53 protein-coding genes and 1 pseudogene (1 of these 54 running past the window's edge) are annotated in these 57671 nt (G+C 32.6%); 39 read left to right on the top strand and 15 right to left on the bottom strand.

Features of this window, described 5'->3' with window-relative positions; genetic code table 11:
• The 3 genes from BLV91_RS13815 to BLV91_RS13805 form a co-directional block, all read left to right on the top strand.
• Window positions 1–1343 carry the 3' portion of an SIR2 family protein gene (locus BLV91_RS13815; RefSeq protein ID WP_091434307.1) on the top strand. Its footprint begins 1732 nt before the window's first position, so 1343 of the gene's 3075 nt are visible here — the last part of the coding sequence; its start codon lies beyond the left edge, outside the window; the stop codon is at window positions 1341–1343.
• Between the two features lie 136 nt (window positions 1344–1479).
• A complete protein-coding gene (locus tag BLV91_RS13810) occupies window positions 1480–3609 on the top strand; it encodes an ATP-binding protein (protein WP_091434305.1) in 2130 nt (709 codons plus the stop codon).
• A gap of 1 nt (window position 3610) precedes the next feature.
• Complete coding sequence (locus BLV91_RS13805) at window positions 3611–5923, top strand: nSTAND3 domain-containing NTPase (protein ID WP_091434304.1); 2313 nt, start codon at window positions 3611–3613, stop codon at window positions 5921–5923.
• Window positions 5924–6928: 1005 nt separating this feature from the next.
• Here the strand turns inward: BLV91_RS13805 and BLV91_RS16905 are convergent.
• Complete coding sequence (locus BLV91_RS16905) at window positions 6929–7147, bottom strand: hypothetical protein (protein WP_139262338.1); 219 nt, start codon at window positions 7145–7147, stop codon at window positions 6929–6931.
• 127 nt (window positions 7148–7274) lie between these two features.
• On the opposite strand from BLV91_RS16905, the gene BLV91_RS13800 reads away from it, so the two are divergent.
• Window positions 7275–7694, top strand: a complete 420-nt coding sequence (locus tag BLV91_RS13800) for a DUF6943 family protein (RefSeq protein ID WP_091434302.1) — start codon at window positions 7275–7277, stop codon at window positions 7692–7694.
• A 92-nt stretch (window positions 7695–7786) separates the two neighbouring features.
• Here BLV91_RS13800 and BLV91_RS13795 read toward each other — a convergent pair whose 3' ends face one another.
• From BLV91_RS13795 to BLV91_RS13780, 4 genes are read right to left on the bottom strand one after another with little or no spacing between them, the layout of a single operon-like run.
• Window positions 7787–7966, bottom strand: coding sequence for a hypothetical protein (locus BLV91_RS13795; RefSeq protein WP_091434300.1), 180 nt, complete (start codon window positions 7964–7966; stop codon window positions 7787–7789).
• A complete protein-coding gene (locus BLV91_RS13790; RefSeq protein WP_091434298.1) occupies window positions 7953–8234 on the bottom strand; it encodes a hypothetical protein in 282 nt (93 codons plus the stop codon). Before BLV91_RS13790 ends, BLV91_RS13795 begins: the two co-directional genes overlap by 14 nt.
• On the bottom strand, window positions 8231–8641 hold the full coding sequence (locus BLV91_RS13785; RefSeq protein ID WP_091434296.1) for a DUF5675 family protein: 411 nt from the start codon (window positions 8639–8641) through the stop codon (window positions 8231–8233). The genes BLV91_RS13790 and BLV91_RS13785 overlap by 4 nt, the downstream gene beginning before the upstream one ends.
• Before the next feature lies 1 nt (window position 8642).
• Window positions 8643–9398, bottom strand: coding sequence for a hypothetical protein (locus BLV91_RS13780; protein WP_091434294.1), 756 nt, complete (start codon window positions 9396–9398; stop codon window positions 8643–8645).
• A 1033-nt stretch (window positions 9399–10431) separates the two neighbouring features.
• Here BLV91_RS13780 and BLV91_RS13770 point away from each other — a divergent pair.
• The 3 genes from BLV91_RS13770 to BLV91_RS16900 all read left to right on the top strand — a co-directional run bounded on the left by BLV91_RS13770 (window position 10432) and on the right by BLV91_RS16900 (window position 12556).
• Complete coding sequence (locus BLV91_RS13770; protein ID WP_091434292.1) at window positions 10432–11676, top strand: site-specific integrase; 1245 nt, start codon at window positions 10432–10434, stop codon at window positions 11674–11676.
• A gap of 233 nt (window positions 11677–11909) precedes the next feature.
• On the top strand, window positions 11910–12344 hold the full coding sequence (locus BLV91_RS13765) for a hypothetical protein (protein WP_175514014.1): 435 nt from the start codon (window positions 11910–11912) through the stop codon (window positions 12342–12344).
• Entirely contained in the window at window positions 12329–12556 is a 228-nt protein-coding gene (locus BLV91_RS16900; protein ID WP_139262336.1) for a hypothetical protein, read from the top strand. The genes BLV91_RS13765 and BLV91_RS16900 overlap by 16 nt, the downstream gene beginning before the upstream one ends.
• A gap of 40 nt (window positions 12557–12596) precedes the next feature.
• On the opposite strand, the gene BLV91_RS13760 is transcribed toward BLV91_RS16900, so the two are convergent.
• Window positions 12597–13334, bottom strand: coding sequence for a LytR/AlgR family response regulator transcription factor (locus BLV91_RS13760; protein ID WP_091434288.1), 738 nt, complete (start codon window positions 13332–13334; stop codon window positions 12597–12599).
• Between the two features lie 8 nt (window positions 13335–13342).
• On the bottom strand, window positions 13343–14374 hold the full coding sequence (locus BLV91_RS13755; RefSeq protein ID WP_175514013.1) for a sensor histidine kinase: 1032 nt from the start codon (window positions 14372–14374) through the stop codon (window positions 13343–13345).
• 225 nt (window positions 14375–14599) lie between these two features.
• On the opposite strand from BLV91_RS13755, the gene BLV91_RS13750 reads away from it, so the two are divergent.
• The 9 genes from BLV91_RS13750 to BLV91_RS13710 all read left to right on the top strand — a co-directional run bounded on the left by BLV91_RS13750 (window position 14600) and on the right by BLV91_RS13710 (window position 22877).
• A complete protein-coding gene (locus tag BLV91_RS13750) occupies window positions 14600–16405 on the top strand; it encodes a serine hydrolase (protein ID WP_091434283.1) in 1806 nt (601 codons plus the stop codon).
• A 56-nt stretch (window positions 16406–16461) separates the two neighbouring features.
• Window positions 16462–17634: a serine hydrolase domain-containing protein gene (locus BLV91_RS13745; protein WP_091434282.1), complete on the top strand. Its 1173-nt coding sequence runs from the start codon at window positions 16462–16464 to the stop codon at window positions 17632–17634.
• A gap of 62 nt (window positions 17635–17696) precedes the next feature.
• Complete coding sequence (locus tag BLV91_RS13740; RefSeq protein WP_091434280.1) at window positions 17697–18071, top strand: cupin domain-containing protein; 375 nt, start codon at window positions 17697–17699, stop codon at window positions 18069–18071.
• Between the two features lie 34 nt (window positions 18072–18105).
• Complete coding sequence (locus BLV91_RS13735) at window positions 18106–18519, top strand: DUF6326 family protein (RefSeq protein WP_091434278.1); 414 nt, start codon at window positions 18106–18108, stop codon at window positions 18517–18519.
• Window positions 18520–18534: 15 nt separating this feature from the next.
• A complete protein-coding gene (locus BLV91_RS13730) occupies window positions 18535–18915 on the top strand; it encodes a zinc-binding dehydrogenase (protein WP_091434277.1) in 381 nt (126 codons plus the stop codon).
• A gap of 117 nt (window positions 18916–19032) precedes the next feature.
• The gene (locus BLV91_RS13725) at window positions 19033–19749 is read left to right on the top strand and encodes a CPBP family intramembrane glutamic endopeptidase (protein ID WP_091434275.1); all 717 of its coding nucleotides are present in this window, start codon (window positions 19033–19035) and stop codon (window positions 19747–19749) included.
• Window positions 19750–20152: 403 nt separating this feature from the next.
• Window positions 20153–20515, top strand: a complete 363-nt coding sequence (locus BLV91_RS13720; protein WP_091434273.1) for a cupin domain-containing protein — start codon at window positions 20153–20155, stop codon at window positions 20513–20515.
• Window positions 20516–20727: 212 nt separating this feature from the next.
• Entirely contained in the window at window positions 20728–21768 is a 1041-nt protein-coding gene (locus tag BLV91_RS13715) for a serine hydrolase domain-containing protein (RefSeq protein ID WP_091434390.1), read from the top strand.
• Window positions 21769–21911: 143 nt separating this feature from the next.
• Window positions 21912–22877, top strand: coding sequence for an NAD(P)-dependent alcohol dehydrogenase (locus BLV91_RS13710; protein ID WP_245709711.1), 966 nt, complete (start codon window positions 21912–21914; stop codon window positions 22875–22877).
• Between the two features lie 66 nt (window positions 22878–22943).
• On the opposite strand, the gene BLV91_RS13705 is transcribed toward BLV91_RS13710, so the two are convergent.
• Window positions 22944–23657 (bottom strand): LytR/AlgR family response regulator transcription factor, encoded by a 714-nt coding sequence (locus tag BLV91_RS13705; protein WP_091434271.1) that lies wholly within the window; start codon window positions 23655–23657, stop codon window positions 22944–22946.
• Complete coding sequence (locus BLV91_RS13700; protein WP_091434269.1) at window positions 23654–24508, bottom strand: sensor histidine kinase; 855 nt, start codon at window positions 24506–24508, stop codon at window positions 23654–23656. The genes BLV91_RS13705 and BLV91_RS13700 overlap by 4 nt, the downstream gene beginning before the upstream one ends.
• Window positions 24509–24984: 476 nt before the next feature.
• Here BLV91_RS13700 and BLV91_RS13695 point away from each other — a divergent pair, with 476 nt between their 5' ends.
• The 14 genes from BLV91_RS13695 to BLV91_RS17145 all read left to right on the top strand — a co-directional run bounded on the left by BLV91_RS13695 (window position 24985) and on the right by BLV91_RS17145 (window position 35094).
• Window positions 24985–26226: a S41 family peptidase gene (locus BLV91_RS13695; protein WP_091434267.1), complete on the top strand. Its 1242-nt coding sequence runs from the start codon at window positions 24985–24987 to the stop codon at window positions 26224–26226.
• The gene (locus tag BLV91_RS13690) at window positions 26223–27272 is read left to right on the top strand and encodes a WD40 repeat domain-containing protein (RefSeq protein ID WP_091434265.1); all 1050 of its coding nucleotides are present in this window, start codon (window positions 26223–26225) and stop codon (window positions 27270–27272) included. Before BLV91_RS13695 ends, BLV91_RS13690 begins: the two co-directional genes overlap by 4 nt.
• 49 nt (window positions 27273–27321) lie before the next feature.
• The gene (locus BLV91_RS13685; protein WP_091434264.1) at window positions 27322–27726 is read left to right on the top strand and encodes a hypothetical protein; all 405 of its coding nucleotides are present in this window, start codon (window positions 27322–27324) and stop codon (window positions 27724–27726) included.
• 6 nt (window positions 27727–27732) lie between these two features.
• Window positions 27733–27921 (top strand): hypothetical protein, encoded by a 189-nt coding sequence (locus BLV91_RS13680; RefSeq protein ID WP_091434262.1) that lies wholly within the window; start codon window positions 27733–27735, stop codon window positions 27919–27921.
• 165 nt (window positions 27922–28086) lie between these two features.
• The gene (locus BLV91_RS13675) at window positions 28087–28539 is read left to right on the top strand and encodes a hypothetical protein (RefSeq protein ID WP_091434260.1); all 453 of its coding nucleotides are present in this window, start codon (window positions 28087–28089) and stop codon (window positions 28537–28539) included.
• Window positions 28540–28651: 112 nt separating this feature from the next.
• On the top strand, window positions 28652–30058 hold the full coding sequence (locus tag BLV91_RS13670) for an alpha/beta hydrolase family protein (RefSeq protein WP_091434259.1): 1407 nt from the start codon (window positions 28652–28654) through the stop codon (window positions 30056–30058).
• 89 nt (window positions 30059–30147) lie between these two features.
• Window positions 30148–30360, top strand: a complete 213-nt coding sequence (locus tag BLV91_RS13665; protein WP_091434257.1) for a hypothetical protein — start codon at window positions 30148–30150, stop codon at window positions 30358–30360.
• 50 nt (window positions 30361–30410) lie between these two features.
• The gene (locus BLV91_RS13660; protein ID WP_091434255.1) at window positions 30411–30920 is read left to right on the top strand and encodes an RNA polymerase sigma factor; all 510 of its coding nucleotides are present in this window, start codon (window positions 30411–30413) and stop codon (window positions 30918–30920) included.
• Between the two features lies 1 nt (window position 30921).
• Complete coding sequence (locus BLV91_RS13655; RefSeq protein ID WP_091434254.1) at window positions 30922–31560, top strand: hypothetical protein; 639 nt, start codon at window positions 30922–30924, stop codon at window positions 31558–31560.
• A 96-nt stretch (window positions 31561–31656) separates the two neighbouring features.
• A complete protein-coding gene (locus BLV91_RS13650; protein WP_139262334.1) occupies window positions 31657–32547 on the top strand; it encodes a hypothetical protein in 891 nt (296 codons plus the stop codon).
• A 36-nt stretch (window positions 32548–32583) separates the two neighbouring features.
• Window positions 32584–33087 (top strand): GNAT family N-acetyltransferase, encoded by a 504-nt coding sequence (locus tag BLV91_RS13645; RefSeq protein ID WP_091434249.1) that lies wholly within the window; start codon window positions 32584–32586, stop codon window positions 33085–33087.
• 175 nt (window positions 33088–33262) lie between these two features.
• On the top strand, window positions 33263–33898 hold the full coding sequence (locus BLV91_RS13640) for a CatB-related O-acetyltransferase (protein ID WP_091434247.1): 636 nt from the start codon (window positions 33263–33265) through the stop codon (window positions 33896–33898).
• Window positions 33899–34410: 512 nt separating this feature from the next.
• Window positions 34411–34653: a histidine kinase gene (locus BLV91_RS17150; RefSeq protein ID WP_217636974.1), complete on the top strand. Its 243-nt coding sequence runs from the start codon at window positions 34411–34413 to the stop codon at window positions 34651–34653.
• Between the two features lie 18 nt (window positions 34654–34671).
• On the top strand, window positions 34672–35094 hold the full coding sequence (locus BLV91_RS17145) for a LytS family sensor histidine kinase (RefSeq protein ID WP_217636973.1): 423 nt from the start codon (window positions 34672–34674) through the stop codon (window positions 35092–35094).
• Window positions 35095–35901: 807 nt separating this feature from the next.
• Here the strand turns inward: BLV91_RS17145 and BLV91_RS13630 are convergent.
• The 3 genes from BLV91_RS13630 to BLV91_RS13620 are packed head-to-tail and all read right to left on the bottom strand — an operon-like array spanning window position 35902 to window position 46403.
• A complete protein-coding gene (locus BLV91_RS13630) occupies window positions 35902–36819 on the bottom strand; it encodes a hypothetical protein (protein WP_091434246.1) in 918 nt (305 codons plus the stop codon).
• Window positions 36820–36879: 60 nt separating this feature from the next.
• Entirely contained in the window at window positions 36880–45453 is an 8574-nt protein-coding gene (locus BLV91_RS13625) for a LamG-like jellyroll fold domain-containing protein (protein ID WP_091434244.1), read from the bottom strand.
• 50 nt (window positions 45454–45503) lie between these two features.
• The gene (locus BLV91_RS13620) at window positions 45504–46403 is read right to left on the bottom strand and encodes a phage tail protein (protein WP_091434243.1); all 900 of its coding nucleotides are present in this window, start codon (window positions 46401–46403) and stop codon (window positions 45504–45506) included.
• A 171-nt stretch (window positions 46404–46574) separates the two neighbouring features.
• On the opposite strand from BLV91_RS13620, the gene BLV91_RS13615 reads away from it, so the two are divergent.
• Together BLV91_RS13615 and BLV91_RS17325 are read left to right on the top strand one after the other, a co-directional pair.
• The gene (locus BLV91_RS13615; protein ID WP_091434242.1) at window positions 46575–47627 is read left to right on the top strand and encodes a helix-turn-helix domain-containing protein; all 1053 of its coding nucleotides are present in this window, start codon (window positions 46575–46577) and stop codon (window positions 47625–47627) included.
• Between the two features lie 77 nt (window positions 47628–47704).
• Window positions 47705–47845 (top strand): transposase, encoded by a 141-nt coding sequence (locus BLV91_RS17325; RefSeq protein WP_175514012.1) that lies wholly within the window; start codon window positions 47705–47707, stop codon window positions 47843–47845.
• Window positions 47846–47960: 115 nt separating this feature from the next.
• Here the strand turns inward: BLV91_RS17325 and BLV91_RS13605 are convergent.
• Window positions 47961–48264, bottom strand: a pseudogene (locus tag BLV91_RS13605) (hypothetical protein); the annotation flags it as partial.
• 304 nt (window positions 48265–48568) lie between these two features.
• Here BLV91_RS13605 and BLV91_RS13600 point away from each other — a divergent pair.
• The 4 genes from BLV91_RS13600 (at window position 48569) to BLV91_RS13580 (ending at window position 51100) form a co-directional block, all read left to right on the top strand.
• Window positions 48569–48796: a helix-turn-helix domain-containing protein gene (locus tag BLV91_RS13600; RefSeq protein WP_091434239.1), complete on the top strand. Its 228-nt coding sequence runs from the start codon at window positions 48569–48571 to the stop codon at window positions 48794–48796.
• Entirely contained in the window at window positions 48793–49125 is a 333-nt protein-coding gene (locus tag BLV91_RS13595) for a HipA N-terminal domain-containing protein (RefSeq protein WP_091434237.1), read from the top strand. The genes BLV91_RS13600 and BLV91_RS13595 overlap by 4 nt, the downstream gene beginning before the upstream one ends.
• Before the next feature lie 121 nt (window positions 49126–49246).
• The gene (locus BLV91_RS13590; protein WP_449403937.1) at window positions 49247–50074 is read left to right on the top strand and encodes a HipA domain-containing protein; all 828 of its coding nucleotides are present in this window, start codon (window positions 49247–49249) and stop codon (window positions 50072–50074) included.
• An 849-nt stretch (window positions 50075–50923) separates the two neighbouring features.
• Window positions 50924–51100 (top strand): histone H1, encoded by a 177-nt coding sequence (locus BLV91_RS13580; protein ID WP_091434232.1) that lies wholly within the window; start codon window positions 50924–50926, stop codon window positions 51098–51100.
• A 140-nt stretch (window positions 51101–51240) separates the two neighbouring features.
• Here BLV91_RS13580 and BLV91_RS13575 read toward each other — a convergent pair whose 3' ends face one another.
• The gene (locus tag BLV91_RS13575) at window positions 51241–54258 is read right to left on the bottom strand and encodes an AAA family ATPase (protein WP_091434230.1); all 3018 of its coding nucleotides are present in this window, start codon (window positions 54256–54258) and stop codon (window positions 51241–51243) included.
• 20 nt (window positions 54259–54278) lie between these two features.
• Entirely contained in the window at window positions 54279–55496 is a 1218-nt protein-coding gene (gene sbcD / locus BLV91_RS13570) for an exonuclease subunit SbcD (RefSeq protein ID WP_091434228.1), read from the bottom strand.
• A gap of 455 nt (window positions 55497–55951) precedes the next feature.
• Here sbcD and BLV91_RS13565 point away from each other — a divergent pair, with 455 nt between their 5' ends.
• The 3 genes from BLV91_RS13565 to BLV91_RS13555 all read left to right on the top strand — a co-directional run bounded on the left by BLV91_RS13565 (window position 55952) and on the right by BLV91_RS13555 (window position 57404).
• Window positions 55952–56260 carry a hypothetical protein gene (locus BLV91_RS13565; protein ID WP_245709710.1) on the top strand — a complete coding sequence of 103 codons (309 nt, stop codon included), beginning with the start codon at window positions 55952–55954 and terminating at the stop codon, window positions 56258–56260.
• A 56-nt stretch (window positions 56261–56316) separates the two neighbouring features.
• Window positions 56317–56817 carry a YqiA/YcfP family alpha/beta fold hydrolase gene (locus BLV91_RS13560; protein WP_091434226.1) on the top strand — a complete coding sequence of 167 codons (501 nt, stop codon included), beginning with the start codon at window positions 56317–56319 and terminating at the stop codon, window positions 56815–56817.
• 125 nt (window positions 56818–56942) lie between these two features.
• Entirely contained in the window at window positions 56943–57404 is a 462-nt protein-coding gene (locus tag BLV91_RS13555; RefSeq protein WP_139262332.1) for a hypothetical protein, read from the top strand.
• Window positions 57405–57671: the final 267 nt, after the last annotated feature.

The following is a 57671-nucleotide window of genomic DNA, read 5'->3' as shown; positions in this document are numbered from 1 at the left end:
TCGAACAAGGTGGAGGAAGTTCCAACAACGATATTAACAACTTGTACAAATCAATTATAAAATTAGAGAATTATAGAGATCTAAACTTTATTAATGTCAACGGATATTCTCGTATAACCAAAGCAATTCAAAAATCAATTAATGCTTTTATAGTGGCATATTCGATGAAATTTGTTGAAAATAAATTGGAGCATAGTTTCTTTGTTACTTCACACATGAAAAATTACAATCATTTTTTAATAAAAGAAATTATTGAATATGCAGAAACAGCTAAATTGGACTCTTTTATAAGAGAAAATAAACTTGAAAATATTGAAATTTCAGAAGAAAGTATTCAAGAAATTTTTTCTAGCATTTCAAACTTTTTAGAGTCTGTAACAACAACTTCAAGTAAATTTAAAAGTACGCCTTTAGAAAACAAAACTGTAGTTTCTCGATTAAGTTCAGATTATAATTTTAGAATCAAAATCCTAAAACAATTAGATAATATTTGTTTAGTTTTAACATATTTTAAATTGCCGGAAGACAATTTGAATGAGTTGTATAAGAAGATAAACACTTTTATAAAATTCGTTAAATTCAAAGGCCCTTTTGATTATCAATATTTGGATAAATTACTTTTTAAAAAGCATTTAGAAATTGATTCTGACTCTATTTTAACTACGTTGGAAATATTTTATTCAAATAATCGATTTGATGAAAACTACGACCGTATTTTAGATGTATTAAATGCTAAAGATGATAATTTCACTACAGACCTTTTTGATGTAAATCAGTATAAAATTAATAACAGCAAATGGAAATATCATATAGTCTATAATTGTTTAGATGGCGAACTAAAAGAAACATTTAAAAACAAGCTCCGAAGTTTTTTAATGTCTGAAGAAGCCGATTTATTTATGTTGTTTCGAGCAATCTATAATGATATCCTAATTGAACCTCAAATTGTTGAAAAGTACAAATCCAGCATCCTTCAAATTTTAATTAGTTACGAAAGTCAAAACGCGAAATATAGAAGTCAATCTGCTAATGCTGTCATTAATTTCTTTAAGCTTATTTATTTAAAAAAGATAGATTTAAAAGGATTTGAAAACACTGAAATAAAAGACGACTATTTTAAATTTTTATATGATCCCACTAATTTTCCAATAGTTGATTTTAATCCCGAATGGTTGAAAATAGAGAAATGCAATCCCTTTATTGAAGTATTTAATGGAGTCGAGTATATAATACCAACTCTTGAAAATTATCTAACCAATAATGAAGATGTCGATCTCATGAAATTATATTTCAGATTAAAAAAGAAAACACACCCCAAGAGAATGATTCATAGCAACGATTGATTTTATTGAATAAGTTATTGAATTAATAATAAATAGGGAGGTTGTGAATTAAAGTTATGATACAGAAAATAAAGTAATTGTCTCAAAATAAAATCAATATTAATACTAACAAATTATTGCAAAAGCTTTTTAAGAAATGGATAAGTTAAGTATCAAATTAGAAAATTGTTATGGTATTGATAAATTAGAACAGGAGTTTGATTTTTCAAAGTGTAGGGCAGTTGCAATATACGCACCAAATGGAATGATGAAAACATCATTTGCAAAAACATTTGAAGCAAAGAGTTTAGGTAAAGAGCCATTAGAAAGTTTATACAATAATGCATCTCTTGCCGTCATAAAGACTGATGGTAATAACATTGATAAAAATGAAATAGTTGTTATTAATTCATTTGAGAATATTAATACAGATAAAAGTGTCTCTTCTCTTTTAGTAGATGAAATTAGTAAAAATGAGTATGACCAAATATTTACAGAAATCACAAAACAAAAAACTTCTCTTATCTCAAAATTAAACAGAATTTCTGGAATAAAGCAAACTGAAATAGAGAATATAATAGCAGCTGATTTTAATGAAAAAGATTTTTTTAAGTTTTTATCGAATATTGATTTTGAAAACATTGATGATGAATTTTCTGAAATAAAGTTAAGTGAAGTTTTTGATATTGATGTTTTAGCTTTTCTAAAGAAGCCTGACGTTATTAATAATATTAATGTTTACACAGAAAAATATAATCAATTATTAGAAACTTCAAAATATTTCAAAAAAGGCGTTTTTAATCCATCAAAAGCAGAAAGTATTGCTAAAGTTTTATTAAAAGAAAACTTTTTTAAAGCAAATCATAAAATTAGACTTGATGGGGATGAAAATGAGATTCTTAATGATGATGACTTTAAAGATAAACTTGCAAATGAACGTAAAGATATTTTAGAAAATCAAGAGCTACTGAAAATTGAAAATGAAATAAAAAAAGCTTCAGTTATTAAGTTTAGGGAAATTTTAGAAGAGCACGAAAATATTATTCCAGAGCTTGTTGATTTAACGGTCTTTAAAAAAAGGATTTGGAATTCTTATTTTGCAAAAGAGAAAGATTTTATTGTAGAGCTTTTAAATTTATTTTCTAATGGTAAAAATAGATTAGAAGAAATTGAAGAACTTGCAAATAACCAAAGAACATCTTGGGAAGAAGTTATTGAAAAATTTGAAAATAGATTTTTTGTACCTTTTAATGCTATCATAACAAATAAATCAAGTGTGATATTAGGAAAATCCACCCCCAGTATTGATTTAAAATTTGAACACCTAAAAACTAATAAAAAAAGAGAAGTTAGAAAAGATGATGTTGAAGGCTTAAAGTTTTTAAGTCAAGGAGAGAAGAGAGCTTTATATATATTGAATTTGATGTTTAATATTGAAGCTAGAAAGAAAGAGAATAAAAAGACATTATTTATCATTGATGATATTGCAGATTCATTTGATTACAAGAATAAATATGCAATTATTCAATACTTAAAGGATATATCCGAAGAACCACTTTTTTTTCAAATAATATTAACTCATAATTTTGATTTTTTTAGAGCAGTTCAAAACCGAAATATTGCTTCATACAAAAACTTATTCCTTACCTATAAATCAGAAGATGAAATAAAACTTGATTCTGCAAAAGGTATTAAAAATCCTTTTATTAATGATTGGAAAGGAAATTTAGATAATCCAAAAAAACTAATTGCATCAATTACTTTCGTTAGAAATATTATTGAATATACTAAAGGCGATAAAGACGAAGATTATAAAACTTTGACATATGTATTACATTGGAGAAGTGAGAATCAGACAATTTTAATTTCCCATTTAAAAGATATTTTTTTAAGAATTTTTCCAGGAATTAATTTTAATTCAGAAATAACACAAACTGAAAAAGTGGTAGATATTATTTTTAATGAAGCTGAAAATTGTCTAGTTGCAGATGAAGGAATTAATTTAGAAAACAAACTTATATTATCAATTGCAATTAGGTTATATGCAGAAAAATATATGTGGAGTAAAGTTTCTAATCAAGAAATAATTAATGGATCTACAGGCAAACTTTTTTCTAGATTTAAAAAAGAGTTTGAAGGAGCTCTTGATAATGAAATAAAACTTTTAGACGAAGTAAATTTAATAACTCCAGAAAACATACACTTAAACTCATTTATGTTTGAGCCAATACTCGATTTATCAGACGTGCATTTGAAAGAGTTATACAACAAACTAAAAGTATTGTAAGATGGCTAATTATAATTTTTCAACTTTAAATGATAAAGATTTAGAGGAATTAGCTTTAGATTTATTGAATGCTCAATTAAAACTAGACCTTCAAAGTTTTAAGGTTGGAATTGATGGAGGGGTTGATTTAAGGCATTCGACACCAAAAAATGACAACTCTATTGTTGTTCAGGTAAAACATTACTTAAAGTCGGGATATTCAAAATTAAAAAGCGATTTAAAAAATAAAGAACTAAAAAAAGTCAAGAAGCTAAATCCTGACAGATATATTATTGTTACTTCGGTTGAACTTTCAAAAATTCAAAAAGATGAGTTAAAGGTTATTTTTTCTCCATTTATTAAAACATCAAATGATATTATTGGTAATGAAGATTTAAATAAATATTTAAGAAAATTCAAAGATATTCAGAAGATTCATTTTAAACTTTGGTTTTCAAGCACTGAAATTATTTCTAATATTATTAATAATGCTATTGAGGGTAGAACTAGAAGCTATTTAGAGAGAATTAAATCAAAAATCCCAATATATGTATTGACTAAAAATTTAGATGATGCAAATAAAATATTAGAAAGAGAAAAAATTCTATTAATTACAGGCTTACCAGGAATCGGAAAAACAACACTTGCAGAAGTATTATTATATGAAAAAGCAAAATCTGATTATAAAATCTACTGGATTAATAAAATTAGAGATGCTGAAGATGTTATATCTCAAGATGAAACTGAAAAACAGATTTTTTATTTTGATGATTTTCTAGGAGAGGTTTATTATGAAATACTTACAGGAAGCCAAAATGAAAGCGAAATAGCTGGTTTTGTTGATAGAATAAAACACACACCTAATAAGTACATAATACTTTCAACAAGAACTGTTATACTTGAACAAGCAAAAGCAAAATCTGAAAAGATAAAGCGTTCAAGAATTGAAACTGGTAAATATGAAATTAAGTTAAATAATTATTCTAATCTCGAAAAAGCCCAAATCCTTTATAATCATATTTATTTTAGAAACTTAAAGGATGAATTATTTGATGCTATTATCCATAATCAATTTTACAAGATTATTATTAAGCACAAAAGCTATACACCTCGTATTATTGAATTTATAACTGATGAAAACAGAGTTAATAATTTTAATAAAGATGAATATTTGACATTTATAAAGCATAATTTAGATCATCCGGAAGAGATTTGGAGCTATTCATTTTCTAAACAAATAGATTATTTTGATAGATGTTTTCTAATAACATTATTCACTTTTCAGAGAGGTACAAATGAAAATATTCTTAATCAAGCATTTGAAAGCAGATTAGAGTATGAGAAAAACTTCAATAATAAAGAAGTTGATTCAGAACAATTTAATAACTCGATTAAAAGTTTATTAAATGGGTTTATTATGTCTTCAATAATTGATTTAGATAAAAATATTAAAATTTGTAGTTTAGTAAATCCTTCTCTTTCAGATTTTATTATAGGGTATTTGAAGCAAAACTATGAAGCAAAAAAAACATTAATAAAATCTATAAAATTCATTGAGCAGTTAGATTTTTTTAATCCAGATAAATCCCAAATAAAACTTGAAAAAGAATTACAAGAAGTAATTAAAGATAAAATTTATCGAAAAACACTTGAAAGTTCTGATGAATACAAACAATATAGATATGACGGATTATGCATTGAAGTTTTAATTAAATATTGTAAAAAAGTAGATGTTGATAATATTCTTTTAGACATTTTAAATAAAATTAATTTAGATCATATTTGGTGGTTTAGACATAATTTAGAATACGTTTTTGAAAACATAAAAAACTGCCCTAAATCTGAAAAATATATTAGTGATAATTTTAATTTAATTATTAATTTATATATCGATAAAATTGAAGATATTGAATCAGCGATTAAACTTCCAGTTTTTTTTACACGGTTTAATTACGATTTCGATTCATACGCCGATTCGGAAGATGGACAAGTAAAAATAATTGATTTAATAAGTAATCTTGTTGTTAAAAGCGAAGAAGATTTAGTTTCTTCATATAAAGATTCGATTTTAGATATTGAGGAAATTGATGATATCATTTATAATGATTTAAATGATAGAAAGCAGAGATTATTAAATGAACTTCTTCCAAATACTATTTTTGACATTCCTAGACATTTTGAAAAAGATGATTGGGAGAAACAAATAAAAATAAATTCAGATAATGAACAAGAATCAATTAAACGCGAAAAAAACAGTGATAAATATTATGAACAGTTAGAATATAATACTAAAATTGAAAATATAAAAATTGATGATTTGTTTCATAAGTCTTAAATTAATTGAGTCACAACAAAAAATTTACTTTAAATAGGCATTATCTCATTCATTTTCAAAAGATTACCCGCTCTCCGAAGACTCCTGTCTTCGGACTTCGTATTTCCAATTATTCCTGTCGAATTTATTTTGCCAAGAAGACTATTTTTATGGCACGTCCTGCCGAAAAAAGCGGGTCGGGCTGTTCGCTCAAAATGAAATTCAGCGAATACCAATTAAATAAAATCCAATGAGCTAATCTCCTGCTTCCTTAAGTACGCAGGAGGATATCCGGTGCCATCTCTCGTGCAATTCACGTTCCCAAAATCAATTTCATAAAATAATTATAGCCCCTTTTCAAGACGTTTTCAAAAACAATTCCACCATAATAAATAGATCCTAAAACTTTCATTTCCATAAGAAACTCTAGTTAAAGAACAGGCGAAGCAATTTAGCGGTCTCCCTCCGGTCGTTCCCTTTGTTCCGTTCGGCTGCTCCAGTCGGTCAATCTTATATTTTCATAAGAACATTTTCGGTAAATAGTCTATTTATTATTTCAATTTAATATTCAGGTTTCCCTCCGTTCCACAGACACTTCACAGCGCAATAAATACAGCAGCTTGAAAATAAGCAGCTATATTTTTTGCGCTGTTTCGTTCCTCATCTTCACACGGTCACTTCCTGCGTTCGGTCGGGCTTATGCATCCACAATACCGCTTCATTTCGTTACACTCCGCAGGCTACGTTTCACTGCATTCCAGCCATATTGTGTCTGCAGCCCTCCGTTTTTTCAGCGGTTGCTCCTTCGCACAGCCATCGGGCTTGGCTCCGCTTACCTCGCTTACGTTATCTTAGAAGCATCCATTTCCAATTATCAATTATCCACTATCAATTATCAGTTGACTCGGTAGCTTTGCCCTAAATCAAGGAACACCGCCAAAAAGGCGGTTGCCTTCCATTTTTTACCCGCCGTTTCACGCTCATATCCGCTACGTTTCGCTTCGTACCTTCTCTCAACTCTCGCATCTATGGTGGCTGTTCGATTGCCGCAACCCCGCCACGGCGCTCCTCATCCGCAAAAAAAGTTCCTTGCCCTAAAAACGGGCACCACTTTTTTTGCTCCTTGCGGTGCTTGGGGGTGTTAATTGCCGTTTCTTCAAGAACTCCCCTGAGAAACATCAACAAGTACGATAGTGCATTTTTCTGAAAAGAAAAAGAAAAAAATCCAGCAAGAATAGCATTCATTCCTCACTTTCAGTCGGTCATTCTTCCCTCCATTTTCGTTCGTCATTTCTGCTCTTATAACGGCTTTCTTTTTTTCTCTTTTTTCTTTTCCGAAAAATTAAGGTCGAATCTTTAACACCAAAGCGCTATGCCGAATTTTATCATCAAAACACACCAAAAAAATGCTGTTTACAGAGCAAACCAAATCTTTATTCTCAGCAAAGGAATGAACAGTGGCAAGCCTCAAAAAGAACCATTTACCAATAGCTTTGTAATCCTATTTCAAAACGATCAAGATGCCGAAACAGTGTATTGGTTAGCTTATAGTTTATGGAAAGCAAAATTCTGGCACAAATCATTATTGGGGTCCGTAATTCCATTTTTAAGAATTGCTGATTTTAAAAAGGATTTTATGTCAAAAGTTAACGAAATGCTACAAGAACACGAGCTGCATAAAAAACAAATCCAGGCGTTGAGGTTATTGGAACAAAAAGAGGACCAATTAAAGAAGAATATTGTCCTTATCAGTGAAATGAGAAGAGTGATATTGTTGAGGTATTGTAAATAACAAAAAAAAGCCTGATCTCTCGATCAGGCTCTCATATAAATTCGGGAAAAGGTTACCAAGCCAAACCCGAATTACTTTACGCTGAATTTATTTCAGTGTTTCTTTTTAAATTTTGTTAATCCTTTTAAAAGGAGCGAAATAATGAAACTAATAATAGCTCCAATTACCGCTAAGATAATCGTTTTTAGAATATCTTCAGAAACAATATTTGGCATCACACTTAATAAAGTTCCGGATGCGGTTCCGATTTGCAAGCTGTTATTTGATTCCATCTCGCGGTAAATTTTGATTGTCTTTTCTCATTCTATTTATGAGTTCATCATCTGCTTTCGCATCATCATCATCAACTGTCATTTGACTCACTGCAGAAAGCACTCCTCCAGCAACTGCCAAATATCCCGCAACACTAACAACAACTGTAGGTAAAACTACTGGTGCCGCAATCACACTTCCACTTAGCGCCAGCAAAGTCAAACCAATACTACGCAATACCCTGAAAAACTTTGGAGTGGGCGATTTTGTTCTTTCTACTACATTCATAATACTAATTTTTTAGATTGGATCTTTATTTTCACTTCTTCATTACGTCCCATAGCAACATAGATCAATGTCGTAAGCTTTTCTAATGCTATTCGGGAGCCACTGCCCTTCCCTATTCCAGTATGTGTGGTTACGGGAGCGATACAGCCCAACAGTTCTTTTTTGGCGTCATTGGCAGGATGGATTAATATAAAATCTCGACCTGGAACATTTTGTAAATGCAAATGCCATTTGAATTTTGGGCTAAAACGCTTCTGTAAAACGTATTCTCCTTCGGGAATACAAGAAACTCGTTGTTGGTTTTGCAACCAAGGCAACTCGATGGTATAACAAACTAAAGTACCGTTCCATTCCAAAAATCCTTGTGTTCCCTCGGGAAAATAGGTCCTATTCAACACTAAAACCATCTTACAGACCGCTTACCTGTACCAATGACAACGGATTGTAAGCCCCATTTTTCAATGGATACATTTTTCCATTTACCTCCTGATAAAACTCCAGACCTAAAGCCAAAAACAACGGACTAACACTGTTTGGAGTCACAGCATTCAACTGATTAATGGCAACAACTGCTGCGGAATCCCACGGTTGGATAGCTGTCTCAGAACTGGAAACAACAAAAGTTTCGGCCTCAAAATTGATTTCGGCTCCCGCAGAAATGATTTTATAATGAGTAGTTCCACCAGGCGCAGCAATCATATTTGCAGGAACAAAAGGATCTATAGCAATTGAAATTTCGCCTGCAACTCTATCAATAGTTCCTACAAAAGGAACAAACAAAGTCGTACCTAATTTACCATTGATATTGAAGTCAAAACCAACAAGCAATTCCGCTTCGCCATCAATTACATTACGCAATCCCCTTTCGTTCACTAAATCCGCTTGGATCACTTTAATCATAGATTGAGTCAAACGGCTCACAATTCTACTATCCGCAGAATTGATCAATAATGTTCTAAATGCTGTTCTCAGCGTTTTTCCAGCTTTACCTGCTCTCCCAAACTCAGCACCGTTTTCACGAGTTCTTTGGAATGCAGGATCACTTTTGATTCGGCTGGCATCAACACCGCCCTTTTCACGAGCCAAATGCCCATCTTTGGTTTTATAAAAGGTAATATCTCCAATAGTACCCTTCAATTTAATTATGCCTTTCTGTCTTGCCATAATTCCTAAAATTTTAAATGAATAATTTTGCTAAATACGCTCTCAATCATCATCCTGTTGCAACACTTTTCGATTGATTATGAAACAAATTTTAGTCAATTAAATCACATAAAAAAGACTCCCCTATCCCATATGTCACTTTGTGACACAAATGGCATAAAATGACCTAAATACCCATTTACAACCAACATTGACGGGAGTAGATTTCCGCTTCTGAACCAAAGGAATTATTTACTATTTTTATGGAGTGCCAGAACTTGAACCACAGAGGTTCCAGATTAGGCAAAGCCCAATCAAAGTCATAGATAGAGTATGAGAGCCAAAAACAAGAGATTATGTATCTACCCTAAGGACATACAACGTATAACTGGTAAGAGTTATCGTCAAAGCATTAGGCTACTTCAAAAAATGAGAATTAAGTTAAACAAACTAGAAGATGAGTTTGTGTCTATTGAAGAATTTTGCCAATTTACGAGCCTTAAAATTGAACAGGTTGAACCTTTAATAATTGGATAGATTTTATGTTTTAGGCAACTAAATTTTGAACCGATTCCAGTTCAATAATAGTACTCAACTAGTTCAAAGTTTAAACAATGAAAGGACTTTTTTTACTTTGATAAACCTTTAATTATCACTATATTTACAGTGATAAGATTACATGATTTTTTACCTATAAATCGTAGGAGTAAAATCGAGACCCTTGTTTTAAAATAGTTTGCGAGACATCGTAAACACTAGCATAAAAAGAGGAATACAAATCCCTCTTTCTCCGCCAGTAGAAATACTAAACGAAGCAAACCCTTCTAAATCTTATGATTTAGGAGGGTTTTTTCATTTACGGCAAATCAAATTATTCATTAAATCTCAAAACTTAGGTATCTTTTGAGGTGTCACTGAAATTATATTTCTCAAGTGACACCTATCTCAAAAGTTACCAGTTCAACATTTGTTCAAATACCTTTTCACTATTTGAACATCTTGTTTGGAAGTAGTACAAAGTTTAAATTTAATAATAACTAAAAGGTCACCAACCATGAACACAGCCGTATCCGTTCTCTTTTATATAAAGAGATCAAAAGTCAATAATGATGGCATCTGCCCTATTTATGTACGTGGCACTGTACAATCTAAACGATTTGAATTTAGTAGCAACAAATTTGTTAATCCTGAGAAATGGTCAAATGAAGGATCTAAAGTGAAGGGAACCAATGAAGAGACTCGTTCAATAAACAGTCACCTTGAATATTTAAAATCTAAAATTTTAGAAGCTGAGAAAAAATTATACAAAAAGGATATTATTATAACTTCTGAAAATCTAAAGAATGAAATTTTTGATCTCCACGACAGCAAACGAATGCTTATCCCCATTTTCAAGGATCACAACAACAAAATCAAAGAATTGGTTGGTAAAGAATATGCACCTGGAACACTAGAGCGATATACCACCTCTCTAAAGCATACTCTCGAATTTCTCAAATGGAAATACAACATATCCGATATCGAAATCACTAAAATAGATCATGCCTTCATTACAGATTATGAATTCTACTTACGCAGCGAAAGAAAATGTGCCAATAACACCGCCGTTAAATACATCAAGAACTTCCACAAGATCATTAACCAATGGATGGCCAATGGATGGCTAAACAAGGATCCTTTCTCCAATTACAAAGCGAAAGTCAAAGAAGTAGTTCGGGAGTTTCTTTCTGAATCCGAAATAGAACAAATGATCAACAAAGAATTTGTTTCCGAGCGATTGGAACTCGTTCGCGATATATTCGTTTTCAGCTACTTTACGGGCTTGGCATATATCGACGTGAAACAATTAACGCTGGACAATATTGCGTTGGGTATAGATGGCAATAAATGGATATTCAAGAACAGACAAAAAACCGACACAGCATCCAAAATTCCATTACTGCCGATGGCACAGGAAATCATAGACAAATATGCAGAGCATCCGGTTTGCAAAAATGAGAATCGCCTCCTCCCTATTTTGACCAACCAAAAAATGAATGCCTATCTTAAGGAAATCGCAGATGTTTGCGAAATCAAAAAAGAATTGACCTTCCATATTGCTCGGCATACTTTTGCCACAACGGTGACACTTTCCAATAGTGTTCCTTTAGAAACAATCAGCAAAATGTTGGGCCACACCAGCCTAAAAACCACCCAACATTATGCTAAAGTACTCGATAAAAAGGTTGGTGAAGACATGAAAATTCTACGAGACAAATTCAGTACGATAGCAGCAAAAAAGGAACAAAAAAAAATATGATATTTCACAACTGTTTAGTTATTAGTAATCTTGACTTTTATTACCATAAGGGTTCGTGCAACTATTATTCCTTAGCTCTTTGAAAAAGCTGACAACTGTAGACTTTTTATAATAATGCGGTGATAACACTTTATATTCACCGCAATAATGCGGTGGTATTCACTAAAAAACAACTATTCAATTCCCGAATTGAACACCATACTTCTTGATTCGGAGAATTGCATTATATAATTTTGTCAGCACTTCCCCACTCCATTCCTTCAAATCTTCACAAATACAACATCATGGATACGCAACAAAACCAACAAAGGATTAAGGCAATTTACCAAATGCTGTTCGAAATGGCAACTGGCAATCTCGCTTTTAGAATTATCAAAACAGATCAAAACGACGAAGTGGGTAAACTGTCTAAAATGCTTACCAATCTTGCTGGACAAATGCATGATATTATACTGCGATCAGGTTATGTTAATCCCCGTTACAGTTATCAAAACTTAGTGCAAACAACATTTATCTTAGACGATAACTTTATGATAAGCAATTTTAATGTACACGTTCCAGAAGCACTATACTATGAATCTAAAGAATTATTTCAGGTAGACTTTGAAAAATTTATCGCACCACAGTCATTCGACATTTGGAATCAAAAAAAATGGAAGTCTCATTAGATGACAATTACCATAGCACCGTTCAGCTTATTTTAATAACGGGAAATAATAAATTACTTCCCACTTTTTGCACCATTTCACGACTGCGTTATAGTGACAAAATAATAGTAAATTCAATTAATACAATATTACAAGAATTGCTGTCAGACACGAGGTATGTAATAAAAGTAAATCCAGCTCTTATTTCGATAAAGACAAGATGGTTTGAATAATAATATTAAAAAACTGCTTTTCTCTAAAATCAATCGTTTTTTAAATATTATTTTCTCTTTTCTTAACTATGTCATCTATGATAGAAATAAATTTCTCCCTATAATTACTACTTATGGGAATTTCTTTTGAGTCTATTATTACACAATGTTTTTTGACTGTTTCTATATGTTTTAAAGCCACAATATAGGATCGATGTATTCTAACAAAATATTGCTCAGGTAGTAATTCCAATACTTCAGATATTTTATAGCGTGCCAAAATAGGTCGTTTATCTGTATAGAAAGTCACATAATTACCATCACTTTCTATGTATTTTATATTTTGAATAAACAATTGATGAAATTCTGATCCGCTTTTAATAAAAATTGTTTGTTCAGAAAAGTCAGGATAAATTTCATTATTTGCAATTGGGATTCTTAAGTTTGTTTCAAAAAGCTGTTTTGCTTTCATAACAGCTTTAAGAAGTTTGTCAAATTCAATTGGTTTTAAAAGATAGTCAACAGCTCCATGCTCGTAACTATCTAACGCATATTCTGAATAAGCAGTAGTAAATATAATAAGAGGTGGATTTTGTAAAAACTTAGGAAAGCTAATCCCCGATAATTTAGGCATATTTATATCTAAGAAAACAAGATCAACTGTATTCTTTTGAAGATATTCAAGCGCATCTAAAGGATCTCTAAAAGTTTTCTTCAATACCATAAATGGCATATTACTTAAATGGAATTTAAGTACATCAATAGCAGCGGGTTCATCATCAATTATTACACAGTCCATAAGAATTGTTAATCAAGTTGTAGAATGAGTAAAGATATAAAATATCCATTTTCTTCTTTTGTTTCTAAAGTATAAATATCCGGATATAAAATGGAGAGTCTCTTTTTTAAATTATCAAGCCCGAAACCAGAGGGTTCATCGGCTAAACCATAAATACTTTGATGTATTGCATTGGTTACTTTAAAGTACAACTTTTTTCTTTCAATCTTTAAGCATATATCAATTACTGATTTTATTTTAGGATCAATACCATGTTTTATAGCGTTTTCAACAAATGGAATAAGCAACATAGGACTTATTTTAACCGCTTTTATATCCCCTTTTACTACAAAATTTATAGACACTTCGTCTTCTTTAGCAATTCGCAACTGATATACCTGAATGAAATTTTTAAGATGATTAATTTCTCTATCCAGCGCCACTTTTTCCTCATTCGTTTCGTAAACCATATAACGCATTAATTCTGCCAGTTTAGCAATTCCATCAGCTAATTCGGGAGCATTACTCCGTAATGATTGTGCATAAAAACTGTTTAAAACATTAAATAGAAAATGTGGATTAATTTTAGACTTCAAAAAAGCCATTTCGGTGGAAAGTTTTTCTTCAAGCAATATTCTTTTTAGTTTTTCATTCTGTATCCAATATTTTATGAGAGCATAAGACAAAGCGGCAAGTAATATAAAGTAGCTAACCACAGAGTTATACAATAAATTTACTGCGAAGGACTCATTCGCGGAAGAGAAAAATACTGCCAAATATCGATAATCTATGACGCTTTCAAATAAATTAATAAGTATAAAACCTCCTAATAAAGAAAAGAATAATGTCTTAATTTTTTTAAGCCGCAATAATTTAGGTACCAAAAAAAATGCTGTTGTATAAAAAACCACTTGATTCATAATCGTACCAAACAATATTGCAATCCAATAGGGACCTTTATCTTTCCTGAAGTCACCGATCGTGGATGTATAGTTTAAAATTAAAAAGTAACCAAGTCCCCATACTAAAATGTGGATTGCTATTTCTATATATTTTTTCATGTTGAAGTGTTTCATTGTCAAAAATAGATTTTTAAATAACTTAAAAAGATTAAAGGGGCGAAAGTCTACTTTTCAGGGACCAGACTCCATATTACTGTGAAATTATTTTTTTTTTACATAAATACTGTGTTCCATCACATCAAAAAGGACAACAGTCACTTACATTTTATTGTATGATCTTATCTATCTAATATTGCTTCAAAATTAATTATAAAATAATAAAAGATGAAAAAAGTAGCCGTGGTATTAATCGCCTTTGCCTTAGGATTTAATTCCTTTGCGCAATCAACTTCTGACAAAGTATTAAAAAAGAATATTAATGAGTTAATTGAAAGTTATACTCATTATAATCGTTTTATTGGAAATGTTTTAATTAGTAAAGACAATAAGATAATCTATCAAAAAAGTTTTGGTTATGCTGATTTTGAAGAAAATAGAAAAAACAATGCTAAATCAATATTTGGGATTGCCTCCCTTTCGAAATCACTAACAGCTGTTGGTATCATGAAGTTAGTTGAAAATGGAGAATTGACATTAGAGACTCCTATTTCATCTTATTTTCCAGATTTTATGCCCGAATTTTCGAATCGTATCACAATCCAACATTTGCTAAATAACAGTTCCGGTATACAAGCCAATATTGGTAGGACAGATGACAGTGGAAACGGTCTTATGCCTACAGGAAAAGCCATAACTTTTGACAAACTCTTAGAAGAATTTAAAGATTCAAAATTGAATTTTGAACCTGGATCAGGATATGAATATAATAATTTTGGATATGTACTTTTAGCACATATAATTGAAAAAGTGAGCGGACAGAGTTATGCCGAATTTATGGGCCAATCCGTTTTTAAACTTGCAAACATGAAAAATACGGCCTCTGCATCGTTTAAGTTTGTAGACCAAAAAACTCAGCCATATCTGGGTTTAGGGATGAACAAAATTGAAAGACTTAATGATCATTTAGATCCTTCGTGGCTTACTGGAGCAGCTGATATTAATTCAACAACAATTGATTTATATAATTTCATGCAAGCTTTGGATAATGGAATAGTATTAAAACCGGCCTCAGTGAGCGAGCTTTATAGTCGTACAAAAGATATGGGAGTTAATGGAATGCTATCCGGATTGGGATGGGTTATTGACCATAAGGAAGGTGAAAAATGGATCTACAACAACGGATTACTTCCTGGTTATGCATCTGTCATGGGTTCGCTACCAGAAAAAAACATTAAAATAATTATTTTATCCAATGCAACTTCTGTTAATCCAATAGCTGATGATTTTCAAGGCAAAAACTCATTTGTTGAAGGAGAAATTACGGATAAAATTATTTCAATCCTACTAGATAAGAAGGTCGAATTTTTACCATCACCAATTAAACCTAAATCTAGTGTAACCGCTAATTCAACTAAAACGTACCAACTTGACAGTGAACACTCTCTTGTTCTTACAAAAAACGGAAATAGTTATTCCCTAGATGCAACAGGCATAGCACCATGGTCAGTATTTACCTATGCTTTTTCAAGAAATGCGAAAGAAAACAATGGCGCAAGTGAAACCGCTTTGTTTTTTGCAAATGCAATGAGCAGCCAAAATTTTGAAGGACTTGTAAACTATGGCAATGATCAAATGCAAGGTTTTTTAGGTACCGAAGAAGGATTAGCGCAGTTAAAAGGAATGTGGTCCAATTTTTTAGAACATGCAGGCAAGTTCATTTCATACAATATTTATAAAATTGAAGGAGACGAAGTCAAAAATGTTCATATAAGATTTCACTTTGAAAGTGTTGATGTCGGATTCGTTTTAAGTATTAACCCATCAAATAAAATACAAGGAATGTTTATGGATGACGACGTTAAAACAAGTCATATCAATAGCGTAAAATTAGTACCTATAAGCGAAAATGAATTTTTTATCAATGGCCATCAAAATGGCGGGATGCAAGATTTAAAAATAAAGCTAACTGATACGGACTTAATCTTGACAGACGGTTCCATAAATTTTAAAGCTGAGGTTATAAACCCTTAGTAGGGTAACAAAACAAGATACTGTTCGTCTTTTTTTAAACAAAAAATTTCATTCTAATGAAAAATCTTTTTTTACTTACTATTATTCTGTCTACTAGCACATCAATCAGAGCGCAAAATGTCGGTGATTCAATTACCCTAAAGTTAAATAAAATAAGCATTAACAGTAGTCTTGTTGGTTTTGCTGTTGCAATTGTCAATAAAGACAGTATCGTATATGCGAAAGGGTTTGGTTATGCTAATTTAGAAGCAAAAACACCTTATACAATAAATACAATACAACCAATTGCTTCAATTTCTAAAACTTTGCTTGGAGTTGCCTTAATGAAAGCACAAGAAATGGGTAAATTAAATCTTAATGATAACATTAACGACTACCTTCCATTTAAAATTTATAATCCAAATTTTCCAAACGAAAAAATAACAATCCAGCAACTGGCAAACCATACTTCAAGTATTATTGATGGTGATCAATACGATCGAGCATATATATTCAAAGACAAAATTCCGCCTTTTTATAATAATTTACCTGATGAAACTAAACAAGAAGTAAAGGAGGCTGTAGATCTTTTCAATATGAATGAATGGATGCCAATTTCCGATTTCATTGAAAATCAATACAGTAAAAATGGAATTTGGTACAGCAAAGAAAACTTCTCTAATAGCCTTCCGGGAAGCACCTATAAATATAGCAATATGGGCGCTAATATAGCTGCCTATATTATTGACCTTGTAAGTGGTGAGAGTTACATTGAATTTGTTCAAAAACACATACTTGACCCACTGCAAATCACTAAGTCTGGCTGGCCCTCAAAAAATTATCAACCACGTAACGTTTCCACTTTATATTGGTATGGATACCCAACACCAGAATATGAACAAATTACTTATGGCGATGCTGGTTTTATGACCAGCATTACAGATTTTAGTAAGTTTCTTATTACAATGATTCAGGGCTATAACGGTGAGGATAATATTTTAAAAGCTACTAGTTATAAAGAAATGATGAAAGACCCAATTTCATCTGATTTTAGGAAAGGTATTTTCTGGAGTGTGGATTTAGAAAAGATTGGACATAGCGGAAATGATCCGGGAGTGATATCCCACGCATATTTTTTAAGAGAAAATGGAAACGGTATAATAATATTTGTTAATACCTCCGAGACAGAAAACTCTATGTCAGAGGTTAGGGATATATATAGAACACTTCTAAAGCATATTGAACAATAATAATGGCTAATACCTCATAAAATATATGCTTAGATTTAAATTAAATAATGAACTGACTGATAATGAATTCAAAAATAAACATACCAATTGCCCTAAAAAATATTAAGAATCATTTTTCGCCCAAAATTATTGGAGAGGTGAACGATGTTTATATCAAGATTGTGAAAATATTGGGCGAAAAAGTACCTTGGCACAATCACCAAAATGAGCATGAACTTTTTTACGTCATTGAAGTAAGCCTTATTTTTGAAATTGAAGGGAAAGATAGCTTTATAATGAACGAAGGCGATATTTTTATTATAGAAAAGGGTGTCAATCACCGTGTTTCATCTGATCAAGAATGCAAAATTATGTTAGTAGAAAATAAAACTACTGATCATACAGGAAATGTTAAATCTGATATAACTAAAAATATTGACAATCAAAGGCAAAGCTAAAACAAAACTTAATAATATTGATCAATGGTAAATTATGAAAAATAAAAAAATGGACAAAAAAATGTTGCTTTCAACGCTGTGGATTTTTGTAACTCTAAATTATCTGTATTGCGACATAATGGGATTAATGGATGTTACCCTACTAAAACAATATTTGACAGGAAATGTGGGTGGGATGGCTATAAACGAAAATTTTTTATTAGGTGCCGCAATTTTCATTGAAATACCAATAATTATGGTCTTGTTATCAAGAATATTGCGAAATAAAGTTAACAGCTACGCTAACATAATAGCAGGTACAATAATGACTCTAGTTCAGACTTCAACACTGCTTGTAGGTTCTCCAACCAAATATTACGTATTTTGCAGTACCATAGAAATTGCAGCAACACTATTTATTATTTGGTATGCGTGGAAATGGAAAAACCTAAAAGAACCTAATAAATAGCCAACGCAGGCATGTATAAAAATACTAGCCACAAAAGAAGATTTTACAAAAAACGGACAAACTTATGACATCATTTTTGACACCGTTGGCAAAAGCCCCTTTTGGGCAACACTAAAATCGCTGAATAAAAAAGGGTACCTCCTCATGACAAGTGCTGGAATTGGTTTAATGATATTTGGTGCAATAACATCTTTGTTTACCCACAAAAAAATTGTGTCGGGGGTGATAAAGGCAACTGCAGATGATATGATTTTTTTCAAACAATTAATTGAAAAAGGAAAATTGAAAGCAGTAATTGACCAAACCTATTCATTGGAGCAAATAACCATGGCCCACGCTCATGTCGACAAAGGACATAAAAAGGGAAATGTGATTATCCGTATGAACCATCAATAAAAAGATGATGTAATATCGATTAACTCAAATCCTTACTACTTATGAAACTACGAATCATACTAAACCAAAAAATCTCGGCTTTTCCAGTCGCACAAATATTAAAATAAAACAAACTAGATGAACAATAAAAAACCATATAATAAATCATTACATATAAAAATAGTCCTAGAAATAGCAATTGTGTTTATTACGATATTAAGTATAAAACATATTGGAGATTATTTTAACATCATAGGCTCTGGCTCGATAGCAATTTGGTGTGGAGTTATAGTCAGTACAATTTTCATGAAACATAAAAAGTTAAAATGGAAAGAATTAGGATTTGTACTACCAAAAGGTTTACAAAATTGGTTAATTAGTATATTGCTAGTAATTCTAATTTTATTTGCAATTTTCTCAGTTATGGGATTAATTGTAAAGCCATTATTAGAAAACTTCAGTTTGACTAATCCAACAGATGTAGCTGATAGATTTGCCTTTTTTATGGGAAAACCACTTGTGTTTGTACTTTATCTAATTGTTATAGTTTGGTTTGGTGCAGCTTTGGGTGAAGAAATATTATTTCGTGGGTATTTACTAAATAGATTGGTAGATTGCACCGGAAATAATAAATCAGGTGTTATTTTAGCATTAATTATACACGCAACAATATTTGGGATGCTTCATATTTATCAAGGGTTGGCAGGTGTTATTGCAACTGGTTGTATTGCGCTAATATTTGGTTCAATATATTTTCTAATTAAACGAAAACTGTTCCCTCTAATAATTGCACATGCAATTATTAATTCTATAAGCCTGATAGCATTATATTTAAATGATGGAGTTATAAATTAGCGATAAACAAATGTACTTTTAGAATTTCGAGGAATAATTATTCAAACAGGATAAAAAAACATCAACTTTTAATGAAATAGAAACCTAAATAATTATTACTAATGCAGAGGTTATTTTAAATTGACACCGTACTGATCAAACAAAGCATAAAAAGTTAATTTCTCATTTACAAACAGATTTTATAGGTTTAAAAAACACATAAAAGCCTATACATCAAATATTTTATATTTATCTTACAATAACTTTAACATATCCATTTTACAAAGTCTTACTTATTTAGCGGCACTAGATGTCATAAACAATAATCCTTCAGAACTTAGAGCGCATTGAACAATTCTCAATGGGTAAGGCTTAAAACTAGAAAACACTAAAGCAAAAATTCACTAGAATAAAAACAACAACGATGAATTTAAAAGAAAAAGCAAATAGCATCAAGGAGTATTTTTCACCTAAAATAATTGGAGAGGTCAATGATGTATTTATAAAGGTAGCCAAAATAAAAGGTGAAAAAGTACCTTGGCACAAGCACCAAAATGAAGATGAACTTTTTTATGTCATTGAAGGAAACCTTCTTTTTGAAATAGAAGGTAAAGATAGCTTTACGATGACCGAAGGGGATCTTTTTATAGTGAAAAAAGGGATCAATCACCGAGTTTCAGCTGAAGAGGAATGCAAAATAATGTTAATAGAAAATAAAACTACCGCACACACGGGAGATGTTAAATCTGAAATAACTAAAAGTATTACTGATCAAAGACTAAGCTGAAATTAACGTTAACGGCATTTGAAGAATTCATTAAAATTATGAAATTATAGAGGCGAAAAATTATGTACTAATAATGGAAATCCATATCCAAAATACGACACTTTAAGCGCATTTTAATGACTTTCTGACTTGGAATATCACACCCGTATATAATAGTATTGTTCAAATACTGAAAATAACTAGAACTGATGTTTCCGAAAAAAAAAGAAACTATGAACAAAAAAACAATAAAACGACTGCTTAGAATAGTATTTATTATTGCAAGCATATCTTCGTTGTATTTCGTACCATGGGTTTTGGTAAAGGCATGGATACTACCATTACCTGACACGGTTCAAGAGCAATTAGAGGAAGGCATCAGTCATGGGTTTGACGGCATGATTGTTTATGTGGACCAAGCTGGAAAGCCACCGGAGTTTTATGCCGCAGGCTGGCATGACCGAAAAAATAAAATACCTGCCTACCCGCAAGCCTTATTCAAGATTGCAAGTATTACAAAGTTATATATCGCTGTTGCTACCACAAAGCTAGTGAAAGAAGGGCGCTTGTCTTTAGATAAAACACTCGCTGAATACTTTCCTGAACTTGCCCGTAGAATAGAAAATTCGGACAAAATAACCTTGAGAATGATGGTGCAGCATCGGAGTGGTATTCCTAATTTTGTTGACCATCCTGACTATTGGATAAAACCTCCAAAAAACAGAAAAGAAACACTTGAATACGCACTCGGTTTACCGGCTGACTTTGAGCCAGATGAAGATTATGGTTATTCCAATACCAATTATATGTTGATTGAGGACCTCATTGATAAAACGTTGGGCTATAGCCACCAACAATATATCAAGGAGGAAATATTGATTCCCCTTGGGCTGAAACATACTTTCGGTTCGCTGAGTGAGGTGAATATTGACGACGTGATGAGTGGCTACTATGTTGGTGTTGATAAAGATTTTAAAACTGAAAATACAGGCTTAATGCTAGCAACTGCAGAGGATGTGGGTATATTCTTGAGAGCATTAAACGATGGTTCCGTATTTAATAAAGGGGAACAGGAAATCTATTCCTCCATTTACGTCTACGAACATACCGGTTTGTTACCTGGCTATCAGAGTATTGCCAAATACTACAAAGACATTGATACAGTTGTTATTCAATTTAATAATACAACCAACTTTGATGGATATGACTGGAATTTAGCGGAAATCATATATAGTCGTATTGTAAAAATAGTGAGAAGAAAAAAAAGCGCATAACTGTATATAATTAATGCTTAAAACAGATTTAAACCCTAAGTGTTTATACGTTTAATAGCTGATTGTACCAGAGGGAATTATGCGCATTTTTCCAAGTAATAATCTTACTAACACAATATGCCTATTGGAATAAAAAAATGAAAATGGAAAAAATGAAAGCTTGTTTACGAAGAAGATATGGTTCACCGAATCAGATAAAAATTGAGAATATTGAAAAACCTATTCCTAAAGAAAATGAAGTCCTAATTAGGGTTCATGCCACTACAGTCAATCGAACAGATTGTGCAAACCTTACTGCCAAACCATTTATTATGCGGTTTGTTTTAGGATTATTTAAGCCACGAAAAATAATATTGGGGACAGATTTTGCAGGTGAAGTAATCGCACTAGGAAAAAATGTGAAGTCATTTCGTATTGGTAATAAAGTATTTGGTTTTAATGATACCGGTTCTGAATCGCAAACGGAATATCTAACAACAACAGCAGAACATTTATTCTTAATTCCCAAAAAGATAGATTACAAAGAAGCAGCTGCAAGTTTAGAAGGCGCGCACTATGCGTATACTTTCATTCATAAAGTAAATATTAAATCTGGGCAAAAAATCCTAATAAATGGAGCAACTGGAGGGATCGGGTCCGCTCTGTTACAATTTGTACGGACATATGATGTGAAAATAGCAGCTACCTGTAATACTAAAAACATCAAACGAATTCAATCTTTGGGTGCTGATAAAATTTACGATTATACCAAGGAAGACTTTACAAAGGACAATGATAAATATGACTTCATATTTGATGCAGTTGGCAAAAGTACATTTGGAAAGTGTAAATCATTACTAACAGAAAACGGAGTTTATATATCTTCTGAGTTAGGGCCTTATTCCCAAAATGTCTTATATGCAGTCTCCACATCAATTTTCGGAACTAAAAAAGTAATCTTTCCGATACCATACAGCAAGCGAATAACGATACCCTATATTATTAATATGTTGGAGAATGGAAAGTTCAAACCCATTATAGATAGGGAATATCTATTAGAAGATATAGTGCAAGCGTATGAGTATGTGCTAACTGGAGAGAAAACGGGTAATGTAATAATCAATGTTTAAAAAATTGAACCCTTAGAATTATGCTTACCTTTTTTAGGGTAGTGTCTTATAATTTTATAAAGAAGATTAATTAACTAAGAATAGTTTATTTACATTCCCTTTATAGGTTTGTCCAATGGGTATTTTATGATTTTGAATAATAATTCGATTACCTTCAATATGCTTAATTTCATTTTTGGCAACGATAAACGACTTATGTGTCCTAATAAAATGCGATTCCGGAAGAAGCTTCTCAAAAGATGAGATTTTTTCATGACTAACAATAATCTCATTTTTTAAATAAACTTTGGTATAGTGACCATAAGCTTCAATAAATAAAAGATCTTTAAAATGAACCTGAGAATGCTTTTTATCCCCTTTAAGAAAAAAACTCGAAGCCACAGATTCGATTTCGGGCTTTGCAACAACTAGTGAAGTATCCTTTTCTTTCGCAGGAAAAATTGTCTTGTTGATAGATTTTACAAAGCGTTCAAAACTGAAAGGTTTTAATAAATAGTCTGAAATATTAAGTTCGTATCCTTCTAAAGCAAACTCTTTATAAGCAGTAGTTACAATTATTTTTGGAGGGTTTGCAATGGTTTTTAAAAAATCAAATCCAGATAATTTTGGCATATTTATATCCAAAAACAATAAATCCACTTCATTTTCATTTAAAAATTGCATGGCTTCAAACGCATTGTAGCAATTTCCCTTTTTTTCTAAATGTGGTAAATTCTCACAATAATTTTCAATAATGCGATGTGCAATTGGTTCATCATCAACAATTAAATAATGTATCATATTGTTTCTATTTTAAGAGTTAATTTAAATATAGAATCGCGATTTTCAATAGTAAGTTGATACTTTTTTGGATATAATAATTGTAATCGTTGTTTTAAATTATGCAACCCTATTCCAGCGTTTTGTTTTGTATCTGGTTTTTCAAAATTGTTTTCTATTTCAAAGAGAATACTTCCATTGTCTGTACTAATTATGATATGAATATAGGCATTTTCTGTTAATTTTTCAACACCATGTTTAAAAGCATTCTCTAATGCAATGATATACAATAAAGGTGTGATTTGATAATCTGATATATTTGAATACGTAAACTGAATATCTACTTTTTTTTGATACCTGATTTTATGTAATTCTATATAGTTCTGTAAATAGTCGACTTCATCTTTTAAAGGCACCAAATCTTCTTTTCCCATATAAATGGTATAACGCATCATTTCTGATAATTTTAAAACAACATTTGGTGCATCATCAGATTTTTCTACAGTTAAACCGTATAAGTTATTTAGGGTATTAAAAAAGAAGTGTGGATTTATCTGACTTTTTAAAAGTGATAATTCAGCTTTCGTTTTTTTTGACTCTAAGGTTTTCAACAATTTCCATTGCTGAAAAAACCATCCTAAAATCAATACAAAAAAAGGAATCATTAAAATGATTTTGATTTCTTTTTCTTGTTGTAAATACACATTTATATCATCAATATATACCCTTATATAGACAAAATAACTTAAAATAAAGACATAAAAAACTATTGTAAAGAGAGCGTACTTCTTAAAGAATTTTGATGCTATCATTGAAAACAAAAGCAAACTAATACTAATAATTCCAATAAAAGTAATTGGATTATCAATCATCTTTGAATTGGCGTCATTAATTATTACAAGAAAAAAAAGAGCAATCAGACCTAAATATTTGATGGTATTAGTTTTATGTTTCTTTAAAAAAGAGAAATAATATATGGGTAAAGAAAATAGAACCCAATAGAACAGAAAACTTAATGTATTAGATAAGTATTCTGAATTATCGATATGAATTAAGTCAAAATACGATAATACCAGAACGACAATCCTAAAGATTATAAGTCCGTATATAAATGCTTTATATTTTTTTAAGAATGCAATCACCTTGTAAAACTACTAATATTAAGAAGATTCATGGAATAATTTGCATCAACTTACTAATAATCGACTCATACGTATGATTTTTAGCCGCAAGCTCAATTTGAGATGATAATGACCTCTTATGTGCTAAAAAAGTATGTTAACAAGAAATTTTATTTTAAGGATTAAAGATTGACCATAGGTTTGCATCAAATTTAAAATCAATCAAAATGAAAAAACAAATTATGGTATTAGGATTCGTGTTTGCGTTTATATCAACTATAACTGCACAGCATAAAGAAATGACTAAAGAGGAAAAAGTGGAAATCGTACAATTGGTTTCAGAAAATTTACAAGCAACCTATATAGATTTAGATATCGCAGATGGCATGACTTCTGCCTTAAAATCAAATATAAAATCAAATAAGTATAACACGATTAAAGATAGTGATGAATTTGCTAAAATAATAACTCAAGATTTACAAAATGTGAGTCATGATTTGCATTTAAATCTAAATTACGAACCTAAAAAAATCGCACAAAGTAAACTTGTTATGCCAGAGGAAATGAAAATTAAAAGAGAAAAAATGATGGCAACGAAAATGGCGGAAATTAACTATGGTTTTACAGAGGTTAAAGTTTTAAACGGAAATATTGGATATTTAAATTTACGCATGTTTGCAGATACTACTTATGCAAAAAGTGCAGCAACAGCGGCAATGAACTTTCTATATAATACCAATGCTATTATTATAGATTTAAGAGAAAATGGCGGAGGAGTTCCAAGCATGATGCAATTATTGTCTAGTTATTTTACGGATGCAGAACCCGTGTTGTTAAGTAATTTCTATGAGCGAGAAACGGACGCTAAAACACAATTATTCACCTTCGAAACTATTGAAGGAAAAAGAATGGCGAATAAACCATTATATATATTAACGAGTAAAAACACATTTTCTGCTGCGGAAGCTTTCACCTACATTTTAAAGCATTTAGATAAAGCAGTTGTTGTGGGTGAAGTTACAAGAGGAGGAGCAAATAGAACAAAGCGAATCAATTTAAATGAAAACTTTAGCGTTTCTATGCCTTATATTAAAGCGATACATCCTGTCACTAAAACCAACTGGGAAGGCAAAGGAATACAACCAAACATTATGGCCACTAAAAAAGACGCTTTTGTAATTGCTTATATAGATGCAATTAACAAAACAGTTTTAAGAAATAAGGAAAATGTTTTAAACAGTATTGGCTATAATTTACTGAAAGAAAAATCCATTGATGAAGCTATTATTGTATTTCAAGAAAACACCAAATTGTTTCCAGAGGAATTCAATTCATGGGATAGTTTAGGAGAAGCTTATTTTCTGAATCACGATAAAGATAACGCTTTGAAAGCATATGAGAAAGCTCTAAAATTGAACCCAAAATCAGAATCTGCAAAAGCAATGATTCAAAAACTTACATTAAAATGAGAAAAAGAAATATTATACTACTGTTGCTTGTATTAGGAATTATATATTTTGTGTATATGCAATTATTTAAACAACCAACATTAGTTGAAGGCAACTATATAAAATTAAAAGAATCATTCAGTCTTCATTCTGGTGATGTTTGGGAGGTTAAATTTGCTCCTAATGACACACTAATGGTAAGTGGCGGCATAGATCATAACGCTAAAATTTGGAATAGATTTACAGGTGAAATTTTACATAATTTACCTCATGAAACAGGATCTCCTGCTGTAGATTTTAATCCAAACGGAAGTCTTGTAGCAACTGGAGCTTATGATGGTAAGGTTAGACTTTGGGATGTGAATTCTGGAAAACTTTTAAAAGTTTTGGGAGGAAATGAAGGTGTGATTTGGTCCGTAAATTTTAGTCCGAAAGGCAATTTAATTGCCGCTGGCGGAGATGATGATAAAGTAACCATTTGGAATGTAAAAACAGGAGAAATTAAATTTGAGTTTAAAGAAGCGTCCCATAATATTTGGGAGGTAGTTTTTAATCCCTCTGGAAACTATTTAGCCGCTTCAGGTAGTGATAATGCCATAAGAATTTATGATGTAAGAACTGGTAAGTTGATAAAAACAATTCTGGGTCATTCTATGGTTCCTTTATCATTGAATTTTAGTCCAAACGGTGAATTATTAGCAAGTGCTGGAGATGATAAAACTGTTAAAATCTGGGATACAAGTAACTGGGAATTGTTGCATACTTTACAAGGCGAAAATGAAGCTATTCATTCAGTTGTGTTTATTGGAAATAATAAGGTCTTAACTGGCGGAACAGACAAAAAAATGCTTGGAGAATTATTAGAATATCATTTTGGTTTCAAAGGCTATACCATCCCTATTGCCGCAACACTTTGGGATATTAATAATGAAACAATTTTGCAAACAATAACCGAACATACAGACGATATTGGTTTAGGAATAGATATCAGCTCCGATGGAGAATTTATTGCAACTCCTAGTAAAGATAAGACAGTTAAGATTTGGGAATTAAGAAACATACAATAGTACTATGAAATGTCTATCACTGGAAAAATAATCCAAGAAAAAAACAACTATGAAATTATTCCTAGAAAATCTTGAATTTGCCATAAATAAAAAAGATGTTGATTTTTCACTGGTCCTGTATCAGCTAACACCTGCAGGTACCTATTATAATTTAAGCTATTATATTGGTCGAGCAAGTTTTGCTAAGGATACAGAACGCAGAAACTTACTAATCCCAAATCAAAACACGCAAGTTTCTTTTACCAATTCTAAGTTGATAAGTAAAAAATTAGAAAAGGGAAGCCGTATTGTCATTGTGGTCAATGTCAATAAAAACAATAATGCACAGATTAATTATGGAACAGGAAAAGATGTGAATTTAGAAAGCATTAAAGATGCAGAAACACCTTTAGAAATCAGTTTTACAGGAAAGAGTAGTATTTCTTTAGCTGTTTGGAATGATTCCAAAAATTAGGATTAAGTGGCTAAACAAAACATAAACGGACTTTCAAATGCTACACATTTAAAAAAGTTGAATTTATTATGGCATAATCTGAAAGAAATTAATATTCACAATGAGACTATAGAAGTTTTACAAATGTGTCAAAAGCATTTGGAATCTACTGACACCAATGGGGCATTAAATCTAAAAAACATTTTATTGTTGTAAGTCTAATGGTTCCAGGATATAGAAAGTTTAAGTAGCTAAATACCAATTAAGTCTTCATTTAAAGCGCTTTTCGCATCTTTTTAAAAAAAAATAAGTTTTAACATGTAATATTTATTGACTTAAGCCACTAACCAAAAAAACATTAACAAGAAAACATTAAAAATTATGACATTACAAGAAGCTTATAACTTTTTAGAAAGTTTAAAAACCGAAACGACTAATAAATCTGAAATCAGGGTTTATGATAAATTTCTTCATATACTATCCGAATTGAAGACTAGAGAGTTTACAAAAGATGAAATACATTCCTTAGAAATGGAACTTGATCGTTTAAATTTAAACTCAAATCCTGAAAACAGAAAAAATTACTTTAATAAAGCACTAAGTAAATTCGAAAAATATTTAAAGGATGCATTGTCTTTAACGCCTAAAGGGTTTTACACCAATCTTGGTATAGGTTTGGGATCTTCTTTCGGCATTCTTTTTGGGATTGTGTTTTTATCAAGCCTTGAGCGGTCTTTGGGTATAGCTTTGGGTTTAAGTATTGGAATGTTAATTGGTTTAATCATTGGTCGTACCATGGATTCTCAAGCTAAAACTGCAGGAAAGATGCTTTAATTAATGCCACAATATATAGCCTGCATTTCAAAATTATTTTCTCTGTTTTTCTTAAACAACATTGCCAAATAAAAATTTGACATAGGTACTTATTATTTAAAAATTAACAAATATGAAAACATTAATTGCAACAACAATTTTAATTACATTTTACGTCGTAAATGCTTTTTCTCAAAACATAGAAGGTGTTTGGCATGGTAGAACAAAGACTCAAGACAACAAAGAGATTTTATTTGTATTTCTCTTTGAAAAAAATCAAGAAAAATACACTACAACTATGGCTGTACCAACCTTTAACGTTTCTGGTATCAAACCAAAAGTAACGGCTTTAAAAGAAGGGCACTTAACCATTGATGGTTCTGAATTGGGTATGAAATATGAAGGCGTATGGAATGAAACCACAAACAAAATAGAAGGATTTTATACAGAGGGTGGTGTTAAACTTGTTTTAGCTTTAAAAAAAGGAAATCCTGAAATGCCAAAGATAAACAGACCACAAGAACCAATAAAACCGTATCCTTATTATGAAGAACAGCTTGTTTTTGAGAATGCTGAAGCAGGTATAAAGTTGTCTGGAACTTTTACAAGACCTAACAAAAAAGGAAAGTACCCTGTAGTTATTTTAATTAGCGGAAGTGGCCGTCATGATAGAGATGAAAGTATGATGACACATAGGCCTTTTTTGGTGCTTTCAGATTACCTTACACGCAACAATATTGCCGTATTACGTTATGACGATCGTGGTTTCGGAGAATCTACAGGCGATTTTAGTAAAGCTACAACAGCTGATTTTGCGCAAGATGTTTTAAATGCTGTTAGCTATTTAAAATCAAGAAAAGATATTGACGTAAAAAATATTGGCTTGATTGGTCATAGTGAAGGAGGAATTATTGCTCCATTAGTTGCAAATCAAACTTCAGACATATCGTTTATTGTTACGCTGGCTGCAACAGGAATTCCAGGAAGTGAAGTGGCTGTTATGCAATCGAAGTCTCTGAGACCTTTTCCCGTTCCTGATGAAACAACTTTTGAAAAGAATGTAAGAGAATCAATTAAAATCGCATCTTCTAGCGACGACATATCGAAAAAAAGAAAAGTGTTAACGGCTCATAATACTAGCTACTTGACTCCAATATTAAAATCGTTATGTGCGCCTGAAGAAAACATTTCAGCCTTTATTGAAAAGGAAACCGAGTCAGTTTTAAAACCTTGGAACACCTATTTCTTTAATTATAACCCAGCCGATGAATTTGAAAAATTAGGTATTCCCATATTGTCTTTAAATGGAAGTAAGGATACACAGGTGAATGCAACCATAAATCAAAATGCGATAAGAAATGCTTTAATAAAAGGTGGAAACAAAAATTATAAGGTTATGGAATTAGAAAACATGAACCATTTATTTCAGGAGTGTAAAACGGGCAACATTAATGAATATAAAGAGATCGAACAGACAATGTCTCCTATTGCATTGAAAGAAATTTCTAATTGGATTTTGGAAATAATTCGAATAAAATAAAAAATTAATATATTCTGTCATATTTTCTTAAAGCCTGTCACTAACTATAATAGAAACACTAAAAAACAATCATTTAAATTTTTAAGAAAATGGAAAACACAAAAAAATTAATTCAAATTTTAACAAGGATTCAAATAATTAGCAGCATTGTTTGGGCTATTTTATTAATCGCATGCTATCAAGTATTGGGTGAATCGTATAAAGAGATTAGCATTATGCTTATCTGCGGTTTCTTCATTGAATTTTTGCTTATAAGTTCATCTAAAAACAATTTGAAAAACACAAAAAGAGAAAAAGCCTAAATAGCAGTTTAATTAATTAACAGGATTGACTTTCTGAAACACCTAATAGAATGGGGAAACAAAAAGAGCATGAATTTTTTGAGGAAATTATTGAAAGGAATAAGCATAAAATTTTCAGAATCTGTAGAATTTATGCTGCTGCTCCACTAGAGCCGCAAGACCTCTTTCAGGAAGTTATTTTTCAAATTTGGAAATCTCTCGAAAAATTTGAAGGTAAATCGTCTGTCGATACTTGGATATACAAAATTACTATTAATGTTTGCTTGCGTTCAAAAATGAAATTTGATAAAAGTAATAGCAAAACGGACCGATTTGAATCAATTCATTTTAGCCCAGTAGAAAAAGAGATTGATACTTCTGAACAGGAAAAATTTAAGTTTTTAAAAGAATGTATTTCAACTTTAAATGAAACTGACACTTCGCTTATTGTTTTGTATTTAGATGATCTATCCTACAAAGAAATCGCAGTAATCACAGGATTATCGGAAAATCATATAGCAGTAAAAATGAAAAGAATCAGGGAAAAGTTATTTGAATGTATCACTTCAAAAATCAAATAAAATGTTAGAACAAGAATTAAAAGATATTTGGAATAATTCGTCTCAAACAGCACAAATATCAATTGAAACAAAGCATTTGAGAGAAGAATTGAATACTAAAATAAATAGTATACAAAAAAAGATAAGAATAAGAGATGTTAGAGAGATTGCTGCTTCAATCTTTGGAATACTGATTTTTAGTTATTTATTATATGAAATCCCGTTTCCTATTACTAAAGTAGCTTGCGGCTTAGCAATTGCTTGGTTTGTATTTGTTATTGTAAAATTTAGAAAATCAAAATTACAGAATACTAAAACTGATTTTTCATTAACAGTAGCGGAACAACTTAATAATCAGAAAACAATGATGTTACAACAATCTAGTTTATTAGATTCTGCTTTGTATTGGTATGCTATTCCACCGTTTATTATGAATTTTATATTTATTATAGGTTTAGAAAATCCAATGGATTATAATTGGACTAATAGTGTTGCTGAAAGCTTATTACCACTTACCTCCAATTTTAAAATAATAACATTAATAGGTCTTGCTTTATTTTATGCGTTTACTATTTGGATAAATAAAAGAGCTTTAAATAAAGATGTAAAACCAACTATAGAAAGCATTGAAAAAATGCAACAACAAATAAAAAATGAATAAAAACTACTGCCAACAATGTATATGAAATCATAGCAACCTCCGGGATGCTCCGATTCATCTACTAAAAGTTGTGGCCAATTAAAAGAAACTATCAATTTGAAACAAATAACAACACTATTCATGCTATTTTTAGCTAGTATTTTTTTTATTTCTTGTACACAAGCTGATACCTCCCCAAATGAAGACGATGTTTGTGTTGGAGATAACTATCCCATAACCCTTGATAAATACATTAAGAAAATAAAAAGAACCCCTATTAATAATGAATCTGCATCTCGGACGTCTGAATTCACATACAACGAGTTTAATCTTTTAGCAAAGGAAAGAGAATTTACAACGGCTTACAACATTGAGTACCTTTTTGATTATCAATGCAATAATAATGTAAGTAAAATATTTAATGCTACCTATACCTATAATTCGGATGGAAAAATAATTTATGTTGAGACGGAGGGAGGTTCTTATTCTTATGATTTAATATATAATGGACAAATCATATTAGCAAAAGGAAAATTTGTGTCTTTAAGTAAAGAAATTACTTTAGAGCTGAATTCAGAGAACTTGATTCATAAAATGTCACGAATAGATTCTTATGCTACATTCGATTATGATTTAAATGGCAATGTAACAAAAGTTAAAGATTATGATTTAAATGACGCTTTATTGAATGAATATGAAATAAAATATGATCAAAACCCAAATCCTTTTTATGGTCAATTAAAATCAACTTATCTAGTTGGGTTTATTGAGCTTTTTAATCTGTCATCTCATTTAGGCTTAAGTTACATCAGAACTTATGGTTTTAATTCTTTCTATTTTCCTTATTTTAAAAACAATATTATTAGTATAGAGGAAATAACAAGTACTGCTCCCTATAAGTTTCTAATTGAAAATGAATTTATTTATGATTCTCAAAATTATCCAATTATAATTGAATCTACTCTTGCAGGCTCTCCAAATATTAATTATGAAATAGAATATAACTAGAACTCAATAATTTTTTTAATAAAAATAAAAACCTAAATGATAGAAACTGAACGACTTATTTTAAAACCACTGACTTATAAGCAGTTGATAAAATATATAAAATGTGACAATTCTTTGGAGGTTGAACTAAAACTAAACCAAACTTCCAGGACAATTTCACCAGAACTAAAAGAAGCCTTTGCACAAACCATACTTCCAAATGTAGCTGATAAGAGTAAAAATTATTTGTATTCAACCCTTTGGACTGCTATTTCGAAAATTGACAACAAAATGGTAGGTGATTTATGCTTCGTTGGTGAGCCAAATGCTAACGGAGAAATAGAAATTGGATATGGAACTTATGACGAATTTCAGAATAAAGGGTTTATGACGGAAGCCGTAAGCGGAATAATTGAATGGGCTAAAACTGAATCAGAAATACAATCAATTATTGCTTCAACAGAGAAATCCAATAATGCCTCTTTCAAGGTGTTGGAAAAAAATGGTTTCATTAAAATTGGGGAGACACAAGCATTATTTAATTGGAAATTAGAAATATAAAAGGAGTCAACAAATAGCTGTGCGTATATGGTGAAGTATTTTAATGATGGTCTGGAACTACATCTAAAATTAATCAGAGAATACTCTAAAGTTGGTATGTCAACACTAAAGAGCTTCATGAATATGGGAGTGATTTTTTTAACTTAGTAGTAAACTTAAAATAATAACATAACAAATGACTGGACCTGATAAAAACCAAAAATCCCCACTTCAAAATTATGACAGACTTTGTTTTTTGAAAAACATAATCAAAAATCCTAATATCATAGTTGGGGATTACACCTATTATGATGATTTTGAAAATGTAGAAAATTTTGAAAAAAATGTAAAATATCATTTTGACTTTGTAGGCGACAAATTAATAATCGGAAAATTCTGTATGATTGCTTCTGATGTGAAATTCATAATGAATGGAGCAAACCATCTAACTAAAAGTTTATCAACTTACCCATTTGCAATTTTTGGAAATGGTTGGGAAAATGCAATGGATGGAAAAACCTATCCACAAAAAGGGGATATAAAGATTGGAAATGATGTTTGGATTGGTTACAACGCGACAATAATGGCGGGAGTATCTATTGGCGACGGGGCCATTAATGCAACAAATGCAACCGTAATTAAAGATGTTGAACCCTACACTATAGTTGGTGGAAACCCTGTCAAAGAAATCAAAAAACGATTTTCAAATGAAACAATTGAAAAACTTTTAGAATTAAAATGGTGGGATTGGAATATTGAAAAAATAACAAATCATATTAAGGATCTAACCGATAACAATATTAATAAACTAATTGAAGAATTGAAATTATAACCAGAAAATAAGATAAAGTTATAATTTTTCACATCCACTTCCATATTTTCACGTTCATGTACTTTATCTTTTAAAATTAATTTATAATTTTTTACTTTGTGATTACCATGGATAAAATAGAAAAGAGTATAAATAATAAAACATTTTCCCTTTATTGGACGTGTCAATTTTTTGGTTGGGGCGTAGTCTCCATTTATTGGGCTTATGTAGTGTTTACTCGTGATCATTATGGGTACTCTTTAACTTTTCTTAACTATGTTCTAGATATTTCAATCGGTATACTATTAACACATGGCTATCGATTCATTGCTTTAAAGTTACAATGGAACGCACTTAGCCTACCTCAATTATTTCGAAAAATTATACCTTCAATAATTTTTTTAGCAATAGTATACACGTTAATTTCAAACATAAAATGGTATTTATTCTGGTTATATATAGGGAGCAAATAAATTGATTTATGGAATTCACTAATCTATTGGGATCCTATACTTCTTACTGGTTTGCGATTAATGTCTATCTGGATTTTGGCGTATCATTTATATCATTATTACCAAAATAAAATTGAAGCTACTCAGCAAAATGCCAAACTTTTGGTAATTGCCAAGCAAGCGCAACTCGATAATTTATCAGCACAATTAAATCCACATTTTTTATTTAACTCTTTAAATTCTATCAAATCTTTAGTGATAGAAAACCCACAATACGCTCGAAGAGCTATCGATTTACTATCCGATTTATTACTATCTTCTTAGTATGAAAAAGAAAGAAACTTGATTTCAATAAAAGATCAATTAGCTTTAGTACGAGATTATATAGAATTGGAGAAAATGCGTTTTGAAGAACGTTTACAATTGGAAATTAAACTTGATAAAACACTTGAAACTTTTAAAATTCCTACATTAAGCATTCAATTATTAGTGGAAAATGCAATTAAACACGGTATTGATTCAAAGATTGAAGGTGGAATTGTTTCTATAACCATTAAAAAAGAAGGAGGTTTTATTTCTATAAAAGTGATTAATCCTGGGAAATTTTCTTTAAAAAAATCTCATAAATGGCTGGTAGTGCAAAACTTAAATAAAATATTGAGAATCCAATACAATAATAATGCATCATTTAAATTAGTAGCCCCAAACAAAGACCTTGTTGAAGCAAAAATTTTAATACCATTTACTACTAATGAAAACATTTAAAACAATTATAATTGATGACGAACGCTGCCAGTGTTTCCTCGCAGGGTGCAAATTCCAGTGATATTGACCACCCAATTCCAATTTAAAGTAATCACCTGATTCCAATTCAAAATGAGGACCCACTTTTTTATTAAAAACTACTTTTTTTCATCTGTTAATTAGTATTCAAATATACTTAAATATTATCCTTTGTTTATACCTCTTTTTTTTCGTCTTTCCACACGAAATAAATGTTGTTATTAAAATTGCAAAAAGTATGTAGTTTTTCATTCGGTTTTTTTTCGTCGCGATAAAATTACTGCCAACGTCAGTTCGTCTAAAAACCTATGTATTGACTTTTTTTTATATTAATTATAAAGTAAATATAGGAGATTACGATTTGTTTCTTTTTATAGAAAAGTGATTGGATCGAAAATAATAAAAAGTAACCGCCCATCGACAAAAAACAGAAACAGCTTCTCGCATTCCCCTCCTTCCTATTCCCGAAGAATTAATTCTGAAATATGCCAATCACCCACAATGCATAAATGAAGATAAACTGTTACCTATTTTGAGCAATCAAAAAATGAATAGCTATTTAAAGGAAATAACGGACGGATTGATGCCCTTTTTTCAGAAGTGCCACAACACCTTAATGTTGCATTTTGCCAATTTCAAAACAAACAAAGACGATTGCTTATTTCACTAATACGAAATCACCTTGAGGAACACTCTTACAAGGTATTGCATCTGCTTTGCATCCAGCGAATAAAAATAGTACAATTAGAATACCAATAATCTTCATGCTTTTTTCAAACGTTTTCATAGCTATTTTTCTTTTAATATTATATTTATTAGCTTCCACTCATTCCCTATTGTTACAACATAAGTTCCTATTTCTAGATCCGGAAAAATAGCCTCTCCATTTAAAATCTGTTTGGTTGAAAGGGTTTCGCCGTTAGTTGCTATTACTACAGAAGCCCCTTCTTGCGTAGAGGTCACTTTTACCACACCATTTACATCGCAAACAGCATCTTTTTTATAGAATAATGCAGGAGTAGTGGTTGGTGTTACAATAACCACATAATTACTCAGGCTAGATTCATCTTCAGACAGCACTTCGTATGTTATGGATGAAGTATAGTTATCTGTAACCTCCCCTGACTTTTGTAAAATTTTGTTTTTAAACAATTTTGCACCTTTACTTAATGTGAATACTGGTTTTAGTTCAGTTAATGCGTAACTGTCATACAAGCTGATGTTGATCTTACCACCGTTAATAACGGACGAGACACTTTTAATGTCCTGAAAATTAAACGTCAGAATTTCTGCCTTATCATTCAGCGAAGGAGCTGCAATGCTAAAGGATTGAAATAAATTTCCTTTGTGCTCATTTACTTCAAATGTTACTTGCTTGCTTACAGACACCGTTTTATCAGTTGAACTGTCATATAATTTGAAGGATACCGTTTCTCCTTGCGAATTAGAAAACACGGTGAGGTAGGCATAATAATTTGATTCACTAGCAACGTAAGTAACGCCACTTATTCCTCTGCAGCTACTACCAACAAATGCACCAACTCTGTCATTGTTGCCAATCAACTGCTTCCCGTCTACATTCAGTTTTGCCACAAAAGTCATGGTGTATTGATAGTCATTCTCATTCACTGACCAAGTGGGAGCCTGTGCTACTAATGCTTGGACAGAAAGGAAAAATAGTATAACTAAAAATGCTGTTTTTTTCATAAAAAAGATATTTATTCCGGAAAAGGTCTCTTTAAATAGAGCGTTTCCGGAATTATTATTTTAGTTTTTTATTATTTTTTCTATTATTACTTTTCCATTAATTTGTAATTGAAGCAGATAAACACCACTAGTTATAGCAGGATTTATTTTCAATACTGCAGCATCCGAATTGATTTTAAAAGTATCCACGAATACAACTTGACTAAGCATATTGTAAATTAATATTTTAGCGTCACCTCTCTCTTTGGTTTCGATTGCTATTTCAAGTTCGTGATAAAAAGGATTAGGGAAGACACTTATTTTTTCTTCCGTTAAACCAATAAGGATTGGATTAGCAACACTACCCAAGATAGCATCCGTAGAAAAAACAATCGATTTGGTTGTAGCTTGCGTACTTTTTCCTTTACCAATATAAGCAGTAAGTGTTTCTGGTTGATTGCCATAAATAGTTATAAAAGCCAAATCTGTACCTTCAATATTTTGAGAGATAGTGTTTCCTCTTAATTGGCCAGTCTCATTGTAAAAAGCGAGACTTTCATAGCCGTTAGGTAATTTTACTATCGCACTCATAGTGCTCGGAAATTGAGCATATTGGTTTGATAATAGCTCATTTTCGGTATTGCTTACAAACGCTGTTTTTTGAGTATTCATTTTGCCGCTTGATCGGTTCAAATATTCCGGATATGTAAACTTTTGAGCTTTGTTTGTCTTTAACATATAACCTTCGCCTACTTTTAAATAGGACAAAGATCCTTTCCAGCCAACTGACTCGCTGTAGATTGAAAATAGGGATTGAGACTTTATAAAATCACCCTCACTGGCATTGAGATTAGCTAAAGCATCAGTAACAGTCGCATTTTTTGAAACTACAAATGGGAGCCAGTTCCAATTTTGATTTAAATCAAAAAACCATGTGTTTAAATCTACAGGAACACCTTTAATATTTAATTTTTGTGCCACTGAAAGTTTTATTTTATACATTTTATTGTTTGAAATACCACCATTACTAGATACAGTCCCTGACCATCCACTTTCAGCTGGATTGACTGAGTTAACCTGATAAGCATCAAATAACGCGGGAGCATTTGATTTTATCAAATCTGAAGTATTTAGAGCGAGGGTTTTTGTAAGTGCATTTAAATTCCCGAATCGGGCATCAGTTACGTTAAAAGAGGTCCATGTCCAGCCTTGGTTAAAGCTGACTTGCTGACCAGTTACTTCTGTATTATTAAAAATAGCGGGACTGGAATATGTTCCAATAACTTCATCTGCCATATAAGGGATAGTGAATTCATTGTTTAAAGTGGCTTCTTTTAATTTTCCATCGGAAGCATCCCATATATAAAATGAAATATTTTCTCCGCTAACTTCATTACTATACACCGTAAGATACACAAAGTACTCCTTGAAACTAGCGTCGTAAATAACATTCGTTATTCCGCGAACCTCGCCGTTAACTGTTGCAACTACCTTGTCGTAAAGATCATCCGTAAAAATAGCACCTATTTTTACTTTTCCGATGACACTCATTGATTGGCTAAACTTGCTGGAATCTACTTCAAGGATAGGCTCTTTTTCCAATACCCTTAAGTCCAATTGTATTTTTTCATTATACCCATAATTGGTAGCGAGAGATAAAATTGTATTGTAATTTCCAATTGCCAGATCAGCGTCTACTGTTACGGTTAATGTCATCTTTGTATTCGGCGCAATAGTTCCTGAATTTGTAGGTGATGATAGCCAACTAGGCAAATCAACAGTATAAGGCTGGGATGTTCCACCTCGATTAACTATCGTAATGTCAAATGAGAGCTTTTCATTGGTTCTCTTTATTAAATTCACCACATCAGTATGTCCTTCCACAAACCATTTCATAGGGCTTTTATTAATGAGAGCGCTCCAGGTGACCGGCGATTGCTGTCTATTATCGGCCATATCATTAAGATTAGAAACCGTAATATAAGCTACCTTTCCTTCTATGCTTGACCAATTTGTAATTTGTGGATTTAATACTATTTTATCTCCATTTATTACCGCATCCACAACAATGGATTCTGTAGGACGAAATGGCTTAATAGCTGGAGTTTCATTAGAAAATGCAAGTGGTTTACTGTTTAATAAAGCATAACTACTTGTTTTTTCAAAAGTGTTTAATGGATAATAATATTTAGGACCAAAAGCATTTGCTGTTTCTGGTTTATTAAATGTAGTATATAACAGCAATCCTGTACTGTTAAAATCGAGTTCATGGTATTGATCAGATTTTATTTGTTCAGCATCTCTTGCTGCTCCCCAAATGCATAATTCATCCATTAAACCCACATAATTTTGGTCTATGCTTAAAGGACTTATTATACCTCTGGCTCCGACAAAAATAGTGCTTGATGTAAATCCACCTAAATCATTACTTGCATAGGACTCTACTTGATTTCCATCAATATACATCCTGATGGATCCATTTCTAGTTAAGCTTAATGCGACATGATGCCAACTGTTATTATTTACTTTGATGCTACCAAACGGGAATGTTTTTGCTTCTGCTTGCAGTTCAATGGAACCGGCTGCATTCAAGTTTATTGCCCATTTATTTCTATAACCATTACTTTCGATGGCATCGCTAGTATCACCTTTACCATTAGATAATAGTGTGGCAACACCAGTTTGGTTGGTTTTCATCCAAAAAGAAAGTGTAGCATCCATTTCTTTAGATATAATTACTTTTGCAGCTTCGGATATCGAGAGGTAATTAGTCCCGTCAAAATTGTAAGCAGTACCTTTTGGACTAATATCCCAATTGGTATTGGTAATTACAAGATGTTTGTATCGGGCCAAATCGTTCGCAATTAACCCGTTTCCTTCATTTATGGGCCAATACCCTAAAAGATCTGTTTCGTTACCGTTTAAAATGCTATTCATATTGGCTACCGCGGCTTCTCTTGTTATACTGCGCTTCCAGAATCGGAGATCGTGTAGGTTTCCTTTGAAAGTGTTTCCACCTAATACAATCGGATTCTCATTAGTGAAGTTTAATTTTGTGGTAAGCTGTTGCACCTTTCTCTCTATGTCATTTTCAATGATTCTCAAGGTATTTGCCATAGCATCATAGGAAAGTGCATAATGGTTGAACGTATTGTCTTTGGCGATCGTTGCACTAATGCTTTGACCACCAATAGTGTATTTTAAATCACTATCTATTAATTCTATTCTAATTCCATTACTTTGGTTTATTAGAACAGATGATCCAGAAGGGCTTGAGTTTTTCAACCAAAATTCGATACTAAAATCGCCAGTGTTAATAGCTGGTTTATTAATGGTAGCTGTATTGCTTGAGCCATTAAAAGCTAGAGAAACTTCATGCTTTACTGGACTTTGGTTTTTTTGGACTAAAAATTCAAATTTAGTAACTGTACCATTGATTTTAACGGGTTCATTAAATTGTAATGTGATATCATCTCCCAAACCTAAAATACCGTTTTTTGGTGTGGGTGTACCAAAAAGAACTGGAGAAGTAAGATCTACTTTCCCTTCAATAATTGCAGATTCAAATGCAGTTTGGTTATTGCAACTTGTACGAGCTCGTAGTTCATAACTTCCATTGGCTAGACCTAGTGCGGCGATGTCCCAAGCATAATTTAATTCAGTTCCTACAATCAATTCGATATTGGTATCTCCACCGGTAAAGGCAATATCATAATCTTGTTGGTTTTTATAGTAGGTCCTCAAACCAATCCAATCGGGTGTGCCTTTTAATCGGTATTCCAAGTTGATTTTTTGGAAACTGGCAAAACTGGTATTAAAATCGCCCAGTTTTATATTTAATGGTTTAGTTTCGGTACTTGTGATGGCAGTATTTCTGTTTAATAGCCAGTTGTTTGATGGCGCAATGATGGCCACTGGAGAACAAGCAGGAACAAAATTTGCCGATACTAATACACTATCAGTTGCGTTTCCATCACAAATTGATTCTAGAGACACTTTTATATTTTTATAGTCAAACTGGTCTTGTTTAACTTTTTTAAGTGTCATGGTATACGCTACCGTTTTACCAGCCGGAATATTTATAATAGTCCCGTTAGGCTCAATATTGATGGCCGCATTATCTGGGTTAGTCGCTTGGTCAACGTAAAGTTTAAAACTAGCCTCTTTATTAGCAGTACTTGTATTACGCAATTTAAGCACAAACTCTGCGTTTCTACCGTCAAATATTCCTGCAACATCTGCTGCTTCTACCGTTATTTCGGGTTTTTCTAAAGCAATGGTTGCTATAGTTAACGGTATGCGACTTGGTTCAGGTAAATCTACAATTGTAGCTGATGGATTTGTAGCATTAGGATGCGTTGGGTTATAAAAATAAGATAGTTCTGCCCCCTCATATGGACAGGATGTTTGTCCCCCTTTAGTAATAAAGATTGGGCCATTCCCATCAAAAGCATTAATCACGTCAATACTGAATGTATTATTTGAATCTCCGTCTTTTAACGTATAGCTGATGTTTGTGGTTTCCTCAGTCCCATCATCACTTGAACTTCCAGACCCAGAACCGTTACTGGTACTGGTTTCCATACCAAAACCAGTTTCATTAAATGTAGCCCCTACAGATGCAACAACAGAAGCATCTAATTGTAATTCGTAAGAATAAGTGTTCGTACTTAAGCGCCCTATTTCATAGCCTTTTGTCAATTCTCCAATACCAGAATCGAATGAAACATTTTCGAAAAAAGTTTTATTTAATAAATCTTTAAGCTGCTTAGCCGATTCAGAAAAAGTATTTGTAACTGGATCTTTTAAACTTTCTATAATGGCATTTAAAGACGCCTTTAGTTGGTCCTTATCTTTAAGTGCTTGATATTTGGTCAATTCATTGTTCAAAATTATCTTTCTCCAAAGATTGATTGAAGAGCTATAGGCACTTTTTGAAAGCACACCATTCTGATTTTCAACAAGATCGCCCGATTCAATTTGACTAATAATATCTAAATACTGAGGAATAAGCTCATTTAAAATATGATGCTGAGTGTACATAAACACCGTTTTTTCTGGCGACTCATTAAAATACATTGCCTTATTCACTTTGGGATATATTTTTTTAGCTACCGTATTCGTACCATTAAGATAAGTAACACTAATAGGGGTTGAATTAACCGTTGTTGACGTTACTAATTCATCGTAGGTTCCATAAAATTGATTGGCAGAAGTTCCAATATACAAATCGGCATCGCCTCCAACCCAATCCGGTTCATCACTGGTAGAAATGGTTTGATTAAAACTATAAGTAGTGCTTACGCTTTTTCCATTGCTAGAGGATTGTTGCGTGCTAACCCCGGTTGTCAAATCGTTGGTGCTTTCTGTTTCCATTACCGGCCCTGCTAAACCTCCTCCTACACTCATTTTGAATCCAAGTGAAACTGTAGTATTTAAATCAGTACCATTACTTGAGCTAGATGTGTTTTCTTTAGAAAAACTAAAATTAGAACCTTTCTCAATGGTTGCAGAACTGCCCGATCCTGGTGGATCTCTTAATATAATATCCGGTAATTCTGGGCCTGCAGTTACAAAAGTTTGTGACCCATCAGCAACACCTCCCAATAAAATTCCGTCTTTATTATAACCCATTAACGGATAATCAACTCCATTTGATCTGTATTTTAGATCAATAGTTCGCTTAAAACCTGTTGCTGCATCTGTATTGGGTGTTCCTCCTTTAAAACTGTAGGTCAATATACTTGGATCTGTAGCAGAAACCACAATCTTCTCACTGTCTTCTAAAGCCAAATTATTAGTGGCAATTAAAGTTCCTCCTTCAACCGGAACGGTGTTGATTTCAGGTGAAGTCAAGCTTTTATCGTAATTATAATACAATTCCTGCCCTTGAACCTGAATGCTATACTCTCCAAACTGTGTATAAATTGGAGTTTTTTGTTCTGCTGATACGGTGTAGGTAATTCCGTCAGAGACTATCGTTTTATCAGAAGTTTGGCTTAATACCTTTTGCGTAGGGTTTGCGATATGAGCAAATTTCAGCACTTCTTGATAGGGCTGTCCTATAATGGTATCTTTTCCCTGAATAAATGTTGGATATTGTACCCCTTTTATAGCTGTAAAATTGATGGTTCTGTCTGCATCTAAAATAGGAGTGTTATCTGGGTTTTTACCGCTAGAAAATGTTAAATCATTTTTAGACAGCATATAATTTAAAGGCAATAGTGACACACGGTATTCTCCTGTTTCAGTATTAGTTGAAAAATTGCTTTTATATTCTGGTGTAACACTAGTAGCACCCGTTGGCAAGTACCCAAGGGTTAATTTTGCTGTTCCAATATTGTTTTCAGAAGTATAAATTATAGATCTGCTTACTCCATTTTCATCTTTATATGAATAAGTTTTTTTACCATCATAACCAAATCCAATTTTTCTATCGGCTTGTACCGTTCCACCCACAACTCTACCAACTACAATCACTTTAGTATTGTCAATAAAAGTAATAGGTTCATCACGGTCTTCAAAAAAGTCTTGATAGGTATTGGTATATGTGGTCACTCCGTTCGCTACAGAAGCCTCTTTTGCAGGATATCTTCCGTCAAAATCAAAAGTATGTCCACTTTTGGTTATGCTAATGGCGTGTTTTCCTATAGGAACTTCTATAGTAAATCGACCATTAATATCCGTTTGAATGGCTACATTATTGGCGTCAATTGCTTGTATATTATCAATGCTTACAAAGGCTCCTGGAACAGGTATTTGCGCATATCTATGTAGTTTTGTGATTTTCCCCGTAACATCTTTTTCTGCCCAATATTCTCCTTTTTGGTATTTTACAGTCCCTTTTACATAGGCATTATATACCTCATCATCCTTAATATCTCCTGTTATTGGTGCATCAGAAGTAGTAGGAAAAACACCTCTACTATCATAAACAGCAATCCCTTTAAATACAAAAGAAGAATTATCAATAAAGTCTATTTTATTTACCACTGTAGAGCCTACACCTAAAAAGGCTAATTGCTGCGAAGGATTAAATTCATGCTTTCCAAGTGAAGGTACAATGGTAAAAGAATCGCCATTACCACTATAGGGAACAGCTGATATTACATAATTACCAAACTCATCTGTTACACCTAAAACACCCAATTGACTGCTAGTTGGGATGTTGTTGCCTGTATTGTCAAATGTAGGTGTTTGAGCAGTGGTTAATAATGAATTGCTCAGTTTGGCATTATTCCCATGGAAATTAAAGCCAGTATGGGCCATGTCATACGCATAATCGCCAATTTTCTCGTTAGCACTGATGTAGGTATTTAGAAATGCTTCATTTCCGTTTAAATAACGACGGTAATCTCTTTTGATTTGGGAAGGACTCAATGCTGTTTCCCATACCCTAAATTCATCTAAATAGGCATTTGCTCCTCCACCCATCTTAAAGTGTGTCCAAGTCTGGGGTTGTCCAGTAGAAGAAGTATTCAAACTTACACTACGATGTAAAATGTCAATTCGCATTGCAGGCAGTCCCTTTTTGGCTAAAATTCTCGTCATTTCAGCTTTGTAATCAACTTCAATAAATCGTCCATTAATGTAAAATTTAGGAACTTGATTATCTCTAATTACTACACTAAAATGAGTAAAAACTTTAGTTATATTGCTTATTGGGAGTAAAATATCGTCTCCATTATTATCAATTTCACCACTTGGGTAATAATCAAAAGCAGCAACATATGCACTCCCCAAGTATAATTGGACGTAGTGATTAGCTGAATAATTGACCTTAAAAGTTAAAGATTGGTCGGCATTGCTTTCTAAAGTGTATAAAGATATCCCTGAGCTTGCATCAATTTCTGGCTTTACCCACGCTTGTAAAGTGATAGAATCTTTCAAACTCTGATTCAATCGGGGTACAGAGGCATAGCCGCTGGCAGGAATTTTTAATGAACTCCCAATACTTAACTGACTGCCCGTTGGGTTAGCTACTACCATTACATCTTTCACCGGATTTCCGCCTGTAAAAGTGATGTTGCCAGTAACTACACCAGTTGGGTTTCTATAACCTATACCTGTAATGTAAGTTGAATATAGAATCTCTAAACCGTCAATTTCAACTCCTTTTGCTGCTATTTTATAGCGATACAGTTTACCGCCTTCTATATTAGTATCTACATAGGTTCCCGCGTCTGCGGCTAGTGTTTTTAGTGATTTTCCCCAATTTGGATTTGGGCTGTCAATATCCTCTGTTCGGTACACCGAGATACTGATAATTTTTTCACGGTTCATTTTCACATCCCAGTTAATCTCTATTCTGTCACTGAAATAGCCTTTGGATACCGTGAAAGCATCTTCCGAAAAAGTATTGTATCGATACCGAATTCCCCAAGGAAAACCTAAATCTTGTTTATAGTTTTGCGTGGGATTATTGGTAAATGGCTTATCAGTTACCCCCATATAAGGCATCCCCACTTGTAAACTTACCTTTTGTATGGTGAAAGTTTTATTTACCCCATTTACCTTTTGGGTTAAGGTGCGGTTAAGGTTTTCTTTTGCAGAAGCTGCAGCACCAATTACAGTGGCAACCCCTTTTTGTTCTTGACCGAATAGCGTGCTATAGCTTAACAACAGTAAGCATAGCACATAAATGTATTTCGTCATGTGTAGGTTTGTTAGAATAGTAAGAAATAGGAAAGCAAAGCCAATTAGGATTATATTTTGATAATATAGTTTACACCGTAGTTGATGGGGCGGGTTTCTGTACCACCTGTATTGTTTGTATTTCCTGAGGCAGTATGAGTATGGTCCCCATCATATCCAATAGTTTTAGAGTTTACTAAATTAGGTTCTTCTTTAGTACTATTATTATTATCTGTACCATTAACAGTATATTTATCATCCATACTTAATACTCTATTAAAGTTGCTGTTGTTATTATGATTGTGGCTACCTGCAGAATTCGTGGGTAAACTAGCCGCATGCAAATGCGACCCTAAATCGTCTTGTTGGACTGTTTTTAGAGTTGGTCCTGTATGCCCTGATGATGCTGATCCAGTTCCACGCAAAAACATTCCATTTAGGTTAGGCGTAGTCGTACTGCCCAGTAATGCTTTCAAACTTGCGGTAGTTACATCATCGGTGAAAACAGTTCCGTTGCAAAGCAGCCATCCATTAGGTGCTGTCGTCCCTATAAAAGGCATTATAGAGCCAGTAGGAACTCCGTTTTGCGCAAAAATAGCATAAGGAACTGCTTGTAATTTTTCATTAGAAAAAACCACGCTGCCTTGCACTACTTTTAAATAAGTAGATTGGCTACTAATTTTACCATAAATTGTTTGATCTATATCTAACACATAAGAGAATACACCAAAATTATCAGTTTTTACATTGGCTGATTTAGTAAGTATAACTTGCTCACTATTACCGGTACCTAAATAGTAAACAGTAAAAACCAATGCTAATTGATCAATATTTGCTATCGCGGCATTGGTTTCGTCACGGGCAATTCCTTGGATAGACATTCCTGAAGAAGTTACATTCGTTTGTGCATTTGCATTTACGGTGATAAGAAGTCCAATAAAGATGTACAGGATAAAGTAGATTTTTTTCATAAAAAATGGGGAGTTTAATTTAATAAGCGGCAAATTAAAAAAACAAAATAAACAAACAGCATCCACATGTTATAATTCCTATATTTGTTACAAATTTTGAATATTTGACACATGTTTTTCAACCTGTTATCGTTGTTCGTCGGCTTTTTATGTCTTTTTATCGCAGTTTTTATGATTTTTAATCCAAGAAGGAATCATAAAACAAACGTCTATTTTATAGTTATTTTGATTACTGTGGGGGCGCAGCGTTTTATTTATGCACTTGAAATTTTAGGTTTTGTTCATGATACATATAGCCCTCTAAAAAAGAATCTACGTCTTGGTTTTTATATCGTGCCCGTTTATTATTTGTTTTTTAGAAGACTTATTCAAGGATTTGATAAACTTAAAAAAGAGCTTTTGCATTTTATTTTCCCAACAGTATTTGTTTTAATAAATTTAGTGTTTACTGTTTCTAAAATAAATGGTTTCTTATTTTTAATCTATTCTACCCTTTACTTTATATTAATACTTAATATGTTGAAGGACTTTATATACAGAAAGAACACCTCGATGCTTCAAAAAATAAGTTATAGAGAGATAAAGACATGGATATTACTGATGATTACTTTAACTTTTTTATTAATTATATACTCTAATTATTTCTTGTTTAGTGACTCAAGTTCTCAAATTACTTTAGGTTCTTTTTATAAGTATTCTTCTTTACTTTGGTTGTTGGTACTTATTTATATGTTTAAAAATCCGATTGTCATATTTGGAGAACAGTATTTTTTGAAAAACATCCAATTAAATGAACCTTTAGAGTTTTTAGTCTGGAGCAGAAAAAGATTAAAAATTATAGAAGAAAAAGATAAAATAGTGAACAATACTATTTTGAAGAGAATTGATTTTATTATTTCAGATATTCAAATCTTGCAAAAATCAGATGAGATGTTGTCAACAACTACTTTTACAGCTGATACTCTGGCAAAACAACTAAAAATACCACGACGCCACGTGGAGTTTGTCTTTAAATATCATTGTCCCTATTCAATCAATGATTTCAGTAATCTGATAAAGGTTAACTATGCCGTGTCTTTAATTAATAAAGGATATCTAGATAGTTATACCGTGGAATCATTAGGCGAAAAATGTTTATTTAATTCAAGATTTACATTTTCAAAAAACTTTAAAAAATTTATAGGCGTCTCAGTTAGTGATTATGTAAACAGCATAGTCAAGTAGAAGCTGTACTTTGGAGAGGCTGGACATGCTAACTTCAAGCGTATAAATAGTTAAGCATAAAAACCTTAATTTTAGTTTTGAAAAAGAATCGAAAAATTTACGACCGCGTTTTCAATGTAAAGGCTGTTCAATTAAGTTATGAGAGAAAAAACATCTCAGATTTCGCCAGAGAGTTAGGAGTTTCCGTGGCACAATTGTATAAATGGCGAAAAGAGTAGTTTTTAATGAAAAATGGAGGTGATCATTTTGCTCCCGAATTGATAGTTATTTTGATTTGGAATCAGCTGCCTCTTCAAATTGGAATTGGGCGGTCAATATCACTGGAATTTGCACTCTGTCGTTTACTAAATCCGCTTGGATCACTTTGACCATCGATTGAGTCAATCGGCTCACCATTCTGCTGTCGGCAGAATCGATAAGCAAGGTTCTAAATGCTGTTCTTAGTATTTTACACGCTTTACCAGCTCTTCCAAATTCAGCTCCATTCTCTCGCGTTCTCTGGGATGCAGGATCATTCTTGATTCTGCTGGCGTCAATTCTGTCTTTTTCGCGAGCCAAATGCCCATCCTGGTTTTTTGTAAAAAGTAATATCCCCGATAGTACCTTTCAATTTAATTATGCCTTTCTGTATTGCCATAATTCCTAAAATTTTAAATTAATAATTTGCTAAAACTCCTTTAATCTTTCTCCCGTTGCAACACTTTTTGATTGATTATAAACAAAGATGAAGTGAATTTTAATGCGAAATTATAAGTGCTGCTCCATATGGCAGCCAGCGGTATAAATGGCAGAAATCGATCTAAATGTCAGTTGGTATTCGGAATATACCATACATTACGACTATATGCTTTTACATATATATTCGTTTTGTTTCAATAAATTATATGCTTTTACATATAATTAACTATATTTGTTCAGAATCGTTGCAAAAGCATATAATCATGAAGACAATAGCAGATTTTGTAAAAGAGAAAAGGAATGAGGTAAACCTAACGCAGGAAGCCTTTGCGGAACGCGCAGGTGTGGCACTGACCGTTATTCGAAAAATAGAACAGGGTAAAGAAAACCTAAATCTGGAAAAAGTAAACCAAGTCCTCAAAATGTTTGGCCATACTTTAGCTCCGGTAAGTGCAAGAGAATTATCCAAAAATGACGAAAAGCAACTATGAGAAAAGCAGCCATATATTATAAAGACTTTCTGGCGGGAATACTCACGGAAACGGATGAAGGGGAATACCACTTTCAATACGATGAAAATTTTATTGAAGAGCACCCAAAAGAAAGCATCAGCTTGACCATGCCGGTACAATCAAAAACTTATACCGAAAAACGGTTGTTTCCTTTTTTTGAAGGATTGATTCCGGAGGGATGGTTACTTGATATCGCCTCAAAAAACTGGAAAATTAATCCAAACGATCGCATGGGGTTACTCCTCGCCTGTTGCCAGAATTGTATCGGAGCAGTAAGTGTTCAACCAATACCAAACGAAGATGTTTAAGAAATGTCTCTATTGTTACAAACCATTAGCTGACGATGCCGTTGGTGATTTTCATGAGCAGTGCAGTTTGGAGTTTTTCGGCAGCAAACAGCAGCCGGTATTCGAGCATTCGCTAAAGCAAATGGTAGATCTGGCGAAAAATGTAGTGGAACGAAGCGTAGCAGTACCCGGAATACAACCAAAACTATCCTTGTCTATTGTAAACGATACCATTCATGACGGAAACAAAGGCCGCCTTACGGTAGTCGGAGCTTTGGGAGGAAACTATATTTTCAAACCACCATCCGCCCAATTTCTAGAAATGCCCGAAAATGAGCACGTCACTATGCGGATAGCGGAAGCTTTTGGCATCAATACTGTAATGTCAAGCTTAATCCGTCTGCAGTCGGGTGAACTGTCCTACATTACCAAACGCATCGACAGAACGGAAACTGGAGAAAAAATTCACATGCTTGATATGTTCCAAATCACGGAAGCTTTCGACAAGTACAAAAGCTCCATGGAAAAAATAGGCAAAGCCTTAGATGAATTTTCGGATAACACCTTGCTCGACAAAGTGTACTTTTTGGAACTGGCCATTTTCAGTTTCTTAACTGGAAATAATGATATGCATCTCAAAAACTTTTCGATGATCCACTCTGGTGACACCTGGACATTGGCGCCCGCCTATGATCTATTAAACGTGGCAATCGTAAATCCAGACGACACCGAGGAACTGGCCCTGACATTAGAAGGAAAGAAGAAAAAACTAAAATGGGAACATTTCAAAAAACTGGGTAGTACGCTTGGCTTGAATGAAAAACAAATAAAGGGAATGGCAAAACGGTTCCAAAAAAATAAACCCATAGCCATCCAGTGGATTAATAATTCATTCCTCTCAGATGCGTTCAAAGAAAAATACAAAGTACTATTAGAAGAAAGATACCATAGATTATTTGGTATCGATTAAGCAAACACTTTTTTTCATAAATTTAGGCTTCCCTAAAGTTTGATAAATAGTACTTTAGAGTGAATCAAAGCCATATAGTGTATGAAAACCGAAAACAAGAGGTTGTGTATCTACCCAAAGGGCACACAACGCATTACAGGGAAGAGTTACCGGCAAAGCGTTAGAATGTTGCAAACCATCCGCAAAGAGCTTAACAAGCTCCAAAACGAATTGGTTAGCATAGAAGAATACTGCCAATACACCAGCCTGAAACAGGAACAGGTAATGACCTTGATCGTTGACTAAAATCATCCTTGGAAATTGAAAACTGCAATGCAAGCCGTTCATTTTTTGGTTGTCTTTATGAGATTAATTGGACTTAAATCCGTAAATTTGATTCATACAATTTAAGTGCTAAATTGAGTCAAAAAAAAGGGTGCATAATTCAGTGCACTCATTCTGAGAATTAGCTTTAAAGTCAATGAATACAAGGGGTTCATAATTTCGATTAGAGCCTCTTTCTCCGCGAAAGAAACCCGAAACGAAAGTTTCGGGTTTCTTGTTTTATGTATCGCACTAAAATCTTCGAATAAACCAGACCGCTGATTCGTTCATTTTTACTCAGCACTTCGTAAACCATAAACTAAAAATGTACCGTCTGAAACTACTTTGAGTACTTGTTTTTACCATTATTATAAGCCCATTATGGCTCTAGGAATGTATCAGATCGATAACTACCTTTTATCTTAAAAAAATATAGAATTTTAGACTTTTGCTACTACTAATAAAAAGTGAGAATTTTAACAGTAATTTATTTCTCTCTAAGTTCCAAAATTCTATTTTTGCGACCTAATTTAATAAAGCATTACCATGAAAGATTTAATTGAAAAAATCAACGCTGAATTCGAAACATTTAAAACAGAATCTGATTCACTAATTGAGAAAGGTATCAAAGCTGCTGGAGCAAGATCTCGTAAATCAACTTTGGAACTAGAAAAACTTTTAAAAGAGTTTAGAAAAGTTTCTGTAGAAGAATCAAAGAAATAAATTTAATTTATCATTATAAAGCCCATTAGTCTAACTAATGGGCTTTTTTTGTTTTGTATTGTTTCTTTATTTTAAAAACTAAACTAAAGCACTTGAAAAATAATCTTCTAATATGTTAATTATATTTTATGTTTCTCTCGCTATTCAATTTCTATTGTACTGTATCCCGCACCGGTTCTAACCAATTTAATTTTAGTACCAATACGATCTTTCAATTCTCCTACATGTGATATGATACCAATGGATTTATTACTTTCATTTTGCATGTTTTCGAGTATGCTTATCGCCTGATCTAAGGACTCCGGATCTAAAGAACCAAAACCTTCATCAATAAACAAGGACTCGATTTCAACATTTCGCGCCGCCAAATCAGATAATCCAAAAGCTAATGCGAGGCTCAATTTAAAAGTTTCCCCTCCTGACAAAGAGGATACGGAACGTTTGGTATTTCCCATATAGGTATCAATCACTTTCAATCCATCGGAATCATTAGAAACATCCAACAAATACCGATCTGAAAACCCTCTAAGACGTTGGTTTCCATACTCCAATAATTGCCTCAATGTTAAGTCCTGCACAAAATTCGAGAATTTTTTCCCCATTGCGTCTCCAATAAGCATATTCATTTTACTCCAAAGAGACAAATCCTTATTTAGCGCCTCCAGCGATTCCTGGCTATTCTTTTGCTTCGCTTTATTTTGAGTGTCAATTTCGATTCGCTTCTCTTGGTCCCAAATGTGTTTTTGAAGTTCAGTCAAGTCTTGTATAACTTTGGGAAGTACTGCTATTAGTTCATCTAGTGTAACTGTGGTGTCATTTAATCGCTCTTCTTCGGCCAATGTTTCGTCTATTGCTTTTTGATTGGTCTTCAAACGTATCTCATCTTCTTTAAGCTTTTGCAACTTTTTACGAATTTGGTTTGCAATAGATTCTTCTAGTATTTTTGATTTCAACGTTTGCAGTGAATCAATGTCCTTTTTTTGAAGTTCTGGGATAAGAACGGCTAATAACTGTTCTTTAAGAGCAACTGTTTTAGTTCTATTGGCTGTAGATTCAACAAGCTGTTCCGTTAGCCCGTTCAATTCCGAACGACAAACGCTGAATTTTTTATTCAAATCACTGACATCCGTATTAATGTCTTTCTTATTGTAAACAGACAACAACGTTTCTTTGGCTTTCCTATAAGCCGTTTTCAAAACCGAATAACCGCTATTTAGTTTTTCCATTTCGTTCAAAACTACTTTGGATTGTATGTATTTCTCTAATTTATCTAATTCGGTTTGCTCTCGTTGTAAGGCAGTAAACTCCGATTCCCATTTTTCTAGCGAATCAGCCTTATTCCATTTCAATTGGGAACACAATTCCACTATCGCATTTTCCAAAACCTGAAAATCAGCTGACCTTTTTTCTAGATCCAATTCGTCTTTTGAATTGATGGCTTGAAAACTCACTTTTTTTGCTTCAACAAGCAATACATTTTTCTTTAACTCTTCTGCCTTTTTTGCCAATTCATCAAATTTATCTTGTAGTGTACTGACCAAAACTTCTTCGATACTTTCAGCGTAGGGATGACTCTCAGATCCACATAACGGGCAAGGTTTGTCTGGTTCTAAGTCCGCACGATGCTGATCAAGACTTTTACGTTGTTTCCAGTCCTCCAATTCCTCCTTTGCTTTTTCAACTATTGGGAGAAGAGTAGCTAATTCTGATTTTTGCTGTTTTTCGTTTTCAATAAAACCATTGATTTCACTGTATTGCTTTTTGATTTTAGCGTTTAATTCTACTATGCCTTTTTTCTTTTCATCAAATAATTTTCGGTTTCCAATCAACTGGTTAGCTGGTAAAACTAGTTTGGAGAGCTCGTCCTTTTTTGTACGAACTGCATCAATAGTAGAAAGTCCTTTGCGTGTTATCTCAACTTCAATCGTTTTTAATTCCTGTTCGATTTGCTGCAGCAGATTTTCATTCTCTATTAAAGTTATTCCATACGCTTTAAGTCCCTGTAATTTGTCCTTAATACGTTGAGCTTCCTGCCTCGCTTCATTTAGTTTTTCTTTTTCTGCTTCCTGCAGAATAACTACTTTTATCCTGAATTCCTCTAGTACAATATCCAGTTTATCTTCTGCTACTTCGGTTGCTGTCAATTCGGAAGCGGATTGAATCAACTCCTTTTTAGTCTTTTCAAAATCTAAAGCACGCTGTTTTCCTTTTTCTATTGCAACAGAAAGTTCTGATACCGTTTTATCTGCCAGTTCTATCTGAAGCATTTGGTCTTTAAAAACCACTACACTATCATGAACTTCTAACTCTTTTTCCTGAGTTGAAACTTCTTTTTTATGCATTAAAAAAGCATTCCATTCTCTTAGGTTTAACTCCTTTTTCTCGATGTTTTTAAGGATACTTTCTTTTAATGCTTTTTTATTTTCGAGCTCTTTTTGTTTTGCTTCATTAGCAGTAAACAATGGCTTTTTCTCGGCTATATCATCCTGAATTTCTTTCAAGGATTCATCAGTCAACAAAACCGTTTCTCCCATTTTAATTTGTTGGGTCTTTACCGCATCCTCTACTCCTCTGAACCGTTGGAATACTGCTCTACCTATTTTTCGGTAAATAGATGAACCCGTTATCTCTTCTAAAAGTGCATTTCGATCGTCTTTTTTAGCCAAAAGCAATTTAGAAAACTGGCCTTGGGCAAGAATCATCGATTGTACAAACTGATTGTAATTCAAACCTATGATTCGTTCGTTTTCACTAACCACTTCGTTGACGCTTGAAACTAAAATGGTACCCGTTGCAACCTCTGTTAATTCTTGTTTTCTACTTGCTAATGTTCCTGTTCTGGTTCTACGAATGGACCAAGAAGATAGGTATCGTTTCCCTTTAACCTCATATTCCACTTCTGCATAACAATCCAAGGCATTTTTAGTTAGCACAACGCCTTCCTCCTCAATTATTTTTTCGCTGATTGATTTTTCTATTCGGGGAATTTTATTGTACAAAGCCAAGGTTATCACATCCAGAATAGTTGATTTACCTGTTCCAGTTGCGCCCGTAATCACAAAAAGCCCCGCTTCACCCAGGACACCATTTTCAAAATCGATGGTATGCTCGCCTTTCAGAGCATGTATATTTTTAAATTTTATTTTACAAATTTTCATGTGACAGTTATGTTGGAGTATTAATCAATTGAATCTGAAGATTGCAAAGCCTCCATAATTTCCTTAAAAGCATTTACAAAATCCTGGGTATTTTCTATCGAAGCATCTTGTTCTAATCGCTTCTCGAACAATTGCACTGGCGAAAAATCATTGATATCTTCTCCTTTTGTCAGCAGCTTTGAAGTACCTGCAATCTCATTCTTGAATTTAATACTGCCTTTTAAAATCTGTAGTCCGTTTTGTGGTTCAGTGGTCAATAATTCTTCTAATATTCTGATATGTTCAATATTCTCATTTTCCTCTTCGATCAACACCTCGGCCAAATCAATTAACGGGGATTCTGATTTATAATCGGAGATTATTTTTTGTACTTCTTCAACCGTCCCTTTAATGGATAGTAATTTTCTGAATTTTGGTGTTGCAAGTGAAGAAATAGTAAAATTATTTCCTTCCAATTCTAAAATAGTAACTTCTTTAATATCTTTTTTTTCACTGAAGCTCAAAGCAATTGGCGAACCGCTGTATCGAATATGGGGTTTTCCCACCATTTGCGGCCTGTGAATATGTCCTAAAGCGACATAATCAGGTTCTTCTCCAAAAATGGCAGACTCCACTCCCGCTTGGTTTCCAATTTGAATTTCGCGTTCACTTTCTGATACGGAAGCACCCTGAGCGTATAAATGTGCCATCACAATAAAGGGAACACTACTGTGATTGGCATTGTAATATTCATTTACACCAGCAAAATAAGTGGCAATTCCGTGTCTGATGAGTTCTATTTTGTCATCATACGATTCCCCTGCAGCTACATTCCGAATATCTTTATCTCGTAAAAAAGGAACAGCGGCAACAACCACTTTTTGGTCTTCTATTTCAATTTCGACAAATAATTCAGAAATAGTTTCAGGAACTCCACCTACAACCTTAATGTCGAGGATTTCCAAAAGTTCTTTCGGAGCATTGATGACATGGGGAGAATCATGATTCCCCCCGGTTAAAACAACCTTACATTTTAGAGGAAGTAATTGCTTTAAAAAATAGTAATACTGCTTCATTGCCTGCTGCGATGGATTTGCCTGATCAAACAAATCCCCCGACATTAATAATACATTTATGTTATTGTCCTCAATACATTTGATTAACCAATCAAAAAAGAGATTCATATCCTCTGCAAAATCAATTTTCAGTAACTGTTTACCAATGTGCCAATCGGCAGTATGTAAAATCTTTATACTCATATCTTAATTGTTCTATTTATGCAATTACTACCCTAATTGCTTTCTTGTACAAATTTTATATTCTTTAGTATTTAGCTAATCTACAGCTGTCATCTTTTAAAATTCTTATAATAGAATTTTATTTTTCTATTGTAAAATCGCAGTAAACATAAACTTAAAAAAGAAAAAAACGTTACGGAATCCCACAAAAAGCTGTTTTTTATGACATCCAAATTTAAGTGATAAATTGCAGTTTCAGTCTTCTGATTTGGATAGAAATTCCAATATTTATAGTAGCCTTATTTATAATATTTCCAAAGATAAAATATTTCCTTGCCATTATATGAGAGAATAAAATAACAATATTGAAACTATAAATATTTTGCTCTCAAGTAGAATTATTTAGCCAACGCCATACTTTGTCTCTATGCAAGCTTCCTTTTATATCATATAAAAGGAAACTACGGATATAAAAAATGAGAATGAGGAAAACCGTAAGGATTACAGACTCACAAAGCTTATATTTGGTTACGGGTCTTTTACAAAAAAATAAAATTACTTCTTCTATGAAAAAGATTACTATTGAGTTAACAGATGAACAGCATGCGAAAATGATGGCCCATTTACAAAAGGGGACGAATTTGAATGTGAATAACGAGACGTTTTCAGGCTATAGTTTCAACCTCAAATGTGTCGAAGGTGGAATTTCCTCTTGGCTTGAAGTTGAGATGAACGGGACCTTAGATTTAGGTGAAGTGAATTGGAAAATAGAACCAATTATTTAAAATGCTATAACTTTAAAAGCTAATGCAAATATTATTGAATTAAAAAAAAACCGAAAATGAACATCCTTTTCCTTCATGGTCTTGAAAGCAAATTAAGCGACCCAAAAAGAGCTATTCTTGAGGCCTATGGTAATGTAATTGTACCAGACACCGATTACAAATTGGATCCCAACACGATTCAGAATTTATATGACGAATATAAAAATCAGGACATCAACGTCATTATAGGCAGTAGCATGGGCGGTTTTACAGCTTATCATCTGGCGAACAGTTTGGGTATTTGTGCGTTGCTGTATAATCCGGCACTGCCTTACCGAAATAAAATCGAACAAATAATTCCATCAACCCTGCCTATCAACAACGCTCCTTTCATGCGAATTGTATTGGGTGCCAAAGATGATGTTATCAAGGCTAAAGACAACCTAAACTATTTGGCACAACATAGTAATCCTACAACTGATTATGACATTAGAATTAAAAAAGAGCTAGAGCATCAAATTCCCATTGGAATTTTCGAAAATGAAACAAAAGCCTTTTTTGGGAAGCTCGGATATTAAAGCCTGTTTAACTAATATTTAAAATGCGCAAACTCAAAATTAATTTCCACGGCGAAAGTTGGACCCTTAAAAAGTTCGAGTGCAGTGACTATGAAATTAAGAAGTGCTTGAAAGTTGCTGCCAGAATGAAACTTCCATTAGCAACAGCTTTATTGGACCCATTCTTCTATTACTACCTTAAAATACCAGCTATCGCATCGACGGAACATCTACCAGGCACAAAATGGTCTGGTTTATTGGATTCCGCCAGAAACCAAATCGAAATCTGGTACGACGGTAAGAAAATCAAAAAATTACACATCGCCGACATAGATCAGGATTTGTTGCTTTTTCCCCTATACAACAGGAATAAAATTGAAATTACAGAAGAGTATAGCCCAGGGATTTATGTGGAACAGCAAGTAATAGGTTTTGTGGGCAGCTACGAACTGAATATAGAATCCTTCGATTTGGAAGATTTGCAGTTCCATTTGCTACAATTTAATGACAAACTGCTATTGCAACCACCAACCTACTCCAATCAAAAACTACGTTTCAAAAAAAAGGAAACATTACTTACTTATCAGAATGGATTTGAGGTTGAATAACCAATAAATATCATATCTACTAACTCGACCTCTACGAGAGCCTCCAATAATACTAGTAGTCTATATTACAAATATTAATTAAGTAACATAAAATAGAGTTGTCTATTCTATTTCTGACATAAATGTCACGGCACATTTGAAACAAATTCAAAAAAATATCTAAATGTATTACGAGGGCACTGAAAAACTTCACTTATTTTGATTAGAGTCGTTTTTTAGACAATAAAAAAACGCTTATAACAGGATTTTAAAGATCCTTTATGAGCG

It is taken from the genome of Flavobacterium degerlachei (assembly GCF_900106645.1).
In the GTDB taxonomy this organism is placed as follows: Bacteria; Bacteroidota; Bacteroidia; order Flavobacteriales; family Flavobacteriaceae; genus Flavobacterium; species Flavobacterium degerlachei.
Note: the sequence above shows the minus strand (reverse complement) of the source record. Positions and strands in the feature narration are given on the sequence as shown.

What these genes read in the sequence shown, in the direction of transcription:
- BLV91_RS13780 (WP_091434294.1), bottom strand. Translation starts at nt 9,398, where the DNA reads ATGGCAAGACAGAAAGGCATAATTAAATTGAAGGGTACTATTGGAGAT.
- BLV91_RS13615 (WP_091434242.1), top strand. Translation starts at nt 46,575, where the DNA reads ATGATTTTTAATCCAAGAAGGAATCATAAAACAAACGTCTATTTTATA.
- BLV91_RS13575 (WP_091434230.1), bottom strand. Translation starts at nt 54,258, where the DNA reads ATGAAAATTTGTAAAATAAAATTTAAAAATATACATGCTCTGAAAGGC.
- BLV91_RS13690 (WP_091434265.1), top strand. Translation starts at nt 26,223, where the DNA reads ATGAGAAAAAGAAATATTATACTACTGTTGCTTGTATTAGGAATTATA.
- BLV91_RS13715 (WP_091434390.1), top strand. Translation starts at nt 20,728, where the DNA reads ATGAACAAAAAAACAATAAAACGACTGCTTAGAATAGTATTTATTATT.
- BLV91_RS13695 (WP_091434267.1), top strand. Translation starts at nt 24,985, where the DNA reads ATGAAAAAACAAATTATGGTATTAGGATTCGTGTTTGCGTTTATATCA.
- BLV91_RS13700 (WP_091434269.1), bottom strand. Translation starts at nt 24,508, where the DNA reads ATGATTGATAATCCAATTACTTTTATTGGAATTATTAGTATTAGTTTG.
- BLV91_RS13560 (WP_091434226.1), top strand. Translation starts at nt 56,317, where the DNA reads ATGAACATCCTTTTCCTTCATGGTCTTGAAAGCAAATTAAGCGACCCA.
- BLV91_RS16900 (WP_139262336.1), top strand. Translation starts at nt 12,329, where the DNA reads ATGGAAGTCTCATTAGATGACAATTACCATAGCACCGTTCAGCTTATT.
- BLV91_RS13735 (WP_091434278.1), top strand. Translation starts at nt 18,106, where the DNA reads ATGAAAAATAAAAAAATGGACAAAAAAATGTTGCTTTCAACGCTGTGG.
- BLV91_RS13600 (WP_091434239.1), top strand. Translation starts at nt 48,569, where the DNA reads ATGAAGACAATAGCAGATTTTGTAAAAGAGAAAAGGAATGAGGTAAAC.
- BLV91_RS13750 (WP_091434283.1), top strand. Translation starts at nt 14,600, where the DNA reads ATGAAAAAAGTAGCCGTGGTATTAATCGCCTTTGCCTTAGGATTTAAT.
- BLV91_RS13760 (WP_091434288.1), bottom strand. Translation starts at nt 13,334, where the DNA reads ATGGACTGTGTAATAATTGATGATGAACCCGCTGCTATTGATGTACTT.
- BLV91_RS13745 (WP_091434282.1), top strand. Translation starts at nt 16,462, where the DNA reads ATGAAAAATCTTTTTTTACTTACTATTATTCTGTCTACTAGCACATCA.
- BLV91_RS13640 (WP_091434247.1), top strand. Translation starts at nt 33,263, where the DNA reads ATGACTGGACCTGATAAAAACCAAAAATCCCCACTTCAAAATTATGAC.
- sbcD (WP_091434228.1), bottom strand. Translation starts at nt 55,496, where the DNA reads ATGAGTATAAAGATTTTACATACTGCCGATTGGCACATTGGTAAACAG.
- BLV91_RS13770 (WP_091434292.1), top strand. Translation starts at nt 10,432, where the DNA reads ATGAACACAGCCGTATCCGTTCTCTTTTATATAAAGAGATCAAAAGTC.
- BLV91_RS13740 (WP_091434280.1), top strand. Translation starts at nt 17,697, where the DNA reads ATGAATTCAAAAATAAACATACCAATTGCCCTAAAAAATATTAAGAAT.
- BLV91_RS13725 (WP_091434275.1), top strand. Translation starts at nt 19,033, where the DNA reads ATGAACAATAAAAAACCATATAATAAATCATTACATATAAAAATAGTC.
- BLV91_RS13805 (WP_091434304.1), top strand. Translation starts at nt 3,611, where the DNA reads ATGGCTAATTATAATTTTTCAACTTTAAATGATAAAGATTTAGAGGAA.
- BLV91_RS13675 (WP_091434260.1), top strand. Translation starts at nt 28,087, where the DNA reads ATGACATTACAAGAAGCTTATAACTTTTTAGAAAGTTTAAAAACCGAA.
- BLV91_RS13710 (WP_245709711.1), top strand. Translation starts at nt 21,912, where the DNA reads ATGGAAAAAATGAAAGCTTGTTTACGAAGAAGATATGGTTCACCGAAT.
- BLV91_RS13655 (WP_091434254.1), top strand. Translation starts at nt 30,922, where the DNA reads ATGTTAGAACAAGAATTAAAAGATATTTGGAATAATTCGTCTCAAACA.
- BLV91_RS13595 (WP_091434237.1), top strand. Translation starts at nt 48,793, where the DNA reads ATGAGAAAAGCAGCCATATATTATAAAGACTTTCTGGCGGGAATACTC.
- BLV91_RS13665 (WP_091434257.1), top strand. Translation starts at nt 30,148, where the DNA reads ATGGAAAACACAAAAAAATTAATTCAAATTTTAACAAGGATTCAAATA.
- BLV91_RS13685 (WP_091434264.1), top strand. Translation starts at nt 27,322, where the DNA reads ATGAAATTATTCCTAGAAAATCTTGAATTTGCCATAAATAAAAAAGAT.
- BLV91_RS13810 (WP_091434305.1), top strand. Translation starts at nt 1,480, where the DNA reads ATGGATAAGTTAAGTATCAAATTAGAAAATTGTTATGGTATTGATAAA.
- BLV91_RS13705 (WP_091434271.1), bottom strand. Translation starts at nt 23,657, where the DNA reads ATGATACATTATTTAATTGTTGATGATGAACCAATTGCACATCGCATT.
- BLV91_RS13625 (WP_091434244.1), bottom strand. Translation starts at nt 45,453, where the DNA reads ATGACGAAATACATTTATGTGCTATGCTTACTGTTGTTAAGCTATAGC.
- BLV91_RS17150 (WP_217636974.1), top strand. Translation starts at nt 34,411, where the DNA reads ATGTCTATCTGGATTTTGGCGTATCATTTATATCATTATTACCAAAAT.
- BLV91_RS13755 (WP_175514013.1), bottom strand. Translation starts at nt 14,374, where the DNA reads ATGAAAAAATATATAGAAATAGCAATCCACATTTTAGTATGGGGACTT.
- BLV91_RS13590 (WP_449403937.1), top strand. Translation starts at nt 49,247, where the DNA reads ATGGTAGATCTGGCGAAAAATGTAGTGGAACGAAGCGTAGCAGTACCC.
- BLV91_RS13580 (WP_091434232.1), top strand. Translation starts at nt 50,924, where the DNA reads ATGAAAGATTTAATTGAAAAAATCAACGCTGAATTCGAAACATTTAAA.
- BLV91_RS13660 (WP_091434255.1), top strand. Translation starts at nt 30,411, where the DNA reads ATGGGGAAACAAAAAGAGCATGAATTTTTTGAGGAAATTATTGAAAGG.
- BLV91_RS13620 (WP_091434243.1), bottom strand. Translation starts at nt 46,403, where the DNA reads ATGAAAAAAATCTACTTTATCCTGTACATCTTTATTGGACTTCTTATC.
- BLV91_RS13645 (WP_091434249.1), top strand. Translation starts at nt 32,584, where the DNA reads ATGATAGAAACTGAACGACTTATTTTAAAACCACTGACTTATAAGCAG.
- BLV91_RS13790 (WP_091434298.1), bottom strand. Translation starts at nt 8,234, where the DNA reads ATGAATGTAGTAGAAAGAACAAAATCGCCCACTCCAAAGTTTTTCAGG.
- BLV91_RS16905 (WP_139262338.1), bottom strand. Translation starts at nt 7,147, where the DNA reads ATGAATGCTATTCTTGCTGGATTTTTTTCTTTTTCTTTTCAGAAAAAT.
- BLV91_RS13670 (WP_091434259.1), top strand. Translation starts at nt 28,652, where the DNA reads ATGAAAACATTAATTGCAACAACAATTTTAATTACATTTTACGTCGTA.
- BLV91_RS13630 (WP_091434246.1), bottom strand. Translation starts at nt 36,819, where the DNA reads ATGAAAAAAACAGCATTTTTAGTTATACTATTTTTCCTTTCTGTCCAA.
- BLV91_RS13785 (WP_091434296.1), bottom strand. Translation starts at nt 8,641, where the DNA reads ATGGTTTTAGTGTTGAATAGGACCTATTTTCCCGAGGGAACACAAGGA.
- BLV91_RS13800 (WP_091434302.1), top strand. Translation starts at nt 7,275, where the DNA reads ATGCCGAATTTTATCATCAAAACACACCAAAAAAATGCTGTTTACAGA.
- BLV91_RS13795 (WP_091434300.1), bottom strand. Translation starts at nt 7,966, where the DNA reads ATGGAATCAAATAACAGCTTGCAAATCGGAACCGCATCCGGAACTTTA.
- BLV91_RS13565 (WP_245709710.1), top strand. Translation starts at nt 55,952, where the DNA reads ATGAGAATGAGGAAAACCGTAAGGATTACAGACTCACAAAGCTTATAT.
- BLV91_RS13720 (WP_091434273.1), top strand. Translation starts at nt 20,153, where the DNA reads ATGAATTTAAAAGAAAAAGCAAATAGCATCAAGGAGTATTTTTCACCT.
- BLV91_RS13555 (WP_139262332.1), top strand. Translation starts at nt 56,943, where the DNA reads ATGAAACTTCCATTAGCAACAGCTTTATTGGACCCATTCTTCTATTAC.